This window comes from Algoriphagus aquaeductus, from assembly GCF_003253485.1.
GTDB lineage: Bacteria > Bacteroidota > Bacteroidia > Cytophagales > Cyclobacteriaceae > Algoriphagus > Algoriphagus aquaeductus.
The window spans coordinates 230686-287153 of record NZ_QKTX01000005.1 but is presented as its reverse complement, the minus strand read 5'-3'; the positions used below and the strand labels follow the sequence as shown (position 1 = coordinate 287153).

At 43.5% G+C, this 56468-nt stretch carries 46 protein-coding genes and 1 riboswitch (1 of these 47 running past the window's edge); of the genes, 20 read left to right on the top strand and 26 right to left on the bottom strand.

From position 1 onward, the window contains the following. Nucleotides 1-115: 115 nt before the first annotated feature. From CLV31_RS09390 to CLV31_RS09375, 4 genes are all read left to right on the top strand, one after another. Nucleotides 116-598, top strand: a complete 483-nt coding sequence (locus CLV31_RS09390; RefSeq protein ID WP_111392627.1) for an Lrp/AsnC family transcriptional regulator — start codon at nt 116-118, stop codon at nt 596-598. A gap of 55 nt (nt 599-653) precedes the next feature. Then, nucleotides 654-1196: an NUDIX domain-containing protein gene (locus CLV31_RS09385; RefSeq protein WP_111392626.1), complete on the top strand. Its 543-nt coding sequence runs from the start codon at nt 654-656 to the stop codon at nt 1194-1196. A 4-nt stretch (nt 1197-1200) separates the two neighbouring features. Beyond that, nucleotides 1201-2559 carry an MATE family efflux transporter gene (locus CLV31_RS09380; protein ID WP_111392625.1) on the top strand — a complete coding sequence of 453 codons (1359 nt, stop codon included), beginning with the start codon at nt 1201-1203 and terminating at the stop codon, nt 2557-2559. A 68-nt stretch (nt 2560-2627) separates the two neighbouring features. Continuing rightward, entirely contained in the window at nt 2628-3977 is a 1350-nt protein-coding gene (locus CLV31_RS09375; RefSeq protein ID WP_111392624.1) for a M24 family metallopeptidase, read from the top strand. Here CLV31_RS09375 and CLV31_RS09370 read toward each other — a convergent pair. The 11 genes from CLV31_RS09370 to CLV31_RS09320 all read right to left on the bottom strand — a co-directional run bounded on the left by CLV31_RS09370 (nt 3971) and on the right by CLV31_RS09320 (nt 15067). Next, nucleotides 3971-5107, bottom strand: a complete 1137-nt coding sequence (locus CLV31_RS09370; protein ID WP_245943369.1) for an MFS transporter — start codon at nt 5105-5107, stop codon at nt 3971-3973. The two genes, CLV31_RS09375 and CLV31_RS09370, sit on opposite strands and share 7 nt — an antisense overlap. A gap of 106 nt (nt 5108-5213) precedes the next feature. Then, nucleotides 5214-6318, bottom strand: a protein-coding gene (prfB, locus tag CLV31_RS09365) for a peptide chain release factor 2 (protein ID WP_111392622.1) whose coding sequence is annotated in 2 segments (ribosomal slippage) — nt 5214-6257 and nt 6259-6318 — 1104 coding nt in all. Because the reading frame shifts where the segments join, the coding sequence is not laid out codon by codon here. Nucleotides 6319-6384: 66 nt separating this feature from the next. Beyond that, complete coding sequence (locus tag CLV31_RS09360; protein WP_111392621.1) at nt 6385-6897, bottom strand: hypothetical protein; 513 nt, start codon at nt 6895-6897, stop codon at nt 6385-6387. Nucleotides 6898-6943: 46 nt separating this feature from the next. Further along, the gene (locus CLV31_RS09355) at nt 6944-8011 is read right to left on the bottom strand and encodes a branched-chain amino acid aminotransferase (RefSeq protein WP_111392620.1); all 1068 of its coding nucleotides are present in this window, start codon (nt 8009-8011) and stop codon (nt 6944-6946) included. A 77-nt stretch (nt 8012-8088) separates the two neighbouring features. Then, complete coding sequence (locus tag CLV31_RS09350) at nt 8089-8637, bottom strand: cob(I)yrinic acid a,c-diamide adenosyltransferase (protein WP_111392619.1); 549 nt, start codon at nt 8635-8637, stop codon at nt 8089-8091. Between the two features lie 59 nt (nt 8638-8696). Then, complete coding sequence (locus CLV31_RS09345) at nt 8697-9413, bottom strand: ABC transporter ATP-binding protein (RefSeq protein WP_111392618.1); 717 nt, start codon at nt 9411-9413, stop codon at nt 8697-8699. Nucleotides 9414-9490: 77 nt separating this feature from the next. Further along, nucleotides 9491-12256: a tetratricopeptide repeat protein gene (locus CLV31_RS09340; protein ID WP_111392617.1), complete on the bottom strand. Its 2766-nt coding sequence runs from the start codon at nt 12254-12256 to the stop codon at nt 9491-9493. Nucleotide 12257: 1 nt separating this feature from the next. Next, complete coding sequence (gene gatC / locus CLV31_RS09335) at nt 12258-12545, bottom strand: Asp-tRNA(Asn)/Glu-tRNA(Gln) amidotransferase subunit GatC (RefSeq protein WP_111392616.1); 288 nt, start codon at nt 12543-12545, stop codon at nt 12258-12260. A 50-nt stretch (nt 12546-12595) separates the two neighbouring features. Next, entirely contained in the window at nt 12596-13327 is a 732-nt protein-coding gene (locus CLV31_RS09330; RefSeq protein ID WP_111392615.1) for a lysophospholipid acyltransferase family protein, read from the bottom strand. After that, nucleotides 13320-13694 (bottom strand): globin domain-containing protein, encoded by a 375-nt coding sequence (locus tag CLV31_RS09325; RefSeq protein WP_111392614.1) that lies wholly within the window; start codon nt 13692-13694, stop codon nt 13320-13322. Before CLV31_RS09325 ends, CLV31_RS09330 begins: the two co-directional genes overlap by 8 nt. 26 nt (nt 13695-13720) lie before the next feature. Continuing rightward, complete coding sequence (locus CLV31_RS09320) at nt 13721-15067, bottom strand: NfeD family protein (protein ID WP_111392613.1); 1347 nt, start codon at nt 15065-15067, stop codon at nt 13721-13723. A 229-nt stretch (nt 15068-15296) separates the two neighbouring features. Here CLV31_RS09320 and CLV31_RS09315 point away from each other — a divergent pair, with 229 nt between their 5' ends. From CLV31_RS09315 to CLV31_RS09305, 3 genes are all read left to right on the top strand, one after another. Then, nucleotides 15297-16487: a LysM peptidoglycan-binding domain-containing protein gene (locus CLV31_RS09315; protein ID WP_111392612.1), complete on the top strand. Its 1191-nt coding sequence runs from the start codon at nt 15297-15299 to the stop codon at nt 16485-16487. Nucleotides 16488-16626: 139 nt separating this feature from the next. Then, nucleotides 16627-17181, top strand: a complete 555-nt coding sequence (locus tag CLV31_RS09310) for a hypothetical protein (protein WP_111392611.1) — start codon at nt 16627-16629, stop codon at nt 17179-17181. After that, nucleotides 17181-17948 carry a TIGR02757 family protein gene (locus tag CLV31_RS09305; protein WP_111392610.1) on the top strand — a complete coding sequence of 256 codons (768 nt, stop codon included), beginning with the start codon at nt 17181-17183 and terminating at the stop codon, nt 17946-17948. The genes CLV31_RS09310 and CLV31_RS09305 overlap by 1 nt, the downstream gene beginning before the upstream one ends. 2 nt (nt 17949-17950) lie before the next feature. On the opposite strand, the gene CLV31_RS09300 is transcribed toward CLV31_RS09305, so the two are convergent. The 11 genes from CLV31_RS09300 to CLV31_RS09250 form a co-directional block, all read right to left on the bottom strand. Continuing rightward, nucleotides 17951-18802 (bottom strand): DpnII family type II restriction endonuclease, encoded by an 852-nt coding sequence (locus CLV31_RS09300; protein WP_111392609.1) that lies wholly within the window; start codon nt 18800-18802, stop codon nt 17951-17953. After that, nucleotides 18799-19869, bottom strand: coding sequence for a DNA adenine methylase (locus CLV31_RS09295; RefSeq protein ID WP_220084331.1), 1071 nt, complete (start codon nt 19867-19869; stop codon nt 18799-18801). The genes CLV31_RS09300 and CLV31_RS09295 overlap by 4 nt, the downstream gene beginning before the upstream one ends. Nucleotides 19870-19931: 62 nt before the next feature. Then, nucleotides 19932-21146 (bottom strand): ATP-grasp domain-containing protein, encoded by a 1215-nt coding sequence (locus CLV31_RS09290; protein WP_111392607.1) that lies wholly within the window; start codon nt 21144-21146, stop codon nt 19932-19934. 68 nt (nt 21147-21214) lie between these two features. After that, entirely contained in the window at nt 21215-22636 is a 1422-nt protein-coding gene (locus CLV31_RS09285) for a leucyl aminopeptidase family protein (RefSeq protein WP_111392606.1), read from the bottom strand. Between the two features lie 18 nt (nt 22637-22654). Beyond that, nucleotides 22655-23779, bottom strand: coding sequence for an alpha/beta hydrolase (locus CLV31_RS09280; RefSeq protein ID WP_111392605.1), 1125 nt, complete (start codon nt 23777-23779; stop codon nt 22655-22657). 77 nt (nt 23780-23856) lie between these two features. Beyond that, a complete protein-coding gene (aceK, locus tag CLV31_RS09275; protein ID WP_111392604.1) occupies nt 23857-25581 on the bottom strand; it encodes a bifunctional isocitrate dehydrogenase kinase/phosphatase in 1725 nt (574 codons plus the stop codon). A 300-nt stretch (nt 25582-25881) separates the two neighbouring features. Beyond that, on the bottom strand, nt 25882-28842 hold the full coding sequence (locus tag CLV31_RS09270) for a GAF domain-containing sensor histidine kinase (RefSeq protein ID WP_111392603.1): 2961 nt from the start codon (nt 28840-28842) through the stop codon (nt 25882-25884). 384 nt (nt 28843-29226) lie between these two features. After that, a complete protein-coding gene (locus CLV31_RS09265; RefSeq protein ID WP_111392602.1) occupies nt 29227-29652 on the bottom strand; it encodes a response regulator in 426 nt (141 codons plus the stop codon). Between the two features lie 319 nt (nt 29653-29971). Further along, on the bottom strand, nt 29972-34900 hold the full coding sequence (locus CLV31_RS09260) for a PAS domain S-box protein (protein ID WP_111392601.1): 4929 nt from the start codon (nt 34898-34900) through the stop codon (nt 29972-29974). 297 nt (nt 34901-35197) lie between these two features. After that, nucleotides 35198-36031 (bottom strand): VOC family protein, encoded by an 834-nt coding sequence (locus tag CLV31_RS09255; protein WP_111392600.1) that lies wholly within the window; start codon nt 36029-36031, stop codon nt 35198-35200. Nucleotides 36032-36131: 100 nt separating this feature from the next. Next, nucleotides 36132-36998 (bottom strand): SRPBCC family protein, encoded by an 867-nt coding sequence (locus CLV31_RS09250; RefSeq protein ID WP_111392599.1) that lies wholly within the window; start codon nt 36996-36998, stop codon nt 36132-36134. A gap of 158 nt (nt 36999-37156) precedes the next feature. On the opposite strand from CLV31_RS09250, the gene CLV31_RS09245 reads away from it, so the two are divergent. The 5 genes from CLV31_RS09245 to CLV31_RS09225 all read left to right on the top strand — a co-directional run bounded on the left by CLV31_RS09245 (nt 37157) and on the right by CLV31_RS09225 (nt 41102). Then, entirely contained in the window at nt 37157-38137 is a 981-nt protein-coding gene (locus CLV31_RS09245) for a GlxA family transcriptional regulator (protein WP_111392598.1), read from the top strand. A gap of 96 nt (nt 38138-38233) precedes the next feature. Next, complete coding sequence (locus CLV31_RS09240; RefSeq protein WP_111392597.1) at nt 38234-38920, top strand: bifunctional isocitrate dehydrogenase kinase/phosphatase; 687 nt, start codon at nt 38234-38236, stop codon at nt 38918-38920. 28 nt (nt 38921-38948) lie between these two features. Further along, a complete protein-coding gene (locus tag CLV31_RS09235) occupies nt 38949-39548 on the top strand; it encodes an NUDIX hydrolase (RefSeq protein WP_245943368.1) in 600 nt (199 codons plus the stop codon). 58 nt (nt 39549-39606) lie between these two features. Next, nucleotides 39607-40860 (top strand): DUF819 family protein, encoded by a 1254-nt coding sequence (locus CLV31_RS09230; RefSeq protein WP_111392643.1) that lies wholly within the window; start codon nt 39607-39609, stop codon nt 40858-40860. Beyond that, on the top strand, nt 40842-41102 hold the full coding sequence (locus tag CLV31_RS09225) for a (2Fe-2S) ferredoxin domain-containing protein (RefSeq protein ID WP_317048781.1): 261 nt from the start codon (nt 40842-40844) through the stop codon (nt 41100-41102). Before CLV31_RS09230 ends, CLV31_RS09225 begins: the two co-directional genes overlap by 19 nt. Before the next feature lie 17 nt (nt 41103-41119). On the opposite strand, the gene CLV31_RS09220 is transcribed toward CLV31_RS09225, so the two are convergent. Beyond that, the gene (locus tag CLV31_RS09220; RefSeq protein ID WP_111392595.1) at nt 41120-41440 is read right to left on the bottom strand and encodes a YbjQ family protein; all 321 of its coding nucleotides are present in this window, start codon (nt 41438-41440) and stop codon (nt 41120-41122) included. Between the two features lie 217 nt (nt 41441-41657). Here CLV31_RS09220 and CLV31_RS09215 point away from each other — a divergent pair, with 217 nt between their 5' ends. The 8 genes from CLV31_RS09215 to CLV31_RS09180 all read left to right on the top strand — a co-directional run bounded on the left by CLV31_RS09215 (nt 41658) and on the right by CLV31_RS09180 (nt 54503). Next, nucleotides 41658-45983 (top strand): PAS domain S-box protein, encoded by a 4326-nt coding sequence (locus tag CLV31_RS09215; protein ID WP_111392594.1) that lies wholly within the window; start codon nt 41658-41660, stop codon nt 45981-45983. A 56-nt stretch (nt 45984-46039) separates the two neighbouring features. Then, the gene (locus tag CLV31_RS09210; protein WP_245943367.1) at nt 46040-47356 is read left to right on the top strand and encodes a hypothetical protein; all 1317 of its coding nucleotides are present in this window, start codon (nt 46040-46042) and stop codon (nt 47354-47356) included. A 96-nt stretch (nt 47357-47452) separates the two neighbouring features. Then, a riboswitch (SAM riboswitch) is annotated at nt 47453-47552 on the top strand. Between the two features lie 69 nt (nt 47553-47621). Next, nucleotides 47622-48677: a homocysteine S-methyltransferase family protein gene (locus CLV31_RS09205; RefSeq protein ID WP_111392593.1), complete on the top strand. Its 1056-nt coding sequence runs from the start codon at nt 47622-47624 to the stop codon at nt 48675-48677. Next, nucleotides 48670-51369, top strand: coding sequence for a methionine synthase (gene metH, locus CLV31_RS09200; RefSeq protein ID WP_111392592.1), 2700 nt, complete (start codon nt 48670-48672; stop codon nt 51367-51369). Before CLV31_RS09205 ends, metH begins: the two co-directional genes overlap by 8 nt. Further along, nucleotides 51366-52319, top strand: a complete 954-nt coding sequence (gene metF, locus CLV31_RS09195) for a methylenetetrahydrofolate reductase [NAD(P)H] (RefSeq protein ID WP_111392591.1) — start codon at nt 51366-51368, stop codon at nt 52317-52319. Before metH ends, metF begins: the two co-directional genes overlap by 4 nt. A 132-nt stretch (nt 52320-52451) precedes the next feature. Continuing rightward, a complete protein-coding gene (locus tag CLV31_RS09190) occupies nt 52452-53303 on the top strand; it encodes a hydroxymethylglutaryl-CoA lyase (protein ID WP_111392640.1) in 852 nt (283 codons plus the stop codon). 3 nt (nt 53304-53306) lie between these two features. After that, nucleotides 53307-53858 carry a PepSY-associated TM helix domain-containing protein gene (locus CLV31_RS09185; protein ID WP_111392590.1) on the top strand — a complete coding sequence of 184 codons (552 nt, stop codon included), beginning with the start codon at nt 53307-53309 and terminating at the stop codon, nt 53856-53858. Nucleotides 53859-53900: 42 nt separating this feature from the next. Next, nucleotides 53901-54503 (top strand): Uma2 family endonuclease, encoded by a 603-nt coding sequence (locus CLV31_RS09180; RefSeq protein ID WP_111392589.1) that lies wholly within the window; start codon nt 53901-53903, stop codon nt 54501-54503. A gap of 7 nt (nt 54504-54510) precedes the next feature. On the opposite strand, the gene dprA is transcribed toward CLV31_RS09180, so the two are convergent. From dprA to CLV31_RS09165, 3 genes are all read right to left on the bottom strand, one after another. After that, nucleotides 54511-55638, bottom strand: a complete 1128-nt coding sequence (gene dprA / locus CLV31_RS09175) for a DNA-processing protein DprA (protein WP_111392588.1) — start codon at nt 55636-55638, stop codon at nt 54511-54513. Continuing rightward, nucleotides 55610-55963, bottom strand: coding sequence for a MerR family transcriptional regulator (locus tag CLV31_RS09170; protein WP_111392587.1), 354 nt, complete (start codon nt 55961-55963; stop codon nt 55610-55612). The genes dprA and CLV31_RS09170 overlap by 29 nt, the downstream gene beginning before the upstream one ends. A gap of 128 nt (nt 55964-56091) precedes the next feature. Further along, nucleotides 56092-56468 carry the 3' portion of a 16S rRNA (uracil(1498)-N(3))-methyltransferase gene (locus tag CLV31_RS09165; protein ID WP_111392586.1) on the bottom strand. The gene runs 328 nt beyond the window's last position, so 377 of the gene's 705 nt are visible here — the last part of the coding sequence; the start codon falls outside the window, past its right edge; its stop codon occupies nt 56092-56094.

The window sequence follows — 56468 nt, the reverse complement described above, 5'->3', positions numbered from 1 at the left end:
ATGACAACACTAATTTAGTTATTCAGCCTAAGGAAAGGAAGCCTAGGCTTCCTTTCCTTAAACCTTTAGTGTTGCATTTATAACTTGAATCTGGGTTTTGTAAAAGCGAAATAACATGGACAATAGCGTTAGAATCAAATTCGATAAAATAGACCGCAGGATTCTGGAAATCCTTCAGGGCAATGCTAAAATTACCAATGCACAGTTGTCCAAAGACATTGGACTGTCTCCTGCGCCTACTCTAGAGCGCGTAAAGAAGCTGGAACAGTCAGGAATCATCAAAAGCTACCATGCCAAATTGGATCCCGAGAAAATCGGATTGGGCGTAAGTACCTTTGTATTGGTAAGCTTAATCGGTCACAATAAGGGCAACATTGACGCTTTTATGAAAGAGATCAATGAAATCCAAGAGGTCATCGAATGCTATCATATCACCGGTACGGGTGACTTTATCTTGAAAATCATTGCTAAGGATATCACCGCTTATCAAAAATTGATGCTTGAAAAAGTATCCGAAATCAAAGAAGTAGATTCCATGCAGTCCATGGTAATTCTATCTACCTTTAAGGATTCAAAAGTACTGCCTATACCTGCGTAATTCAGGATTTAACACAAGATAGGGTGGTTCTTCCACCCTTTTTTTTTTGAAAAAAATGATTGAAAACCCCTGGAAAACCAAGCATATCCAAACGATCTATGAAAATCCATGGATCCGATTGGAAAATCATGATATTATCAATCCTGCCGGTAAAGACGGTGTCTATGGAAAAGTCCATTTTAAAAATTTGGCCATGGCGATCATTCCCATAGATCAAGATGGATTTACCTGGCTGGTGGGACAATTTCGGTATACCTTAAATGAATATTCCTGGGAAATCCCCATGGGTGGAGGGCCTATGGGAGAGGAACCTTTAGCGGCAGCAAAGAGAGAACTCAAAGAAGAAACGGGTCTGACTGCCGAAAAATGGACCGAAATCATGAAAATCCACACGTCTAATTCGGTGACAGACGAGGTGGGATTTATTTACCTGGCAGAAGATCTAACTCTGGGTGAGACTGAATTTGAAGAAACTGAAATTATCCAAGTAAAGAGGGTTCTCTTTTCAGAGGCACTCAATTGGGTAATGGAGGGTAAAATTACCGACTCAATCAGTGTGGCGGGAATTCTCAAAGCTGCCAGAATTTTAGGTTATTAAAGCCATGACATTACGAGATCATTTTAAAACTACTTTTCATTTGGCCTATCCTGTCATGTTAAGCCAACTGGGGCAAGTCTCCGTAGGTGTGGCAGATAGCATGATGGTAGGCCGACTCGGTGCGATTCCCTTGGCAGCAGCTTCCCTTGGCAACAGTATATTCTTCGTCATTATGATGTTTGGAATTGGGGTTTCCATGGGGATTACTCCTTTGGTGTCTGTGGCCGAAGGAAAAGGGAAGCCCAAGCGGATTTCCCGACTTTTTAGCCATGGCCTTTGGATCAATGCCGCGACGGGTTTGATCTTGACGATGCTGGTATTGGGTTTGTCCCAAGGGCTTCATTTTCTCAATCAGCCCGAAGAAGTTGTCATTTTGGCGGTTCCTTATTTGCTGATTATTACCGCATCGCTGATTCCTTTGATGGTATTTCAGACGTTCAAGCAATTGGCGGAGGGTTTGTCTCAAACGAGGCAGGCCATGTATATTACCATTTTTTGCAACTTAGTCAATGTCTTCCTCAACTGGGTACTCATTTGGGGAGTGTGGGGATTTCCAGAATTAGGGCTAAATGGTGCAGGTTGGGCAACCTTGATTTCAAGGGTGCTCATGATGATCTTGATGGGTGGTTATGTGCTGTACTCCAAAAGGTATAGGGTGTTTCAGCTTCGACTGCTCAATCCAAAAGCAAGTCTGCCCATGGTCAGCAGGATTCTCAAAATCGGTATCCCAACCGGTTTTCAATATATTTTTGAAGTATCGGCCTTCAGTACAGCTGCGATCATGATGGGATGGATCGGTGTCAATGCACTGGCAGGGCATCAAATTGCACTGAATCTCGCCTCCATCAGTTACATGATGGCTACCGGTTTGTCTACCGCAGGAATGATTCGGGTAAGTAATCAAATAGGAAAAGGAAATCTCAGCGGGATGCGGGAGGCAGGTATGACTGTTTTTGGGATGGTCATCGCCTTTATGCTTGTCTGCGCAGTGGTGTTTTTTGCCTTTCGGTTTTTCCTGCCTACCCTATACATCGACGACCCGGAGGTGATTTCTCTTTCTGCATCTTTGTTGATTATTGCAGGGCTTTTCCAACTTTCGGATGGGGTACAGGTCGTTGGATTGGGGGTATTGAGAGGCTTGGAAGATGTCAAGGTACCAACTTTGGTTACCCTAATGGCTTATTGGGTCTTGGGATTACCTTTGGGATATGTGTTGGCTTTTGAATTTGGCTGGGCTGAAAAAGGAGTATGGATAGGTCTTCTTATTGGGTTGACAATCACCGCGGTGATGCTGTTTTACAGATTTCATCAGTTGAGCAAAAAGAAGATTATGGAACAATCCATTCAGATTACTACCGATTAATTTCCAAATAAAGATCTCGGGGAATTCCCGGTGAAGAAGTATCTTGGTTTCAAATCAACCTGAAACCCATGAAACGACTTTTACTCGCATTTGCTTTTGCTCTCCTTATTTCCCAATCTTTTGCCCAAGAGCCTGCCGTTCTTTCCGTAAGGAAACAAGCCGAGGTAATCGACTCCTGGTTGGAGGATCGAATGCAGAATCTCCTTCCCAGTCTGATGACCGAAACAGGCATTGACATGTGGATCGTGATGTCGAGGGAATACAATGAGGATCCGGTTATCCGGACACTTCTGCCTGCTACCTGGCATGCTGCCCGCCGTCGAACCATCCTTGTGATGTATCAACCCAGTCCCAGTGCCAAGGTGGAAGCATTTGCCGTGGCTCGCTATGATGTGGGTAAATCCTTCAAAAAAGCATGGGATCCCGAAGCTCAGCCTGATCAGTGGAAAGCACTCATGGAGATCGTTCAAGCCAAAAATCCCAAAAAGATAGGTCTCAATTACGCCAAAGATTATGGTCATGCAGATGGTTTGACTCATTTTGATTACGAGGAGTTTATGAAAAACCTTCCTCAGGCGCATCATTCCAAAGTAGTCTCTGCTCAGACTTTGGCTGTTCGTTGGCTGGAAACCAGGACTGCTGCGGAAATGACCACTTATAAGCATATCCAGGAGTTGGCGCATTACATCATTGCAGAAGGACTTTCCGATCGGGTGATCACTCCGGGGGTGACGACCACCGAAGATGTGGTGTGGTTTTACAGAGAAAAAATCAAGGAAATGAAGCTTGATACCTGGTTTCATCCTACCGTCGATATTCAAAGACCTGACCCTAATTCTCAGGAAGCTTCCCGTTCCTTTGCCGTGAGGCCAAGTGAAGAAGTGATTATGCCCGGAGACTTGCTTCACATTGATTTTGGAATCACTTACCTCCGACTCAACACAGACACCCAGGAATTGGCTTATGTTCTTAAACCAGGGGAAACTGAAGTGCCTAAGTATCTTCAAGATGCCTTGGCAGTCGGCAATCGCCTTCAGGATATTCTTACCTCAAATTATGTGGCAGGACGGACAGGGAATGAAATTTTGAGAGCCTCCCGTCAGCAAATGGATGCAGAAGGAATTCGTGGAAGTATTTATACACACCCATTGGGATTTTATGGGCACGCTGCCGGACCGACTATCGGAATGTGGGATAATCAGGGCAATACTCCCGGAGCGGGTGATTTTCCGCTACATGCCAATACCGGTTATGCGATAGAATTAAATGCGGTGGTATTTGTCAAAGAATGGAACAAGGATGTGAGAGTGATGCTGGAAGAGGGAGCTTTCTTTGACGGGGAAAAAGTAACCTATTACAACGGACGTCAGAAATCCATTTTGGCGATTCCCCGAGTCAGTAATTATTTGGGTTATTGATGGTGGGAATGATAGCTCTTTCGGTCTCTTTTGATGAATATCAAGATCAAAAAACCCAAGAAGGCGATTGACCCAGAAGAAAGAAATACCAGTTTGAAATTTTCAGGATTATTGGCGTAAAGCCATCCGGAAACTACGGCTCCCACGCCGATTCCACTTTCCAGAAATATGTACATGGTAGCCAAAGCCCTCCCTCGAAACCGATCGAGGGAGCGGTCTACTACCCAAGCGGTGGTGGTAGGACTGTACATGCCCACGGCTGCTCCAAAAAGTACTCCTGAAGCCAGCAAAACGGCTTTGCTTTCCGCAAATGCAACCGCGCACATGGCCAGCACCATCACCGCACTTGCTACGCGCATCACGGCTACACGACCATGACGGTCAGATGTTCGACCGGCCAGTAACCGGATTCCCAAGGAAGAAAGGGTAAAGACTGCGAAAAACAATCCTTTATTTTTTATACCCAGGTGAACTGAAAAGTCAGGAATAATGGTCAATACAACTCCAAAAGAGAATACAGACAGGAAAAGGATAACCGAAGGCAAAAGGACCCGTTTTTCAATGATCTCGTCACGGTCTAGTTTGAAGAGGCTTAGCTTTAATGGCTCTTTTTCTTTCAGGGTCTCTTTGAGTCGCATCAAGATCAAAATGGAAAAAATAGCCGTGAAGGCCGCACTATAAAACAAGATCTCGATAGGCCATATACTTGCAATCCAACCTCCAATAGCAGGTCCGGCAGCCATCCCCAAAGATCCAAAAAGGGATTGGATTCCCATGGCTTCCCCTCTTTTCTGAAAAGGTACTATATCTGCCACGTAGGCCGAAGCACCAGTAGGGGTAAAGCCTGCCGAAAATCCATGCGCAAATCGGAGAAACAGAAATCCTCCAACAAAGCTCAAAAGTGGATAGAGCAGTCCCACCACAAAGCAAACACCGGCACCGAACATCATCACCGGAATTCTTCCCACTTTATCGGCAAGCTTGCCGCTGAAAGGTCGGGAAAGTCCTGCAGAAAGGGTGAACAGCGCAATAATCAATCCTTTGTAATCTTCCCCTCCCAATGAAGTCAGGTAAGCGGGAAGTTCGGGAATGATCATATTGAAGCTGGAGAAAAACAAAAAACTGCTCATGCAGAGCAAGAAGAAATTCAGCGTAAAAAAAGACGGCAGCAATCGCATTCTCCGGGTTAAGTCTTAAAGTAAAAGGCCGGAAAAATATCCGGCCTTAAGGTTGGTTTTAGTTGTCTTTATTGGCTTCTTCTTCGCTTTGGGCGAGTAGGAAGGCCTTCATAAACTCATTCAAGCCTCCATCCAATACACCTTGCGCATCCGAAGTTTCATGACCTGTCCGGTTGTCTTTCACCAGTTTGTAAGGGTGCAGGACGTAGTTTCGGATTTGTGAGCCAAAGTCTACCCGCAGTTTGGAAGATTCGATTTTGGCAATTTCCGCATTTCGCTTTTCCAACTCCATCTGATAGAGTCTGGATTTAAGCATTTGCATCGCTTTTTCTCGGTTGGCTAGCTGGGAGCGCTCTACTTGGCAGACGACCACTATACCCGTTGGTTTGTGGGTCAACTGCACTTTGGTTTCCACCTTGTTCACGTTCTGTCCACCTGCACCACCCGAACGGGAAGTATGAAGTTCAACATCTGCAGGGTTGATCTCGATTTCGATCGAATCATCCACTTCCGGATAGGCATATACAGAAGCAAACGAAGTATGTCTTCTGCCTCCCGAGTCGAATGGCGAAATTCTAACCAAACGATGCACACCAGTTTCAGATTTGAGGAACCCATAAGCTAATGGCCCTTCAAATTCCAGGGTTGCTGATTTGATTCCGGCGACTTCACCGGGTTGTACGTCTACTTCTTTTACCTTGTAGCCGTTTTTTTCTCCCCACATGATGTACATCCTCATAAGGATCGAAGCCCAGTCGTTGCTTTCGGTTCCACCGGCACCGGGGTTGATTTCCAGGACGGCGTTGAGTTGATCCTCTTCTGCGGAAAGCATTTTCTTAAGCTCAAGTTCCTCTACAGCTTCTTTAGCTTTGGCAAAGTCCGCTTTGAGCTCTTCTTCTGTTACTTCTCCTGCCGAGAAAAATTCGTACAACACTTCCAAATCCTGGATTTTCTGGTCCAGGCTTTCAAAAGATGAAGTCCAGCCTTTTCTGGCTTGAATTTGTTTCATGGTTTTTTCTGCCTCTTCTGGGTCATTCCAGAAATCGGGCTGGGCCGAAACGGCCTCTAGGTCTTGGATTTCTACTTTCTTACGATCGTAGTCAAAGATACCTCCTCAAAGCCGAAGTGCGGGCTTTCAAGTCTTTCAGTTGTTCTGAAGTCATCTGTCTAAGTGAAAATTTAAGCTGCAAAAGTCTGAAAAAAATCCCTCTTATGCCAGAGTGGATTCATTATTCCAAGCGCATCAGGATAATTTGTACTCTATTTTTTCCGGTTTGGCTGAAGGTCTTGTATCGAACGGGAAGTAATGCCAAGCCGGTTCCGAGAAGAATACCAGAGGTGGTGGCGATTCCGGAGTCAATGGAAAGGTTTCCTTCTTGGTAGATACTGTTGACCCCTTCTACGGCCAAAAGCAGAGTCCCGGCTCCCAGAAATAGGCCAGTTAAGTTTTTCAGGGTTCGATTTCTTGAATCTTTGTCTCGAATATCGACTTCCAGAATATCAGTGGGGCTCAGAATATTCTCGGTCAGATAAATAAACTCGGTGTCCAGATTCACAATTTTATCGGTGATGAAGTAGCCTAGCTTTTTGCTTTTGTAGGTAATCGATTCACCGGGATAAAAACGGATTTGGGTTTTTTGATTGGCACCTCTCTTCAACAAAATAAAATCCTTTGCCTGACTCTGTCCGGAAGCCAATTGGCAAACTAAGGCCAACAAAAGAATAAGAACGGGTTTTTTCATGGATTGAAAAATAATAAAAAACGGGAAGTTGACTTCCCGTTATAGATTAGATTTTGATGATCCACTGATGGGGATCTGCGATTTCTCCGTATTTGATTCCGTCCAATTCTTTCAAGATCCTTTTTCCGAAAGAATCCTGGGAGCTTTCTGCCAAGGTGTAGTCTTTCCCATTGACATGGATTTTATTGATAAAGGCTATGGTAGCTGCAGTTCCTACCCCAAAGGCTTCCTGTAAGCTTCCATTTTCCAAGGCTTGATGCAATTCTGAGACGGTCAGAAAACGCTCTTCGAGGGGCTCTGACCAGTCTTTGGCAAGCTGAATGACCGAATCTCTTGTGATTCCTTTAAGGATGGTACCGGTATGGGTAGGAGCGGTGATCAGAGTTCCGTTTATTTTGAACATGACATTCATCGTACCGCTTTCTTCAATTTTGCTATGCGATTTTCCGTCAGTCCAAAGCAATTGGTCATATCCGGCTTTTTGCGCCTGAAGTGCCGGATAAAGGGATGCCGCATAGTTCCCGGCTGTTTTGGCAGCACCGGTTCCCCCTTCGGTGGCGCGGGTAAATTGGGTTTCTACTTTGACAGAAACAGGCTTATTGTAATAGGCACCTACCGGACAGGTAAAAATCATGAATCGATAGGTGTCGGAAGGCTTTACTCCGATGTAATTATCCATCGCGAACATGAACGGGCGGATATACAAACTGGATCCTTTACCGGAAGGGATCCAATTTCTATCCAAATCCACCAGTTGGGTTAGTCCCTCCAGAAAAATCTCCTCCGGGATGGAAGGCATGCACATCCGTTCTGCGGATTCATTCATTCTTCGGGCATTGGCATCCCCTCTGAAAATCAAAATCTCACCTGAATCATTTTTATAAGCCTTCATCCCCTCAAAAATAGACTGTCCATAATGCAGGGCTGCATTGGCAGGATGGATTTCCATGGGTGCGTATGGCTCGATTCTCAAATCAGTCCACTCTCCGTTTTTGTAGTCCGCCACAAACATGTGGTCAGAAATGACTTTGCCAAAAACCAAGTTGGAAAAATCGGTTTCGGAGAGTTTGGAATGGGTGGTTTTGATAACCGGAATGGCAAGAGAGGTTTTCATACTCTTTTCTTTTGTCAGGCAGAGCCTGGGTTCTTGATATTTTGAAGGCAGAAATTGCTTCTTGCCTGAATGTGATTTTATAGTCTGGGCTTCCAGGTGACCTCTTCTACTTCGAGTTCCTGGGCCATTTTTCGCCCCAGGACAAAAAGATAGTCGGAAAGTCGGTTGAGGTATTGAATCACCAAATCGGAAACTGGTTCGAGTGAGGCTAATTCTACGACAATACGTTCTGACCGACGGCATACTGTTCGGGCCAAGTGGCAGAAGGAAACAGATGGATGGCCTCCGGGAAGAATAAAGGCTGACAGCATGGGTAATTGGGCATCCATGATATCCATTTCCTGCTCGAGGTGCTCGACATCTTCTTGATGAAGGTCTGGTTTTTTGACTTTGTCCTTGCCCGGAACTGTGGCCAAGTCCGCTCCGATAGTGAAAAGTCGATCCTGGATTTCTTTCAGAAAGTCGGCTCTTTTTTTATTCACCTCCTGATCTCTCAAAAGTCCCAAATAGGAATTCAATTCATCAATTGTACCGTATGCGTCAATTCTCAAATCAGATTTTGGTACTCTTACTCCGCCTAATAAAGAAGTAATGCCTTGGTCCCCTGTTTTGGTGTAGATCTTCATCGCTGCCTCGTTTCTTTCAGTGGCAAAAATAAGAATCTATTTCGAATTGATGGGGAAAATCAGGCATGCATTACCGCTCCTCGGGTAGGATTGGGATTCAACTTATCCGATTCCACCAGTCCATCGCGGAGTCTTACAATCCGATGTGCATAATGAGCGATGTCATCTTCGTGGGTTACCATGATGATTGTGTTTCCTTTGGCGTGGAGTTCATGGAAAAGCTCCATGATATCATAGGAAGTCTTAGAATCTAAGTTACCGGTTGGTTCATCAGCCAAAATAATACTGGGATTATTCACCAATGCTCTTGCGATCGCAACCCGCTGCCGCTGACCTCCTGAAAGTTCGTTGGGTTTGTGTTTGGTGCGGTCTCCAAGTCCTACATTTTCTAAGGCCTTGAAAGCCATCTCTTCCCGCTCGGATTTAGAATATCCAGCATAAACCAAAGGTAGGGCCACATTATCCAAACAAGTGGCTCGGGGCAAAAGGTTAAAGGTTTGGAATACGAAGCCGATTTCTTTGTTTCTGATTTCGGCCAGCTCATTTTCGCTCATGTCACTGACATCCTTTCCTGCCAAAATGTAGGTGCCGGAAGTAGGTGAGTCCAAACAGCCGATGATATTCATCAAAGTAGATTTGCCCGATCCAGAGGGTCCCATAAAGGCGACATATTCACCACGATTTACATTTATACTTACCGATTTGAGGGCCTGAATAATTTCAGATCCCATTTTGTAGGTTTTGTTGATTTCGTGGGTTTCGATGACTCTGTTCATGGTAGATAATTTGGGGTAAGTTAGTGGTTTAGCTTTTTTGTTTGGAAAGCCAATGCGTCAAAATACGTGAAAAACTGTTAATAGTTAATCATTTGGAGCTTTTCTATTTCGTCCCAAGTCATCCAAGTACTCATCTGTTGTATTGCGGCTGTGGCATAGTTATCCAAGCCGATCCGTTTGGCTGCCTGAACCTTTCGGATCCAGAGCAAAGGGTCTTGGTTGAAATCGCTTGCAGCATTGATGATTTCATAGGCCAAAAGTGGATCAGCTGCGCGATCTGCCGCACTCAGGATCAATGGAGTAAAGTAAGGATTGGCTGTCAGCTCTTCCTGAAGTCCAAGATAGCGGGTAAAAGCCCCCAGGGATTGGGAATCCGACCAATCCGGATTTTGAAGAAAAGTTTGAAGCTCATTTTCGGCATTCACTTTTCCGGCAAGTGCTTTTCCGAGTTCTGCCAGTTGGTTTTTTGTCAACCCATGGGCTTTGTGACTCAGTAATCTCTCCGCAAACTCCACCTGATAATCTGGAGATGAAATGGATTTCCAGGTTTCGAATAGGTTTTCAGGAAGTTGTTGATTGAAGGTTCCGAACAAAGTCAAATCCTCAGAAACAATGATCGAGGTTTTCTCAGGATTTATCAGTGCCAGTTCGGCTGCTTTTTCTGCAAATCCTCCCAGTTCCAAAATGGCCAGGTGATGGGGTTCGATGGCTTTGAAGCCTTTCTCATCGGCCACCACAAAATCTTTAGAGGCTTTTTGAAAATCCAATTGCTGCGCTTGAATCAGTCCGGTGAGATTCAAATAATAGGCTGCATCTCCCGGATTTCTAAAAGCTAATCCATTCAGGTTTTTTACAACTTCATTGATCCTTCCCGCACCCAAACTTCGAAGTATTGCCGTTTCCTGGAGTTGCATGGTGAAGTCCAAAAACAGCTCCTCCTTGGCTAATGAGTCCAAAAATTGGATTTCGGAGCTTGGGTCTTCGCTATTGATCTCTGTGACTAGGTTTCGGTATCCTGCATGAATCAGCATCGGAGAGGATTCTTTTGCAAGCTGTTTCCGAAGGGATTCCAATATGCCATTTTCAGGACGATCTCCCTTTTTTCTTGTCGCAGCAATCTGGTTGATTTGACTGATCAAATCATCCCCCCCAGAGGCAGTTTCTGATTCCAATCCTAATTTGGATTGAAGGGCGGTCCAGTTAGAAGCTGTGATTTTTGAATCTCCAGAATGATTTTTCAACAAAAGTGCTGCATCCTCATACCGTTGGGTAAGGGTATAGAAAAGTGCCAGATTATTCACCAAATAGACATTGCCGGGAAATCGCTTCAAGCCATTTTCCAAGTAATAAATGGCCTCGAAATACTTGTTTTCCCGTTGTAGCCTTTCGCTGACAAGAAGGATATTGTCTACTTGGGGTGCTTCGGCAAAGCTTTGCTCCAGATGTTCCTTGGCAAGTGTGGGTTGGTTCAGTTGGAACAGCAGGTGAGCAGTCAGGTTTTTTGCCTTGGGATTGTAGCGATATCGATCCCAGCTGTTTTCATAGAGAATACTGGCTTCCAGTTTTTGACCGGTTTGGTAGTAGTAATCCCCCAGAATATTGTTGGTCAGGGAGTTTGCCTGAGCAGCTACCATGGCCTCCATGTAAATGGTAATCACCAAAATGGCAATGACCCCACCGATTCTCAAATGGTAATAGGGTAGGGAGTAAGGCTTGTACATAATCCGGTGAACTCCTTTGCCTGAATTCATTACTCCCAGAAAATTGCTCATCAAGTAGATGAAAAAGAAAAGAGAAAACCCGATTTGAGAATAGACCAAAAGATGCTTGATGAGTTCTTTGGCCGGCTGATTCGCAGATACTTCCAGTTTCCAAACCACCCAAAGTATGATGGCAAAGCCAAGTATAAACAAGGCTTGGAGTGTGGAAGCGGATGCTGCCAAATTGGTGCCTTGGGTGATTTTTTCTCGAATGGAGAACCAACTAAATAATCCTAACGGAAATAGGAGGTAAAGCGGAGAAAAAGTTGGAAAGGGTAAATTGACCTCGCCTCTAAGCGCTAACAATTGAAATACAAGCAAGAGAAAATAGAGTACTCCAAGCATTAAAACCTGAGCCGAGACTTTTGTGGAGAGGTTTTCGTTGGCTTTGGACAAAAGCACAAATACCCCGGAGAGCATCCCGTGCCCTTGCCAAAATATCCAGGAAATACCCAAGCCCAAGCCTATAATCAAGCTCTGTTCTGAAAGGTAGAGGGAGGGATTCGCTATAGGGCTAAGTTGGATCAGCGTGTAAAGGGCAACTAGAAACCCGGCAAGTACCACGATCCATCTCACCCAAAATTTCACACCTGTAGCCCAAATGTGAAAGAAGACAGTGGGAAGTACAGATCCTGACAGCAGGATAATCAGCGAGACGTTGGCACTGGGTCCGCCGATATTCAATCCGTTGACATTGGAAAGGGTCAAAAGGAAAATCCAGGCCACGCCGGCACCCAGAAATGCAAACTTTTTGAATTCGCTCACCAGAGACAAAACTGTGACAGAAATCAACAGAACAATTCCTCCAAATAGGTAGCTCTCCCAAATGGTAAATCTCACCGGAAGCGAATGAAAGTCCTGAAAGACCAAGTAATTGTCAAGGTAGATGGGGATTTTTAATTCTCCGATTTCCACTGAATTAAATGGGACAGCAATCGTGTCCAGAAAAGCGGCAGATTGGATATTTGGAAAAGCCCAAGGGGAAAAAAACAACGAGAAAAGCGCAAAAAACCCTCCGGACACGAGGAACAGGAGGGCAAGCAGTTGTGCAAATCTGATTTGGTTTGCTTGTGGTTGTGGCATGTTATTCTAATACTTTGGGTACTCTAAAGTAGTCAGAATCGCTTTTTGGAGCATTTTTCAAAGCTTCCTCATGACTCAAGTGGTTGCCCACTTTGTCTTCTCGCATCACATTGACTTCGGAGGACATGGTAGTCAGGGGCTCTACACCGCTGGTATCCACTTCGTTGAGTTGCTCCACCCAATCCAAGATTTGCGACATGTCTTTAGACATTTTTTCAGCCGAATTTTCATCAAATTCCAATCTGGCCAGATGGGCTATTTTTTTGATAGATTCTTTCGTGATTTTCATTTTGTAAAGGTTCAATTGAGGAAAAATCAATCCGTTTAGCCGATTTCTTTCTATAAGTTCGGATTGTCTTCCAGAAGCTGTTGTTGAATTACCTCGAAACATTTATCCCTGAGGGCCTCTTCAGATTCAAAGTCTTTTGGCTCCAATACCTCATGAAGGACCATTTTTGCCGGTCTCCTGTGTAGCATCAACAGACCGTCGTCGGGTAAAATTAGGTGATTGTAAGCTAATGTGACAGGAACCACCGGGATTTGTTTCTCCATGGCCAAGCGGAAAGCTCCATTTTTGAACGGAACCATCCGGGGAGGATCTTGAGTATAAATGCCACCTTCCGGAAAAAGGACAATTCCGCTTCCCCGGTCAATCGCTTCCCCTGCGCGGCGCATGGTTTCAGCCCTGCTTTTTATCCGGCTTCGATCCACAGCGATATGTAGTTTTTTGAAATAGTAGCCAAACAGTGGAACTTTACGAATAGATGCTTTTCCCACAAAAAGCACATCTCCAGGCACAAATCCCATCATGGCCACATCCAAATAGCTGAAATGGTTGGCTAAGAAGATATGGGGTTTGTTTTTTTTCAACTTTGCCTTAATCTCAACCTGGACGGGTAAGAAAATCAGGGAAAAATAGGTTTTTGCCCAATATTGATTGATTTTTCTGCCGTATCGTTTCCACCCGGGCACCCAAATACAGATGAGAAAAAATGGGAAAATCACCAAAAAAGTGACCACAAACAGGATGGCTGCAAAATAGGTATAGATTCGCTTTGGCAGCTTATTCATGATTGATCATGTGGTTGGCAACTTTGATAAAATACCCCATCATCAGTTCCTTGGCCTGTTGATCGGGCTTCAGTTTTTCTAAGGCAGTGAGCATGGCATTGAGCCAATGATCCCGCATTGCGGGGTCGATTTGCCATTCAAAATGGCGCATCCTCAACCTGGGATGACCTCTTTCTTGGGAATAGGTTTGAGGTCCTCCAAAGACCTGCAAAAGAAACAAAAACAGCCGTCTTTCTGCAGGAATCAGATCCTCGGGATAGAGTTTTCTCAATGCGGGGGTTTTCTCCACTTCCTCATAAAAGTATCGGACCAGTAGTGAGATTTTTTCTTCACCGATCAGTTCATAGATAGTCTGAAATGGATTCATGCCGCAAAACTAGCCAAATCTTCCAATCAGGATTCTAATTTTTTGACTCGGAGGGATGTCCCTTCCGTCGAAATTACCATGATTTTTTCGCCCTGTTCCAAAAATTCTCCCCGGGAATACGCGTCGTAAATTTCACCTTCGATTTCTACTTTTCCACTCGGTCTCAATCGGGAATGAACGGTTCCGATTTTGCCTTTTAGGTTTTCTGAATAAATGCTGGAAGTGTATCCTTGAGACCGGTCTTGTGTCGTCGACAAGGTAATGGTTCGAAAAGCTCCCCATTCATTCACTTTCGGAGTGAGCCAAAAGACAAGGCCCACTGAGGCAAGAGCGGCTAAAATTACGGTCAATAATGCGCCGAAAAGTTGGGATGCGGGGACAAAGTCAAAGTTGAAATCTTGGTTGGGGAGCATGCCAAGCACCAGACCTCCCAAAATCATGATGATACCGAGGACTCCAAAAATCCCAAATCCCGGTATGACAAACAGCTCCACAGCCAATAAAATCACCCCGATGACAAACATCAGGATTTCCCAATTGTCAGCAAGGCCGTTGAGGTAATAAGGAATGAAGTAAAGCAAAGTGGCAATAATCGCTGCCAAGAGTGGAAAGCCAATACCGGGTGTCTGCAATTCAAAATAAATTCCGCCGATAATGATCAGGATTAACACGCCGCTGATTGCCGGGCTGAGAAAAAATGCGATAATTTTATCCACTGTGTCCTCCTCATAGGCTATCAACTCGGCATTTCGGATTCCCTGTGACTGAAGGATTTCTTCGATCGAACCAAATTCTCCTTCACAAAAGCCGTATTTCATGGCTTCGGAAACAGAAAAAGTAATCACCGAACCGGCATCGGAAATTCCTTCGACTTCAATTTTTTCATCGACCATGGCCTCGGCTATTTTGGGATCTCTTCCTTTTGCCTCTGCAGTACTTCGCATCATGGAGCGCATGTAGGATTGGTATTTATCAGGAGCTGCAGCGCCGTCAACTCCATTGACGACCGTGGCAGCGCCAATGCTGGCTCCCGGTGCCATATAAATACTGTCACAGGCGATGGATATCAATGCTCCCGCAGAGGCAGCGTCTTTATTTATAAAGACATAAACCGGGGTTTTGGACTCTAAAATTCTCGTTCTGATTTCATCCGCGTCAGTTACGGCACCGCCATAGGTGTCCATTTCTATAAAAATCAAATCGGATTCGAGTCGTTCTGCCTCTTCCATTGCCACTTTGACTCGGCGGTTCATAGCTGGATCAATGTTGTTGTCGATCTTGAAAGTGTATACTTTTTTGGGAGTATCCTGTGCTTTAAGAAGAGATAGCCCAAAATTGAAAAGAAGGAAAACAAGGAAGAGTCGGTTTTTCATAAGGTAGTTTTCTGTTTGAAAAGATAGCAATTTGAGAAGATTTGCCTGTTACTATACTTGACATTTATTGAAGAACAATGGTTTGGGATCAAATCTGAAATTTTTCCATTGGAGCAAGTGTTAACTTATTCAATTCCGGATTTAGGGACTTTTAGCATTATTCTTGCTATCCGTAAGATGTTACATTCTATTTGTTTCCCTCGACCGTAAATTCAGACATTTCAGTACCATGAATCCAAAACCCAAAGTCGCTCTACTCAGCTTGTTTTTACTTTTGTTTGTGTCCGTTACATCAGAGGCGTCAAGGCTTGTTCCAGGAGATTCTATCGGAGTGGAACGGGTTGGAGAGAAGACCTATATTTTGCACAAGGTTTCTCCTCAAGAAACGCTTTTTGCTATTTCAAGGAAATATCAGGTTCCGGTAGGGGATATTCAGAACGCAAATGAGGTGTTGAAGCAAGGTCTGAAAATCGGCCAGACGATTCGGGTTCCCTATATGGATAAGTCAGTTTTGCCTGCTGGCACATCCGTTCACAAAGTAGCTACCGGAGAGACGCTATTCTCAATATCCAAGAAATATGGGGTGACGGTGGACTCTTTGAAGCAATGGAACAAGTTGCTGGGAAATGATCTCAGTGTGGGCCAATCCCTCATTGTCAAAGAAATCGATCCTGCTCAGAATACAACGGTTGCCACTGTGAATAATGCTGCCGCATCAGTATCTCAATCAGTACCCCAGACTGTTCAAAAGCCAACCGAATCCAAACCTACTGTGGAGCAGGTAAAAGTGGTAGAACAAAAAGCAGAAACACCGAGAACTAATCCTGAGCCAGTCAAAACTCAGCCGGAGGTGAATAGGCCTGCTTCTCAAACCACGCAGAGCATGACTCCTGTAGCACCGGGAGAATGGATATCACACACCGTCAAGTCCGGTGAAACGCTTTTTTCTCTTTCCACTCAGTATGGCAGCAGTGTAGAGGACTTGATCAAGTGGAATGCCTTAAGTTCAAATAACCTCAGATCAGGACAAGTAATTAAGGTAGGAAGAGCTCCGGAAGGCCCCAGCACTGTACCTGTAATCGGCACTCCCAGGGTAGTTTCCTCCACGGCTGAAATGAAAGTAGAGCCCACTCCTGAGAATACCTCGGGAGGATTCAAAAACATCAAAGAAACGGGACAGGCAGAACTCATTGAAGGTACCGGTGGACACAAAAAGTATTTAGTTCTCCATCGGACTGCTCCTGTTGGGAGCGTGATTCGGGTCAAAAATGAAGAAAATGATTTGACTATTTTTGCCCGGGTGGTAGGTACTCTTCCCGAAACCGGGGATAATTCAAAGTTGATCATTAAATTATCTCAGGCTGCCTATGACCAGTTGAAGGCTGTCAATCCCAGATTTCCGGTAGAGATCCTTTATTAAATTAAGCCAAAATTTTAATGCAAAGGCCCCGGAAGGGGTCTTTTTTTTGGGGCTATCGAGGCTCATTTGGACCTTCCACTTTCGGTATCTTTGGGATTCTTGGGATAGGAGGGTACCTTTGTGTGTCGAGTACCCCATCATGAACAAACTCCAGCTTTTCTTCCATCACCTGTTTAGGTTCATTTGGAATGCAATCTTCATCCTTTCTTATCCCATTCTTGCGAGTTTTGGACTGATATTTATTGGGCTGACATTTTTATTTTCCAAGCTCTCCCTACTGTTGACCAGGTTGAAGCCAGAAGGAAACAAGGTGGTATTCAAGGAGTCGGACTGGGAAACTTTACCCTATTCCAACGATCTGCTTGAAGCAAAATTGATCAAGCAAATCATGTTTGGACCCTCGGGTTTCAGGTTGAGAAGAAAGGACGGAGTGCCATCCATTTTAGGCGATTATGTTTTTGGAAAGAAGGTTCGAGTAATCGAAGAGGGTTTTATCCTTGAAAAATGGAATACCCTGGAGTCGAAAGAAATGCCCGATTTTGATATTTGCCTTTACAACCCTGATGAGGATAGTCTGCGGTCACTCACTACTATCAAATGCTTTGATTGGCATGTATCTGAGAAAACCAAGCACGAACTTTCCTTCAAGTGGTTTGACGGCACTCAGGGTGGAGAAGTGAAAGTGGCTTTGTGATGAGTCAGATCAAAGATTTTTTGGACGAAAAGGTTATTCAGTACAATCAGCCCGGGTTTATCACCCTCGATCCGATTTCCATTCCTCATCGGTTTTCCAAGAAACAAGACATTGAAATCTCCGGATTCTTTGCTGCCATCCTGGCTTGGGGTCAGCGAAAAACCATCATCAATAAATGTTTGGAGTTGTTTTCGCTCATGGATAATGCGCCCTATGATTTTCTGCTTCAACATCAGGAAGAAGATTTAAAATCCCTTTTAAACTTCAAGCATCGAACATTCAATGAGGTCGATACGCTCTATTTCATTCACTTCCTTTCTTGGTATTATCGGCAATTTGACAGTTTGGAGGATGCTTTTCTAATCGGACAGACGGGGATGAGGGACAGCATGGAGTCCATTCTGACTCGATTTCACGAGTACTTTTTTAGTCTCCCCGATGCACCATCCCGAACCAAAAAACACATCGCAACACCGGCAAGAAAGGCGGCTTGCAAGCGAATCAACATGTATCTCCGTTGGATGGTGAGAGACGATGCTAAAGGTGTGGATTTTGGGCTTTGGAAAAAGATTCACCCCTCCCAGCTCATCTGTCCCTGTGATCTACATGTGGATCGGGTAGCTCGGAAGCTGGGATTGATTACCCGAAAACAAACCGATTGGCAGACTGCCTTAGAACTTACCGATCGACTGCGGGAGTTTGATCCTGAAGATCCTGTGAAGTATGATTTTGCGCTGTTTGGGTTGGGAGTAGAAGAGAAGTTTTGAGACTACTTTATACCCATCTCTTTTTTTAATTGAATTAAGTCCTCCAAAAACTCAGTCTTCATTTTTTGTGTATAAATTCTATATATATTGCCAAGGTTTTGGAATTCAATCAGTCTTTCAAAGTCTTTCAATCTTGATTTCCATGTAATTCCATCCGTAAATAATAAGAAAAAAGTGTCATTTCTTTTTTCATCAATTATTTTTTTAACATCACCAATTACATCGCTTTGTTTGCTTCCAGTAGCTCCGTAGGCTTTGACTTCAATTACAATACTTGGGTTTTCAGTTGAAGGAATGCAGAAATCTGCTTTGGCAGTAGAAATTCCTTTTGCTCCAAGAAAGCTTTTTCTAACAACATATTCTGAAAAAACCTCTTTAATAATATTTTCAACAAAATCTTCTAAATTTTTACCTCTTTTCTGACCTTTAATTGCACTACCTCTTCCATGCTTTAATCTTTCTTCAATAATGTCTGCCCAAGTGATTTTTTTGGACTTTAAAGAGTTGATTAAGAAAATGAGGTTAAGAGATTTAAGTTTATTTATATACTCTTCCTTATTTTCTAAATAGCCTTTTTTTCCAATAGCTATTTTTGAGTCTGAAAAAATAATCTTTAAAGTTTCTTGAAACTCATCCTTTGATTTTTCTAAGATTATTCTGATAAAAGTTATACCGATTTCGAAGTTTTCATCAAGAAGAGTTTTTAGATGTTTTTCATTTATTTCTCCCTTTTGTTGATAGATGTTTTTGTTTACAGTTTCTAGGAATAATGTTGAAAATTCATCTTTCCATTCTGTTCCTACTTCAGATATTTGATTAATAAGTCCCTCCTTATCTTGCTTATGTCTTTTCATATTCCAATAATCAAATATTCATTTACTGATTTCCTTTTTGCCCCAGAATGATTTCCAAAATGATATTTATATGGCTTCTCAAAAACTTTAACTTCATGTTTATATTTGGATAAAAGAATTGTAAGATTTTCTAATTCTGGATAAGCATTTGAAGAGTAAGACAGTGCAATAATACTATTTGAAAATTTTTTAAAAATCTTATCAAAAGCTTCAACTGCTGTTTTCCTGTAAGAAAATGGGGTGTATTTTTTTTCAATTTTTTTTACCTTGGTCGATTCAAGAATTTTTTCTCCAACCCAATAGCTAGAAAGCCCCTCAAGAAAATGATACCTTTTAATATAACAATTATCATCTGAATTAGGTACGTATGGTGGGTCTAGGTAAACTAAATCAATTTTAAATTGAGATTCATTGAAAAGAAATATGTCTTGATTGAAAGAGAGATTTAGTTTTTTGTTGTCAAATATTGATTTATTGTATACAGCTACTTGTTCTATAAAGTGCTCCGAAATATCAATTGTCAAATCTCTCCTCCCATCATTATATTTGTCTAGGTTTCCTGATATTGTAAAAACACCTCTTGGTTGTTTTTTTAGGCAAGATCTAAATAATGCAGTATATGCAAGCGCTTTTTTGTTTTCTGTTTTTAAGTATTTAATATTTTCGCTTATTCTATCTAAGAAATCTAAATCCTTCTCAGAGAAAAAAATATTCTTAAATTTAAGTTTTATAAAGTTGTCATGTTTTTTAGAAGTATCTAAAAGTGTTTGCAAATCATTCTCATCCAAAATTTCATTATTGTTTTCTATAGTTGCTTTAGAAATTAAAGAGGAAAATTTTAAAAAATCATTTGAATAGACAGTTTTATTCATAGTCTTGAATAGATAAGAAACTGCACCTGAGCCAGAAAAGCCGTCTAAAACTGTTTCAAATTCATAATTCTTCAGGGTATCTTGTATCCATGGCAATAGCTTTTGTTTTCCCCCCATGTATCGCATCCGAGGATAATTCTCAAATTTGCCTTGGGATTTGGGTGGTAATTCTATATCAGGTATTAGTAGTTGCATAGTGAATCAAACTTAATAGATTATAATTGAAGTGACTTTAATTTTGACAAAGTTTGTCGCATTTAATGGAATTTTTTCACTTCAGGAGCTTCGGCAGTGGCTGAATACTCCGTCGCAAATCGTTCTGCATAGTGATCAAGCAGCTGCATGATCCGCTCCTGCTTAGGTGACTTCACGATCAAACCTGCATGGTATTCCAAAGGAACCCTGAAGCACACCTCCGGATCATCAAAACTGCTCAGATCAGGATGCTCGTATTTTGAAAGGGTGAGTACGATGCCCGCATAGTTTTTAGCCACTTTGGGAAGTTCGTATTTCCTGTTTTTCACAGTAGCATCCTCAATCTTGGCCCATTCTGCCCAAAGGTTGATGTCGGTGGCAGCCTCTACCATTTCTGCCAAATGTGCCCCGCCAACTCGGGAGGCGGTTTCCAAAAAGTAGATCTCTCCATCCTCACGGGATTTGATAAATTCCGTATGAGAGGCGCCATTTTTCAGACCAAATGCTTTCATAATGGCTTCATTGACCTTTTTGATCTTTTTCTCATCTTCAGAGCCATAGGGGATATTGGCAGATCGGAAGATTCCACCTCCTTGGGAAATTTCCATGGGAGTGGCCAAATACCGTGACACGGTCAAAAACAGATTTTTTCCATCCAATTGAAGTCCATCGGCGTGATACACATCTCCCGGCTTAAACTGCTCGATGAGGTAATAAATCCTGTTGTCTCCCAATTCATTCAAATGCCTCCAAAGAGAATCTTTGTCATGAACCTTGATGATGCCATGGGCCGAGGCTTCTGACCGTGGCTTGAGTACCCAAGGGGCTGCGACGGTATCTGCAAAATGGTTGATGTCAGCATTGTTGAAAAGAGGGGAAAAAGCCGGTATGCGAATTCCTGCATCTTTTGCTTTGATCCGCATGGCGAGCTTGTCCCTGAAATAGCGTCCCGTCGTCTGCCCCATGCCTGCGATGCGAAAGTTTTCACGGAGAAATGCTGCTTTTTCCACATCATAATCATCCAAAGCGACAATTGAATCGATTTTATGTTCTTTCATCAATCCGCCCACCCCCTTCAGCAATAAATCCATGTCCCAATCCAAGTCCAACCCGGGCATGTAAAATACTTCATCGATGTATTCGAACGCCCAAGGCTTTTCGCGTAGCTGTTCGGTAGTCACCAAAAAAACGCGGTTGCCTTGTTTTTTGAGTGCAGTCATAAAGGCATTGCCTTTGAAATAATTGGAGATGCAGAGAAAAGTTTTGAAATCGTTCATGAGCTTGGATCGATTGAGATCTTAAAATCAAAAAAAATCCGGCAAATCTGAAGACTGCCGGAATTTTTTTAAAGAATACTTTCGAAATACCTGAGTAACAAACCGACCCCATAAGCTGTGCCGGTTTTGGTCTTGGCAAATTCAGTGTCGGAAAAAGCCACGCCGGCGATGTCCAAATGTGCCCAGGCCGGGTGCTCGTGCGTAAAGGCCTGGAGAAACTTTGCAGCCGTGATGGCACCGGCAAAGGGTTTTCCATGGTAATTTTTGATGTCAGCGATTTCGGAATCCATTTCTTTTCCGAAGGATTCCCAAAGTGGAAGTGGCCAGGATTTTTCTCCGATTTCTTCTCCTGCGGATTGTAGTCCATAGGAGATTGTTCCGTCGTTGGTAAACAAAGCCGCGCATTCGTATCCGAAGGTACCGATGGCACTGCCGGTAAGTGTGGCCAAATCGATCACCTGATCCGGAGCGTAATTTTTGATCAGGTAAGAAAGTCCGTCAGCCAAGATCAGTCGGCCTTCTGCATCCGTATCGATCACCTCAATGCTCAATCCCGCATGGCTTCCGATGACTTCGGAAGGCAAATAGGCATCCTTGTCGATCGCGTTTTCCACCGCTGGAACGATGGAGGTCAGATTGAGGTGTAAGCCCAAATCTGCGACTAGCTGAGTAGTGGCCAAGACTGCTGCCGCACCGCCCATATCTGACTTCATGTGATGCATGCCTTGGGTTTTGATATTGAGGCCTCCTGTGTCAAAGGTGACTCCTTTGCCAACTAAGCCCACATGCTTTGAGGCCTTGGGATGACGGTACTCGATGATGATGAATCGCGGATCTTTTGCAGAGCCTCTACCTACTGCCAAAAAAGCTTCCAGTTTTTCTGATTTGGCCTTTTTGGAATCCCAAACTTTGACGTTCAGTTCAAACTTTTTCCCAAGATTTTTGGCCCAATCGCCGAGATTTTCCGGAGTGATTTTGTTGGGGGGAAGGTCGACTAGTTTAAATGCCTCGATTTTTGCGTCTGCGATTTTTCCGGCTCTTGCTGCTAAGTCTTTAGCCTTTTTCAGGGACGTGATGATTTCTACTTTGAGCTTACTGTGATCTTTGGGTTTCTCTTTTTTGAAAAACCCGATGGAATAAGCCCCCAGCTTGAAGCCTACCAAAGCGGCTTCAACATGGCTTTCGTCCATTTCGGCCGGAAAATCCAAAAGAACCTCTTTTTCGATCAGCGAGGATTGCTTGGAAAGGACGCGTCTCAAGCTGTTTTCTACGGTTTTGTAATCGGGATTTTCTCCTAAACCTATAAGTAGAACCAGCTGACCTTCTATTTCAAAGCTGAATTGACTGTCTTTTTTTCCTGAAAAAAGTAGAGAAGGAATGGTTTTTTGAAGATTTTTTTCGGTCAGTATATCGCTCACCTGATTTTCAAAAACAGGGATGACCCTCAGTCCTGTGGAAGAAGGGTTTTTGGGATTCAATTTGAACTGCATAGTAGGTAAGTTAGGAGGTTACTCCGGTTTGTCACTGAAAAAAAGCCATTCGATTGCTTTTGGAAACTCATCGCTCCAATAAGATTCATTGTGCTTTCCATGTTCATTGATTGAAAGCCGTACTTTCATTTTTCCCTGAAGGCTTTCTCTCTTGATCAGGCGTTTGCGAAATTTGGTCACATGGTCAACCATGGTTTCGCTTTCATCACCCCCGGCATAAAGGTAAATACGGGTATCCATGGGCTCGAAAAAATCCAAAAAACCCAATTTGATCTTTGGAATGACCCAAAGCGAGGGAGAGAAAATCATCAATTTGCCAAATACCTCCGGATACATCAATCCCGAAAAGATACTGACCAGACCCCCCATCGAACTGCCACCGATTCCGGTATGATCCCGTTCCGGCTTGGTTCGGTAGGTGCGGTCCACAAAGGGCTTCAAGGTGTCCGTGATAAAACGGATATATTGTTTTCCCTGTCCTTTTCCAAGGAGGGTCTTGCCCACATTGTATTCCTGCACACGCTCTGATTCTCCATGCTCGACAGCGATGACGATGATCTTGCCAATACCATAGTCTGACATCACGGCTAGCTTTTTATCAATTTGCCAGTTGCCAAATTCGGCATTTTCATTGAAGAGATTTTGAGCGTCCTGCAGATAGAGTACCGGATAATGCTCGGAGCTGGTTTCGTAGTCGTGGGGGAGAAGTGCCCAGATTTTTCGGGTCTTGTTGAGTTGGGGGATTTCAAATTCCTCTGAGATCAGGTGAATCTGGGGAAGTTGTGAAGGACGGTAAGGAAGCCAGTTTTTTCGCCATTTGGCTACTTTTTCCACTTTTACCGGTTGGTTATCCTTCCAGTGGCGGTTTGGGGTTCGGTTGCCATATTGATCAATTTCCACCTCAGACCAATCGCCTTTGGTAAATTTGTAAATCAGCTCTGCATCAAATTCGGATTCAGCAGGAAATTCATATTCATAGACACCCTCCTCGATCTTCTCCATCTTAAATCGGGCGTCTTGAGTAGCCCAATTATTAAAATTACCCGAAAGATATACGGGTCTGCTATCATCCTCATCTGCTTGAAGAATGATCTTTTTGGTATGGGTTTGTGAAGTAGGAGCTGCTGAAATTTCTGAAACCATTAGGGAGGGTGACTGCTAAAATTGACCCGAGGGGTCAAAAATAAGTTTTACGATGGGAAGAATGAAATTAAACTCACTTAATCGGGTTCTCCCGGTCTAAATCGGATTTCCTCAGGATAAGGGATGGCATGGATCAATTCTCCGTTTTGGATTCGTTGCTGAAGTCCCTTCCAATAGGCCGGATCAAATAAGTCTTTATGATAGGCTAGAAAATGGGGTTTCAAATCCGCTCTACCGATCATCCAACGCTTGAAGTCTTCCGGAAACACGTCGTTTTTTCTGATTTCATACCAAGGCTCTGAAGCATAAATTTGCTCATAGGTTTCCGGTTTGGGTTTTTCTCTGAAATTCATGTCCTCCAAAAATTCGATCTCGTCGTAGTCGTAGAAAATGACCCTTTTTTGACGGGTTAGACCAAAATTTTTGGTCATCATATCTCCCGGAAAAATATTGGCCTGAGCCAGTTGGAGGATAGCTCTCCCATAGTCTTCTACGGCTTTTTCCCCGTCTTTTGTGGAGCAGGTTTCAAGGAAAATGTTTAAAGGGATCATTTTTCTTTCCGTGTATAGATGTTTGATTATCAGTTGGTTGTTTTCGATCCGTAAAAGGGAATTGGCCGTGTTTTTGAGTTCTTTCATCAATTCAGGACTAACCCGATCGAGGGGAATTCTGAAATGCTCAAATTCATGGGTGTCGGCCATTCGTCCCACACGGTCATGCAACGAAACCAACTTGTATTTTTCCCTCACCTCTTGCCGAGTCATGTTTTTTGGAGGTTCAAAGTGGTCTTTGATGAGTTTAAAGACAATGTTCAAAGAGGGAAGTGTAAAAACCGTCATCACCATCCCCTTGATTCCCGGGGCTATTACAAACTGGTCAGTGCTATTCTGGAGGTGGTGAAGGAAATCCCGATAAAAAATAGTTTTTCCATGTTTATTAAAACCAATCGCATTGTAAAGCTCATGGATTTTTTTGTGTGGAATGACTGAACTCAAGAAGCCGACGATCTGAGAAGGCACTTCAGCTTCCACCATAAAATAGGATCGGGTGAAGCTGAACAAATGACTCATCAGATTGGGGTCAAAAATCAAGGTGTCCACATAGATTCCTTTGGGGCCATTGAGAATCGGAATAATAAATGGCATCCATTTTTTGCCGACATAGGTACGGCCGATGAGATAGGCAGCTTTGTTTCTGTAAAAAACAGGCTTGAGCAATTGCGTTTTGGTGCCTACCTCCACCTGATATCGGGTGAGAATGACCTCTTTCACTCCATTGACCAAAAACTGCACATCCTGTTCCTTATCCATAAATTGAACACCGAAGTCGAAATCCTCCAAAATCTGACGAATGATATTTTCCAAACCCATGGAGGCAGGGTAAGTAAGGAGTAGGTCGGAGTTTTCTCGGATTTCACAGGCATTATACCCTTCCATGACGTACATGAGCTCTTCATCCAAGGGATTGTTTGGAAAGGTCTTCCGAAAAACCGAGTTGAAGAAAGTTTCCGCCAACTCCACGTCGGGGCGCTGACTGATCATCTGTTGGTACGCTGATCTGATCAATTTCCAGATTTCCCGATTGGCACTGTCCGAACCGAGGATTTCCTGGAAAACTTTCGCCAGTTGGAAAAGTAAATCTTTGTAAAGCCTAAGCCTTTGTCTATGATTCAGTTGTGTAGCTTGCCAATTGCGTTGGGCAAAGTAAAGTGGAGCCAGCCGGGTGTAGGTATTGAAGCTTTCGATATAGGTCAGAAATCCTTCAAAAATCTTGGTCGCAAGTGGGAGAGCTCTGTTTGGCATAGGAAATTTGGTACTGAAGCTAAAAAAAAGATTTTTTTATAAAGTTGGAACATTTTTTTAAAAGGTAAATCCCTTGATTTTCTGTGAATTAAATAAGATTCTTGTTGGCCGAATAAAATTTTGAAAATTTTTCGCAATCGATTGTTTGGAGAGAAAAAAAACATTTTCTACTTTTCGAGTGTATTCATGAATTGAATATCTACAATAGGTTTAATAGGTTTGAGAGCAGGAAAAGGTCGGGTGATAGCCCGGCCTTTTTTAGTTTTGGTGCATGCAGGAGTTTCCGCATAATCTCCCTCTTTATTTGGGTATAGTGAAATAAAACACCGTGCCAACACCAGGTTCCGACTCCAACCAAATTTTACCTCCCCAACTTTCGACTTGTTTTTTGACCACAGCGAGTCCAATTCCTGTTCCTTTGTAATCCTCTTTTTTGTGAAGGCGCTGGAAAATGATGAACACCCGCTCATGAAATTCATTGGGGATTCCAATACCGTTATCCTGAATTGAGATCAACCAATCCCGTCCACGATCTGTGGCACTGACTTCCAATCGTGGGGGAGTATCCGGCTTGGAATATTTGATCCCGTTTTCCACCAGATTCTGGATCACTTGTGTCAAAGGTGCCCGGTAGGCCAATGCTTTGGGAAGTGTGGTGAACTTCACCTGGGCCTGTTTTTCTTCCATCAATCTTTTATTAAAAAGCAGGGTTTGATGGAGGATGTCCTGCAAATCCACTTCTTCTTTTTCACTTTCATTTTTCCCTGATCGGGAGTATTCAAGTAAATCCAAAATCAGCTGCCTCATTCTCTTTGCACCATCGACTGCAAAATTGATGTACAATTTTGCCTTGTCATCGAGGTGATGGGAGTATTTGGATTCGAGCATGGTCATAAACGAGGTGATCATCCGCAAAGGTTCCTGCAAATCGTGCGAAGTCACATAGGCAAATTGTTCCAACTCTTTGTTGGTCAAATCCAACTGTTTGATTTTTTCTTCCAGCTCAAGATTCAGTTGTTTGAGAGATTGTTCATATCGTTTTCGGTCCGTGATGTCCACCATTGCTCCCAAGGCGCGATTGGCTTTTCCGTTTTTGTCCCTGATAAAATAGGTTCGGTGCTGGATGTAGGCATAGGTTCCATCATTTTTCAGGAATCTGTATTCCAAAGAAAGATTGGCGTCTTGATTGATCCCAAACAAGGAGGCTTCAAACTGCGACTTAACAGTTGCTTGATCTTCGGGGTGCAGGATTTCGATAAAGTCCTGAAGTGAATGGATTTTTTTTGAGGATTCATATCCAAATTGAGAGTTGAACCCCTCACTTACAAATAATTTGGATTGGTGAATGTCATAGTCCCAAATGATGTCTTGAGTGGCCTTTGCGATGATTTCAAATCGCTCATTGGATTGAATGATCGCTTCTTCAAAATTTTTCCGCTCCGTGATATCCTTGAAAAATACACTTAGGGTATCATCCGAAGGATAGGCGTTGATTTCCAGCCATTTTCCAAACTCAGGGAAGTATTCTTCAGCCTTGAAATGGGAGTTTTTTTGAATGATATCCCGGTAGTAACTCAGAAATTTGGCTGCTGTCGAATTGGGATATCGGTCCCAAATAATTTCTCCCACGATTTCTTCCCTGGAAACACCGAGGATTTTTTCAGCGGCTTGGTTCCAGTAGTTGACTCTTTCCTGCTTGTCCAAAACGAAAAACCCATCCCCCAAACTTTCGAGGATTCTGGTTTTTTCCATTACCAGATTTTCAAGATCGACTTTGTCCTTTCGGCGTTTGATCGATGATTCGAGATTGGAGGTAAAATATCTTAAGAAATTGATTTCAGAGGGTCTCCATTCACGTTCATGGGTACATTCATCAAATCCAGCGAATCCCCAGAATTCATTTTCAATAAAAATGGGGAACATCAGTAGGGATTTGATGTCTTGGAATTCCAGCATTTCCCGTAAAGCCGGATCTTCGATATCCTTGACGTTGGCAATTAATGGCTGGTTTTTTTCAAGGCTATGGAACAAATCCATAAAATCATCTACTTCAATTTTCTCCAAAGCCGGATTGTCGATTTGAGGACTGATACCGGGAGCGACCCATTCAAAGGTTTGTTTGGCGTATTTTTTACCTGTTTGCGGATCATCCAGATTTTCAAAAAGGTATATCCGATCCACATGAACTGTGTTGCCGATCAGGTTAAAAGTGGTATCGATGACTTCAGACCAATTTTCTTCGACAAACAGGTGACCGATCACTTCTGTCAAAGAATTAAGTAGGGAATTTTGATATTGAATTTCCAGCTCGTCCAACTTTTGGGAATGAATGTCTTGGGCACTGCCATAAATTTTTATGCAGTTTCCATTGATATATTCTGCTTCCAGGACCAGCTTCACCCAAATGGAATCATTAAGGTAATCCCTTCGAATAAGGACTTCTAGCTCCAAGGGTTCTTCCACGTGTTCGCTGATGAATCGTTGATAAGCCCTTTTGACCGTCGCTTGGTCTTTTTCAGATAGCATCTTTAATGTTTTTCCGATAGAGACCTCTTGGTTGACCGGATAGTCTAATACCCACTTCAGGGAGTCGGACCAAATCATCTGAAGCTGGTCTGGACCTACTATAAACAATTCCCAACTTCCTACCCGAGCCAATCTTTTGGTGCTTTTAAATAGGCAGCTTTTGCTTTCTTGAAACGGATTTTCGGAATTGTTTTGATTGATTATACCTCTTGAGGTGGTTTGCTCTTCAATGATTTTGGCCTGTTCTTCTAAAGTGGCTTGTTGAATAATCAGGTTTATCGATTGGGTAGCCAATAATCTGAGGTGTTCCTGTGTCAATTCACTGATTGTTTTGGAATCGAAATCAAACAGGCAAATGGCTCCAACACGATAATCTTTGGGAAATTCTATAGGAAGCACTACCAGAGATTCTGGTGTTACCCCCGAAAGGAAAAATAAAGAAGCATGGTCCCATTCCTTGGAGAAGTGGTCTGTTTCGTAAAAATCTAAATTGGAATGAATGATTTTCTCCGCCAGCTTTTCAATGGTTTCTGAAGGATAATAGTCACAATCGAAACAATAAGTGAAGATTGAATTGTCCTCTTTTATTAAAATGATCAGGGCAGAGGAGAATCCGGTTAGCGCTTTCGCTAAATGAACAAAGGTTTCGAATTTTTCCTCCGTGTTTGCAAGGATGACTCGTTCAAAACTTGAATTCGAAGGAAAATAAGTTTTTTCGATTGTAGATGAGATCATAAGCACGAGTTCTAGGGAAATTAATCTTGGAAATCAGCAATGACAGTGATGGGGTGATTTTCTGATTCCCAACAGATGAGATTAATTCCCTTCAAAATTACGTGTAGAATGCGGAATTGGCTGTTTATGGAGGGAGTGTTCATTTACAAAGAAAGACATAACCGCATCTTTGTAGCTCTTTGGGAGCATCGAGTCTAATGTGTGTTTTATTAGTTTAAAAAATTATAGTGATATTTCAAGAAATAATATCATTGTCTAAATTCAATTAAAAAGTGATGCTTATTTATATTCTCATTTAGGTCGACTTATATGTTTTTTAGTCACAACATTTGAGATACTGTATCCAGTAATATTTAATTGGTTAAAAATACAAAAAAGTCCTTTTTAGGTGGCTCGTTTGGATAGTTGGATCCAATAATCTTCTATTTTTTGAATGGCCTCCAAAAATTCATTCATATCCACAGGTTTGGTGATGTAGCTGTTCGTATGGTTTTCATAGGCTCTTTGGATGTCCTTTTTATTGGATGAAGTAGTCAACATGATGACCGGGATTTTTTTCAGCTCTTCATGCTGTTTGATCCTTGCCAAGACCTCATGCCCATTGAAAATCGGAATATTGATGTCCAATAAAATCAAGTCTGGCACTTTTGCTTGGGTAAACGCTCCTGTTTGATGTAAAAAGTCCAAAGCTTCCTGCCCATTTCGGGCGACACTGATTTGAATATTGAATTTACTCTCTTCAAATGCCTCCTGTGTCAGTAAGATGTCGCCTTCGTTGTCTTCTACCAGTAATATGTGGACAGTTTTCATCTGTTTATAATTTGATTTTTAATGGTCAGATAGAATCTCGCATGGATTATAATCCTCTCTCTGTGTTTCGCTTGCGTCATGCTCGATTTCATCTGTTTATAATTTGATTTTTAATGGCCAGATAGCCTGTCCCGATCTTTCATCGGGAGAATGCCCCGGATAATCATTCCCCTGTGTGAGAAGCATTTACTCATGGGCATTTCATCTGTTTATAATTTGATTTTTAATGGCCAGATAGCCTGTCCCGATCTTTCATCGGGAGAATGCCCCGGATAATCATTCCCCTGTGTGAGAAGCATTTACTCATGGGCATTTCATGTTAGGATAGATTTAATTGGTTAGGTTCCGATGTGTTAGTCTCTTTTTTTAAACTGAAATAAAATGTAGACCCTTTTCCAACCTCTGATTCCACCCACACCTTACCTCCTCTGGATTCTATTTGTTTTTTAACCAAAGCCAAGCCAATACCGGTGCCTTCAAATTCCTCCCGGTTGTGGAGTCTCTGAAATATGACGAATATTTTGTGAAAGAACTCAGGATCAATCCCAATTCCGTTGTCCTGTACCATGAATTGCCAAGCATCCTCCATTTCTCTTACCGAAACGAAGATTTGTGGCGCGATATCAGGCTTCGAGTATTTAATCGCATTATCCAGAAGGCAATGAAATACTTGAGTCAGGGGCACTTTGGCGGTTTTGATCTTGGGTAGAGGGTCATAACTGATTTGGGCTGATTTTTCCTGAATTATTTTTTTTCTCAATACCAGGTAATCTTCCACAATTAGGTTTGGATCCACGATTTCATCCGGTTCCTTGAGTCGGCCTGCCCTCGAGTACTCCAACAGGTCGAGAATGATATGCTTCATTCTTTTTGCACCATCAATGGCATAGTGGATGTACTGATGGGCCCGATCATCCAGCTGATCCCCATATTTTCTTCTCAATTGATCCATAAAGCTGGAAATCATCCTCAGTGGTTCTTGCAAATCATGGGATGTGATGAAGGCAAACTGCTCCAGTTCTTCATTGGCAAGTTGGAGATCGTAAATATTCTTGATCAGGTCAGCATTGAGTCGCTTGAGTTCTCTTTCGTATTCTTTTCGATAGGTAATATCCGTGATGGCCCCGACCATTCGGATGGGTTTTCCTTGGTCATCTCTGATGATGATCCCTTTGTCCAAAACGGTCTTGGTGGTTCCGGATGGATGAAGGATTCGATATTCAAGTTCCCAAAGTCGGGTTTCTGGATTTGCCAGAGCTTCTTCTACACTTTCTTTGATCAAATCAATGTCTTCCGGATGGAAGTTGTCTTTCCAGAAATCTGTTCTTTTGAGGATCTTTTGAGGTTCATATCCGAATAACCTCTGAAATCCATTTCCTCGATAATAGATGTCTTTGCTGATATCCCAGTCCCAAATAGCGTCCGTAGTAGCTTCTGTCACCCGTTCAAATCGCTCATTGGCCTCTCGGATAATCAAATCTGTGGCCTTTCTTAAAGTCACGTCTTTGAAATAGACAGAAAGGCCTTTGGGAGAAGGGTAGGCTGTTACCTCAAACCATTTACCCAAAGTGGGATAGTGCTCTTCGAACGAAAGGATTTCATTGGTTTCTTTGGCGCGGTGGTACATGCGATAAAAATCCGAATCCACGGCATCTGCATATTCCACCCATAGATTTTTACCCAGGATTTCTTCTTTGTTTTTGAATAAAACCTGTTCTGCTACCCGGTTCCAATAAGTGACGATCCAATCATTGTCTACTGCAAAAAAGGCGTCACCGATGCTTTCCAGAATTTCATTTCGTTCTTCATAGGCTTTTTTAAGCTCTTCTGCTGCCCGTTTTCGCTCATCTATATTTTTGAAGTAAACCGAGACCCCATTTTGAGAAGCATAGGCATTCACATCATACCAGCAATTATCTCCGGGGTAGAAGTACTCGAAACTCTCGTTTTGTCCGGTGTCAGCGACTCGTTGGTAGAGCTTTTGGAGCACAGTTCCTCTGGCAGCAGGGAAGACTTCCCAAATATTTTCCCCAATTACCTCTTCCTTTTTTCGTTGGAGGAGAAGCTCAGCTTCTTTATTGAAATAGGTGAAATTCCATTGGCTATCCATGGCATAAAAAGCATCAGAGATACTGCCCAAAATTTCACTCATACGGATGTCCAGGGACTTTTTGTCCTGGATATCCTGATAGCTGCCAAAAATCCGGACACAGTTACCCTGAATGAATTCTCCTTCTCCAATGCATCGAACCCAACGGAAATTTCCCTTGGCGGTTTTGACCATCAGTTCTTCATCAAAGGAGGTTCCGGTGGCAATCAAGGTTTCTACAGCTTTTTTGATTTTGCCATAACTATCCGGAGTGTAGAATTCATATCCCCCCGAAAGTGAAGGATTGTAATCCGGGTTGACTTCCAGGATCTTTTTGACCATGGGAGACCAGTACATAAATTCTGACGTGTCAGATTTGCTCAGGTCCAATTCCCAGCTTCCGATTTTGGCCAGTTCAGAAGTCTCCTCATAGAGCATTTTTGATTTTACCTCATCGGTAATGTCAAAAACCATGGAGTTGAACATGATGGTTTGGTCAGGAAAAAAATAAGGGGTGCCGAATCCTTCGTGCCATCGGATTTCACCGGAGGGGAGAATATTCCTCCATTTGCTATGCCATTGCGTCTGATTGGAGAGGGAATGTTGGATATCCTTCAGTACCTGTTCGTAATCCCCTCCGGCCTTGATTTGATTCCAAATGATCTGCGTGTCTTTTTCACAATCTTCCGGCGAAATTTCCCAGATTTTCCGGGCGGCTTGGCTGACCGATTGGAGTCGGTCAGTCCCATCAGGAAACATAAAGTACTGAAACACCACACCCGGAAGGTCATTGGAAAGCGAATGGAGCTGAAACTGTGTGGTTTTGAGTTGGGTGATATCTTGGAAACTACCGAATACCCGAATGCATTCTCCTCTCAGGATTTCTGATCTCCCAATACATTTTACCCATTTTTCATTTCCTTTTGCAGTGATGATTGCCGCCTCAAACTCAAAAGTTTCCTCGGTTTTTTGAGCTTTGGAAATAATGGAGGCCACGATCTCCTGATAATCTTCCCGATAAAAATTGATCCCGGTAGCCAAATCAGGGTTAAAAAAGTCGGGATCGGTTTCATGGATTTCATGGATCACCGGAGACCAGTACACTTCTCCAGTCGACTGATCGATCTCCCATCCTCCGATGCGGGCAAGATGAGAGGCATCATCGACGATTTGTCTTAATTTTTTTTCTTCACTGATGTTTTTTGCTGTGGCATAGATCAATCCATCTTCCAAAATGGCATTTCCATGCCAATCCAGCCATACGGCCTTCCCGGATCGGGTGATCACTCTATTTTCAAATTTGAGAATTTCGCCGCCTTTTTCTACCAGTTTCGCAAAGTGGCGCATGGAGTATTCCTTGTCTGCCGGATGGACGAATTCATTGAAAGGTTTTCCTTGTATGTCGTTTTCCGAGTACCCCAACAACTCACAACCTGCCTGATTGATTTTGATAAAATGGCCCTGAAAATCCATCAGACATACCAGATCCGGTAGAGATTCGAATAGATGATGCAGATCATTTTCAATTCTTTTTCTATAAATCTCCACCCCAAGAAAAGTCTCCAGTTGTTCCAGCAAAATCATTTGGTTGGACAGGAAAGCTCCATCAGAGTTGGTTCCCAAGATCATCACACCAATCACTTCATTTTGATACCGTAAGGGGATACCGAAAGCAGATTTAAGGCCAGTCTGTTTTGCGGCATTTTTTCTAAAAAATTTTGATGCCTTATCCTGATGATTCCAAAACTGCGCCGATCCATTTTTTAATACCATTCCCGGAAGCCCCTTTCCCATAGCTATTTGGCCGATTTGCTCTTCATCTGCATAGAAAAGTTTTGAAATTTCCAACCGCACTGATTTCCCCAAAAGCCTCAGGTTTTTTTGATGGATATCGGGAAGCCACACCTCACACAGGGTCAGATTGGCAAATTCGGAAACCAGGTCACAAACCTGATTCAAGGCAGATTGAAGGTCACTTTTTTCAGAGAATGCCGTGCTTATTTTAGTGAGAAGTTCTTTGCGTAATTGTTTTTGCTTTTCCTTGGTCACATCCCGTTCGATGGCAATCCAATGGGTAAACCATCCTTTTTCGTTTGCGACCGGAGTCACAGCGAGATTGACCCAAAATTCTTCTCCGTTTTTTTTGTAATTGATGGTGGTGATCTCGCAGGATTCCCAATTTTGGAGAGCTTTCTTGAGACGTCCGAGCTCCGAAAGATCTGATTTGGGGCCTTGTAAAATTCGGGGAGATTGGCCTTTGACTTCCTCCAAAGTATAGCCCGTGAGTTTGGTAAATGCCTGATTCACATATTGGATCCGAGGACCCGGAGATTCGAGGGGTTCTGCTTCTGTGATCATCACGATATCATCGGTGTGGGTGATGACACTTTCGAGTAGTTTGAGGTGTTGTTCCTCTTCTTTTTGGGCGGTAATATCTTGTGCTGTACCTGAGAAGGAAATCGGCACTCCTTTTTCGTCAAACTTTACCCTGCCTTTTTCATGAACCCATTTGATTTTTCCGGATGGGGTGTAAATTCTATGGACAAAATCAAAAGACCGTTCTCCTGAAAGTGCAAGGGGCTGTAAATAATCAAATTCAGTCCGGTCATCTGCATGAATGGATTGGTAAAAAATATCAAAATCAGGCTTAAATACCTGAGGATCGACTTCCCAGATTTTGTAAACCTCTTCTGACCAAATGAATTCATTGGTTCGGAGGTCAGTGGACCAATAGCCCAGTTTGGCAATGGAAGTGGCCTCTTGAATCAAGGCTTTTGAATCTTCCAACTCTTTTAATTGGCGTTCTTTTTCGGTGACATCCAGGCAGGAAACCATGATTGCCTCAAGGCCCTGAAAAATAACCTTGTGGCCGTGGACCTCCATGAGCATGATTTCACCGTTTTTCTTTTGATGCTTAAAGGTGCCAAATCGGATGTTTCCAGACTTCTGATCAATGTCACTGTGCGCTGAAATAAGTTTTGGTACCTCCTCTTTAGGTCGGAGTTGCTTGATCGTCATGGAAAGGAACTCTTCCTTTGAGTATCCATAATGCGACAAAGCAGCATCATTCACATCCAGAATCCGCATGGATTGGATTTCATAAATCCAGTTGGGCAAAGGATTGTGATAAAAAAGTGAACTGTAATCTTGATAGTGCATGGGGTATTTTGGGTGAAAAAAAGATCTTCTCCTGACTCCAATGCAAGGCTTTGTCAGGAGATTTTCTTCATTCCATAAAGTTAATTTATGAATTAAATTTTAAATAATCAGGAATTCTTACTTAAATCAAAAAAACAAAAAATGTAAACGAACAGATTTTATTTGAAAATGAATGAAAAAACTGACCCAAAAGAAGCTTGATAATTACTCTTAACTCTGGACAAATCCATTTCCCTTTTTCCAATGAAAGTATTTCTAGGCCCTAGCAGTTTTTAACTCGGATTGAGTCAGGGAAAGTCACTGGCTTAGCATTGAAATTTCGATCTTTTTCATTTTCAACAGAGTTTCCAAGCCTTTCTTGCTATGGGAATTATCAGCTAAAAGGCGGGAGAGATGTTCAGGAATAACCTGCCAAGAGACCCCAAATTGATCCTTTAACCAGCCACATTGACCTTCCTCACCTTTCAGGGTAAGTTTTTCCCAGTAATAATCAATTTCATCCTGATTTTCACAAGGGATCACTAAGGATATGCCCTCGGAAAATTGAAACCCGTGATCCAGACCACTGTCCATTGCCACAAAAAGCTGCTTTCCCAAAGTAAATTGGGCATGGTTTATTTTTCCAGTCTGACTTGGAGAATCTTCCCCATATCTTGATATAAACTTGGTCAAGGAATCAGGGACAATGGAAGTATAAAAGTTTAAGGCTTCCTCCGCTTTCCCAAAATTTCTGCCGGTAAACATCATTGCCGGAGAATAATTTCCGTAGGGAGGTGCTTCAGGATGAGCCGTCAATTGCCAACTGACACCATAGCGATCTTGGACCCAACCATATTTTTCGGACCAAGGATAAGTACCCAAGGGCATCAATGCCTTTCCATCCTCCACTAGTTTTTCCCAAAGCTTTTCGACCAACCCGACCTCAGGAAATTCGGCATAAAAGGATAGGGCGGGAGAAGGGGTGAATTCGGGGCCTCCATTGAGCAGCATGAATTTTGAATTCCCGGCCCTCCAACTAGTCACCCAAGGGTTGCTTTCTTGGATGGATGCCTCAGGAAAAATGGAGACATAAAACTCCGCGGCTTCTTTGGCGGATTGGTTGGTCCAAATACAGGGGTAGATTGATTTCATCTGTTTATAATTTGATTTTTAATGGCCAGATGGAATGCCCCGGATAATCATTCCCCTGTGTGAGAAGCATTTACTCATGGGCATTTCATGTGGATTTGGTTTACCGTTCGCAAATTTGTTTGAGCACCTCCAGCGCTTGGGGCCAGATTTTAAGAAAATGGTCCCGGTATTCTCCTCCGCTTTCCATATCCACCATGAGTTTTGTTTTTTCTCCCAAGTTTATGAATGTGTAGTTTTCTGTGACTCCTGCAAAGGCCTCAATCTCAGGACCGGAGGTGATTTCTTCCCCTTTGGCCAAAAAACCGAGATGTTCTATGGAAATGTATTGGTTTTCAATACGGTCTGCAATTCTGCTGACCATCCCATCGATTCCATTTTCAGCTAGAAATAGAATTTTCGAGCCTTTTTCCCAAGATCCTTTGTAATGAGATCCGGGAGAAAAAGGATAGGTCCATTCTCGATAGCTTTTATCTTCCAACATCAGGGTAAACACCTTATTCACTGGGGCTTCGATTGAAATTTCAAAGTGCAGGGAGTCTTGTTGAAAACCTTCTACATAAGACTTGAAATGATCCAAAATCGCCTGCCAGCCCTGACGTTGCAGCTCTTCGGAATTCATTTTTTCAGCTTCAAAAAGCACCTTAACGGTGGTTTTATCCTGATGCGCTTGAAAGGTGACTTCGGCCTTTCGTCCATCACTTATGACATAGGATAAGAATTCATTGGGTTTGACTTCTTGAAATACTCCTTCAAAGTCAAATCCCATGCTGCCGTCTTTTGCCTCCATCCGATAGGAAAAGCTTCCTCCGGGCTCCAATTCGTTGGTTGCATGGGGGGAGTGCCAATCTTCTGAAGCGGCGTTCCATTTGACGATGTGGCGGGGAGAAGTGTAGGCAGTCCAAACCTGATTTACAGGTGCAGAAAGGGTGGCCTCGACTGTAATTTTTGATTTAGTGCTTTCAGACATGGGTTTGATTTTTAGTCTCTTCAATGATGTAAACAAATTTAAATCTTCCAACCCGGCAATCACTGGTGTAAAAATGACAATGAAGGGGTTTTTTGCGACAAGATTGGTTATTTTTAGAACTTGACCTGAATCAGATTATCCTACAAATACATCGACCTATGAAGAAGATCTTGATTTTAGCCATGGAGCAATCGGTAGTCCAGGCCATTGCCGGGGCTCAATATTGTTTCCAGACGGTGAATTTTTTCCTGCAGCAACAAGGACAATCCCCCCTGTTTGAAGTTCATTTGGTCGGGCTTTATGAGGAAGTGAACCCCGGTTTTCCAGGCTTTCGACTACAGCCGGATGTTTTGATTGAAAATTCCTTTCAGGGTGACTTGATTATTATTCCCCCACTTCTGGGTGATTTTTCTGAAGCGATCTCTTCCAATTCGAAGTTTTTACCTTGGATCAGAGCGCAGTATGAGTCAGGTGCAGAAGTAGCATCCTTGTGTGTGGGAGCATTTTTTTTGGCAGCTACAGGCCTGATCGAAGGGAAGCATTGCTCCACCCATTGGGGTTTTGTGGATCAGTTTAAGGCTATGTTTCCCGGAGTGAAGGTTCAGGACGGGAGTATCGTGACAGAGGAATCGGGGATTTATTCAAGTGGAGGAGCCAATTCTTATTGGAACCTGCTGCTGCATTTGGTGGAAAAATACGCAGGGCGAGAGATGGCCATATTGTTGTCCAAATACTTTGCTATTGACATCGATCGGGAATCTCAGGCTTCCTTTTCGATTTTCAAGGGTCAAAAAGATCACCCGGACAAACAAATCCTACAAGCCCAGGAAATCATCGAGAAAAATTTTGCCAAAGGTTTGACCGTGGATCTACTTGCTGAGCAAGTTCATTTGGGAAGAAGGAGTTTCGAGCGCAGATTCAAGAAACTGACCGGAAACTCGGTTTTGGAATATGTCCAGCGCGTCAAAATTGAAGCGGCTAAGCGCATATTTGAATCCAGCATAAAAAACTGCAATGAGGTTATGTGGGAGGTTGGATATACCGATGCCAAAGCCTTCAGAAAAGTCTTTCAGAAAATCACCGGCCTCACTCCTTTAGAATACCGAATGAAATACAATAAGGTAAGTAAAGCCGCTTGACATGATCTGAAGCAGCTCTTTTTGACGAGGTAAATCGATGATCAGATTTGTTTTTGTCCCCATTCTTCACTTAGCTTAAGGTTCTAATTTTAAAATATGAAGCAATATCGGCTACGTTCTTTTGGATTTTTCTGCGCCTTGGTGTTAGTCTGGGCTTGTGATTCTGGATCTGATTCCAAGCAAGAAGAGGCCATTCAGCCAGTTGCGAGCGAAAATCAATTGGGAACACTCAAGAATCAGATTTCATTGGCTCTTGTTCAAAAAAACAATTGGCTTAACCATTGGGCAGGTTCTTTGGGAGGATTCGATGAATCGGATTTTATATGGGTATTTACTGATTCCATAGATCCCATGGAGATGCCTGAGAAAAACCCGATTTTGGAGAAAGATCCTTTGCGCCCCTACCAGATTGCCCATCCTGAAGGTGACGGAGTGATGGATATTTACTCTTATAAAGTAGAAGCTCAGGAAGGATTGGACAGACCCTTCCTTAATCCGGATTCTGAGGTGATTTGGTATCGATCGGATGGGATGAAAGAGCGCCTGCTTTTTATAGGTCCATCGGGAATGTTTGAAGAAGGATTATGGTTGAGCCCGGTAGAATTTTTGGTATTGGGTTATTTTGAAGAAGATGAGGGATTTCGTCCGATGGTTTGGATGATCAATACCGAGAAGCATCAATTGAGTCAGTTTAAACTCAACAAAACCACCGAGAAATATCTTCCAGCTTCCTATCTGGATAAAAAACTAAAATCCGTGGATTTGGCATCCAATGGAAATTGATCGCTTAGTTCCCCAACTATTAGCCGCTTTGCGAAAACCTCTACCCGGAAAAGAGGCTCACCTTAGAATGTCTCCCCAACCGGTCGATTGGAGGAGGTTTACTTTGCATATCCCCGAGACTCATCGAAAAAGTGGGGTTTTACTGCTCATTTATCCCGAAAAGGGAATCGGCTTTTTCCCTTTGATCAAGCGACCTGTCTATGCCGGTGTGCACAGTGGGCAAATCGCCCTTCCCGGGGGTAAAATGGAACCGGGAGATCCGGATGTCACCTTTACGGCCTTGAGGGAAGCAGAGGAAGAAATTGGAATAGATGCCGGGAAGGTTGAGGTTTTGGGCAAACTTTCAGATTTGTATATCCCAACCAGTAATTTTTTGGTCACTCCGGTGATTGGTTTGATCTCCGACAAACCCAGATTTGTACCCGAACAAAAGGAGGTGGCTAAAATTATTTCCACGGCGATTTACTCCTTGACAGCGCCTGAAAAAATCAAACATACCGAGCTGTCGGTCGGGGAAGGAATTCGGTTGAATACACCCTATTTTGACATTTCCGGAGAAATCGTCTGGGGGGCCACGGCGATGATTCTAAGCGAACTGCTTTTACTTTTGGAAAGCAAGGACCATTAATCATTCGTCTTTTTGGGCAATTGTTGGTATTGTTGTATCAGAATAGAAGACCCAAATGATGGAAGAAAACACCCCTTTATTGACCAATGATGCAGTCGTGTTTGGACTGTTGATGGCAACTTTGGCATTTGTATTCGCCACTTCTGCCAGCAAGCATCCTTTTTGGGTCAGATTTTACACGTATGTGCCTACGGTTTTGCTGTGTTATTTTATTCCGGCTGTATTCAATTCTTTGGGCTTGATTTCCGGAGAATCTTCCAGTTTGTATAAAGTAGCCTCCCGCTATCTTTTGCCTGCCTCGTTGGTGTTGTTCACGATTAGTATCGATTTGAAAGGAATCTTAAGATTGGGCCCCAAAGCATTGACCATGTTTTTGGCGGGGACTTTGGGAATTATGCTGGGTGGTCCACTTGCTTTATTGACAGTAGGATTCGTGTATCCGGATATTTATTCCGGTTCAGGTCCGGATGAAATCTGGAGAGGTCTCTCAACGATTGCCGGAAGTTGGATTGGAGGAGGTGCCAACCAAACGGCCATGCTGGAGGTGTTTGGGGCCAGTCCGGTGCTTTTTGGGCAGATGATTGCGGTGGATGTGCTGGTGGCCAATCTTTGGATGGCTTTCCTGTTGTATTGGGCTGCTAAGCCGGAGAAATTGGATAAACTTTTAAAGTCTGACACCTCTGCCATTTATGAGTTGAGAGATCGGATTGCCAAGTTTAGAGAAGGGATCATGAAGATTCCCAGTCTCAAGGATTCCATGCTTATTTTCGGAGTTGGATTTGGAGTCACGGGCATAGCCCATTGGGGTGCGGATTTTCTTGCACCATGGTTTGGGACAAATTTTCCCGAGTTGGATCAGTATTCGCTCAACTCCGCATTTTTCTGGATTGTAGTGATCGCCACCACGGCTGGTTTGCTTCTTTCGTTTACCCGGGCGAGGGATTTGGAAGGGGCAGGGGCGTCCAGAATGGGTTCAGTTTTGCTCTATGTCTTGGTAGCCACGATAGGGATGCAAATGGATTTGGGAGCCGTGTTGGACAATCCGATACTTTTTCTGATCGGGATCGTTTGGATGATTTTTCATGTTCTGATCATGATCTTGGTGGCGTGGATTATCAAAGCTCCTTTCTTCTATGTGGCAGTGGGATCTCAGGCTAATGTGGGAGGTGCGGCGTCGGCTCCGATTGTGGCATCCGCATTCGATGCTTCCTTGGCTCCCGTCGGTGTATTGCTGGCAGTATTGGGGTATGCGGTAGGTACTTATGGAGCTTATCTGAGTGGGTTGATGATGCAATGGATATCCGGCATGTGATGAAACATTCGCGAAAATTGGTTTTTTGTTGTGCTGGATCAGATTGTAAAAAATCCGGTGCCAAATTGATTCGCAAAGAGTTGAAGGAGTCTTTGCAGGAAGGTGACCTCAAAGGAAAGGTCAAACTAATCCAGACGAAGTGTATGGACATGTGCAAATCTGCTCCGGTAGTCATTGTGGGTGATCATTTTTGCAAAAAGACTACTTCTGAAAAAGTCCTTAATCAATTAAAAAAGCCCTGAAAATCAGGGCTTCATAGTTAGATTTTTGTGGTTTTTACCGCTGTGCCACTCACCGTCACCATCAGCATCCCATCACGGATGGTCTCATAGTCCAGGTCGATACCAATGATCGCATTGGCTCCAAACTGCCTGGCCTGCATTTCCATTTCTGCAATGGCTGTGGCTTTGGCTTCTCTCAAGACTTGTTCGTAGGCAGAGGATCTTCCCCCGACGATGTCGGTGATGCTGGCAAAAAAATCTTTGAAGATGTTGGCTCCGATGATGGTTTCTCCGGATACAATACCCAGGTATTGGTCGATGGTATACCCTTCCAGATTGTTTGTGGTTGTGATGATCATAGTTTTGGATTTGAAATTGAAATCTAATTTAGGCTTTCACCACGTATTTGACGGAAAGAAGTTTTCCGGAAACAGGTAATTATTGGGCCCTAAGTCTCGATACAGGTCATTCTTTTACAAAATGATGGAAACCCGTTGTGATTCCTGAATTCTTTTTAAATATTAGTCGGTTCCCAAATGGGATAGTGTTATTTTTCAGAGACACCCAAAAAGACCTATGAATCAGTTTCAGCAATTCGATATTTCTGATTTTCTCAATGAAATTCAGGAACCCTTGTTTCTGATGGATTCGGAAGAGATTATTTTCTTCAATCAATATTTCCGTGAGAATTTTGAATTGCCCGGTGATAAATGGAAGTCTTTTTTGGACCTCGAGGAGCTTCAGCAGGAGTTGATTCGGTTTTTTAAGACGGGAGATCTTCCTTCATCCCGGCTGGTGAAGTCAATTAAGGGCCTGGACGGTGAAAAACACGGCTTCGAATGGGTGTTTATCAATCTTCCTTCCAGCTATACCGATCGGTTTTTGATCGTCAAGGGCAACCGTATCAAGACCGATTTTGATCAAGAACAAGAAGCCGAGCTGAGGCAAAAGGGGGTGATGACCGAGGAGCTTCGCTACATGCAAAGCATTCTCAACAATAGCCATGACCTCATAGTCATCTTGGACAAAGCAGGGAACTATCAGTTTGTCAGTAAATCGGTAGAAGCAAAAATCGGGATTCCGGTTTCAGAGTTGCTTGGAAGAAATTTCAGAGAATTTTTGGATTCGGGAATATTTGAAATCGTCAAAGGAAGCTTTGAAGAGATATTGAGCTCAAAAGAGGAAGTGGCGCTTGATTTTTGGGTCAACCTTCCCAACGGCAAACGCATTTACTTGGAAAGTTTTGCCAAAAATCTCCTCGATCACCCTCAGATTCAAGGTATTCTCTTTAGTTCCCGGGATATCACCGATTTTATCCAGACTTCCCAGTCTTTGCAAAAGCGCTATGAAATAGAAAATCTGGTCAATCTGATTTCTGCCCAACTGATCAATGGAAAGTGGTCCAATTTGGAGGATGAATTCGATAAAGCCTTGATCCAATTGGGAAAAATGCTGGGTGCGGAGAGCTCCAAAATTCTCATTATCAACCGGGATACCAGAGAGTTGGAGGTGCTGAACAGCTGGACCAATGATGAACAATCCGGGTTTGGATTGGAATATAGTCCCCGATATTTCGCTGTCATCAATACCAGTAGAAAAGACCTGGAAAAAGGGAAAGTAAAGCAGGCTTTGATCCCGATCAAAACCATGCCTATGGGAAAACTCCATTCGGAAGCAAGGCTTTTGATGATTCCTTTGATTTCGGGAAAAAAGCTCCTGGGAATAATCCAATTCGATTTTTTGCCGGATAAGTTTACTTATTCCGAAAAGGAGATTCAGGTTTTCAAGCAGTTGGGAGACATTCTGGCAGGGGCTTATTTGGGCAGTCAGATGATGAGTCGCCTTCAGCGTAATGAGAACCTGCTAGCCAGTACTGAATTGCTGTCCAATTCCGGCTCTTGGAGATTTGGCTCCCATCAAAACAGATTTCACTTTTCCGGCGGATTGTCCAAGATTTTGGGCATGGGCATGCAGCCGATTGTAGCCGATTTTGCTTCGTTGATTTATAAAATTGACAAAGAACATCGGGCCGAATTCATCAAAAATCTCAAGGAAGCTTCGCTCCATCTAAGTCGAACATCCGGGGAATTTACCATTACAGATGAGGAGAAAGGGGTTCGCTATATCAGTTACGAGATTGAGGGAAGAAAGGACTTTTTAAGTCAAGGTCTGGAGATTTATGGGTTTTGTGCCGATATCACCCACAAGAGGGCGACCGATGGGTATTTGAGATTACAGTCTCAGATCCTGGCGCAGGTGAGTGATCCGATCTTAGTGACCAATTTGGCACTGGAGGTAATATATCTCAATGAATCAGCTATTCAGCTTTGTTGCCCACAGACAGCGAGGAATTTCAAAGGTTATTTGGAGGGGTTGGTCTCGATCCGATGGAGTGAAAATGAAAATCTAAAGGAAATCGCTGAGAAACTGGCTGTGGGGCAGATTTGGAAGTCCGAGCGGTTTATCCATACGAGGCATACCCAATCCTCGCCATTTGAGGTGACCCTGCAACCTATTCTGGCAGAGGGGGAGGAGAAAATCGGATATTCTCTGATACTCCACAGTTTGGCGGAGAAATATCATTCTGAGTTGGTCTCCAGAAGAGCCAAGCTGATCGTTGAGAATAGCCCGGTTATCCTCTTTAGTGTGAATCCCAGTGATCAATATCGAATCAAATACATATCCGAAAATATCAACAGGTTTGGATATGATGCCTCCACGCTCATGCAAAATGAAACTCCATTTTTGGAGTTGCTCCATCCTGAGGACAAGGAAGTGATATTGGATTTGGCGAAAAAGAATACCGGATCCGGGGGGATTCGGTCTTTTTCCGGAGAATACCGCATCCGTAAAACGGATGGTTCCTATGTTTGGGTGGAGGATAAAACCTCCGACGTGGAAAATGAGGAGGGGCAGGTCATCCTCCATGAGGGCCTTTTTCAGGATATTTCTGATCGAAAAAGACTGGAAAACATTCAAAAAGAAAGGGATAAGCAATACCGGGTGTTGGCTTCCAATATTCCCCGAACCAATATTTTTCTCCTGGATTCTCAGAGGAGATACATTTTGGCCGAAGGAACCAATTTTGATATTTGGGGCCTCAAAAGAGAAGATTTTGAAGGGAAGCACCTTCGGGATTTTCAGTTGACAACGTATGAGGAGGTCAATGCCATCTTGGATCGGGTGTATCAGGACAGAGAAATTGTCGAAACCGAGTTTTCGATCAATGGTCGCCAATATCACCGGATCATCAGGCCCATTATTGAAAATGATCAGGTGGAGTATGCACTGAGTATTGTGAGAGATATTCAGGAAGAATACCAGGCAAAACAGGATTTGATCAATTCGGAGGAAAAGTACAGACGCTTGGTCGAGGAATCCACGGAGATCATTTTCTCCCTGACCGAAACCTTCCTGCTTCATTATGTGTCGCCCAATGTCAAGCAGTTTTTAGGTTATGACTCCGAGGAAGTGATCGGTAGAAGCATTTTTGAGTTTTTGAATCCGGACGATTTGGATCAATTCCGAATCATGATGGGAGAGAAAAAGGATATTTTGTCTACCACCCAGTTTTTGGAGTTTAGGCTCCGGCACAAGGACGGGACCTTTAAAGTGTTCAGTTCCAATAGGAAAATGATTCAGGATAAACAGGGAATTCATCGGTATTACACCGGAGTGGCCAGGGATATTTCCAAATTGAAGGAGGCTGAAACCGAACTGAGAATTGCGAAGGAAAAAGCAGAACAGGCCTCTTTGGTTAAGTCTCAGTTTTTGTCCGTAATGAGCCATGAGATCCGGACGCCCATGAATGCAGTGATTGGTCTTGCCCATTTTCTCATGGAAGAAAATCCACGGCCTGATCAGTTGGAAAACCTGAAAACACTTCAGTTTTCAGCTGAAAACCTGATGGCGCTGATCAACGATATCTTGGATTACAATAAGATTGATTCGGGAAAAGTAGAATTGGAAAAGGCGCCTTTTGATATCCGAAATGTGGTGCATCGTATCGTCCATTCCCATAGTTTCCAAGCCAATGAAAAGAATCTAAGGCTAAGTTGCGAAATAGACGAGGCAATTCCTGAAACGCTGATTGGAGATTCGCTCCGTTTGGGACAGGTAGTCAACAATCTGGTGTCCAATGCGGTGAAATTTACAGACAAGGGCTTTGTGCGAATTTCCCTATCCCGAGAATATACCCGAAACGGCATCACCGATATTCGATTTCTCTTTGAAGATTCAGGGATAGGAATCCCTGATTCAAAGAAGAAGACCATTTTTGAGGCATTTACCCAGGCATCATCGTCCACCAGTAGAAAATACGGAGGGACGGGATTAGGCTTGGCTATAGTCAAGCGCCTGGTGGAATTATACGGTGGGGAGATTGAGCTTTACAACCGGAAATCAGGAGGGAGTGTGTTTGAGTTTACTCTTCCTTTTGAATTCATTGATCAAAAAGCCCTTGAAGCAGAACGGGCTGCCCAAACTGTCTCAAAGTCCCTGGAAAAGGCCTCGATCTTGGTGGCTGAGGATAATGTGGTCAATCAGATTTTGATTCGGAAGTTTTTGACCAAATGGAACGCAGGCAAATTGGTGATTGCAGGAGATGGGAAAGAGGCACTGGAAATGTTTGAGCATGAATCCTTTGACTTGGTCTTGTTGGATCTTCAGATGCCGGAATTGGATGGGTTTGAAGTAGCTGTGAAAATCAGGGCAAATTTGGACAGGGAAAAAGCTCAAGTTCCCATACTTGCGTTGACCGCGGCCTCTTATCAAGAGGTAAAGGAGGATTTGATTCTTTCTGGCATCGATGATTTTATTCCTAAGCCTTTTTCTCCCGAAGTGCTGTATGAAAAAATTATTAAGGTTCTGAATCCAAAAGATCCTGATGAAATTGTGGTTTAGCACTAATTTTGCCGAGGGGATGCTGCCAAGCTGGTATTCAGTCCAAAATTTAACCCATGATTCACTTCAAAAGAATTCTCTTCATTTTTTGCCTGACTTTGATCACCGTTGTGGTTGGTGCCCAAGGACTCATTGAGAAAAGATCATCATTTTATGGGTTTACCGGTACTTCTGGTGCTAATATCCGCCAATTCAATTCCTTGCTTGAAGAAAGAGGACTTTCCCCTATCCGAAATAGGTATCGTTCGTATGGGTTGGGATATCAGTCCCGAATCAATGATTTTTTAATCGGATTTGAACTTTCACAGCATCAAAGTAAAACCAGTGATTTTGACGATTTCCAAATCAAATACCGGACCTCCAGAGCATTGATCAATGTGGGTTATTCCCTCACCGAAGAAGGCAAATTTCAATTGATTCATTACATGTCTTTGGGAATGGGTTATTTGAATTTTCAGATGCTTCCTCAAAATCAGGAGAAAAATCTCGAGTTGTTTCTCTTGGATCCCAAAGAAGGTTTTATTCTCAGGAAAAACGATATTCATAAAGGCACGAGTCGATTTGGTGATTTTTTGACTGAAATAGGTTTTCAGGCGAGCTATGACTTTGATTTGCCCGGACGGAAAGAATCCCTGGAAATTTTAGCCAAAGTCGGCTATTCTTTCAGCCCGTTTGAGGGAAGTTGGTCTCTGAACGGTATTGCTTTTGACAATGCCCAGGCAGGCGCTTTTTTCAGAGTTGGGGCAGGAATTTCGCTTCCTGACAGGAATTTTTTCTATAAAGATGCGACAATCGGAATTTCCCTGATTCGGGGAGTACATTTCAAAAGTCCCGAGAAATTCAATTCTGTTCTGGAAGATTACGGGTATCAGCCACTGGAAGGTAAACCTTCCAATTGGGGAGTTAGAATTCTTGGTGAAACGGATGGCTTGCTGTATGGTGTGGATGTATTCAACTTGGCAATGAAAGGGCGTGCAAGCAATTCCCAAGATCATAGCCTAAACAGTGTGCGGGTCTATGGGAACGTGGGGCATAAGTTTTTTCAATATAAAAATTTCGCTTTGGGAGCCATGGGTGGTGTTGGATTCGGAAACCTTCGATATACCCTTTCTTCCAAAAATAAGCCTGATTTCCCCGAGTTATTTGAGGAAAGGTATTTTGACGGGTATTTGAGAAGTTCGGGAGTCATGTTCAAACCTGAGGCCTTGGTAGAATACGGATTGCCTATGACAAAAAGAAAGTTTTTTGATTTGGTGTTTTCTGCCTCTGCCGGCTATGAGCTAGCCTTTCCTTCCTATTCTTTAGGGGAAATTTCGATGAGTGAATACATGTCCGGACCATTTCTGATGTTCGGAGTAGGAGTAAGGCCTTAATTGTATTTTTCAAGAAAGTCAAAAAAAACGACCAATTGATCTTCACCTCCATAATGGGAAAGGTGATTTATTGAAAATTTGATCTTACATTTGAACTGCTTATCGAGAAAGACCGAGGGAAGGGCCCTGCGACGTCTTAGCAACCTGATCACAAGGTGCTAACTCCCGTTCCGGAAATGCCGGAAAAAGATGAGCGGAAGAGATTACCTCAAGTACTTTTCTCCGTGTTTTGCTCGATTGGCTTTTTGAATTGAATTATAAAAAGATGCAAAACAGAACGGAAACCCTACTCCAAGCGATTCAACAGCGCATACTCATTCTTGACGGAGCCATGGGCACCATGATTCAGCGCTATAAGTTGGAAGAAGGGGACTTCAGAACTCCTGAGCTTCAACATCACCCCAAACCGCTCAAAGGAAACAATGACCTGCTTTCGCTGAGCAGACCGGATATCATTAAAGCCATACATCGGGAATACCTGGAGGCAGGTGCAGATATCATCGAGACGAATACTTTCTCGGGGACTACTATCGCTCAGGAAGATTATGCTTTGTCTCATTTGGCGTATCGGATCAATTTGGAGTCAGCCCAACTTGCCCGGGAGGTTGCTGATGAATTTACCGCGAAAGATCCCTCCAAACCCCGGTTTGTGGCGGGTGCAATCGGCCCAACCAATCGTACTGCTTCCATTTCTCCGGATGTGAATGACCCAGGCTATCGGGCCATCACGTTTGATCAACTTGCCGAAGCCTATGCAGAGCAAGTCAGAGGGTTATTGGATGGAGGTTCGGATATTATTTTGATCGAAACCATTTTTGACACACTCAATGCCAAAGCTGCACTCTATGCGGTGCAGGAAGTATATGAAGAGCGAGGAATCCCCTTGGACCCAAAAGAGGGAGGAATTCCGATTATGATTTCGGGAACGATCACCGATGCATCGGGCCGTACACTTTCAGGACAGACTACAGAGGCTTTCTTGATTTCGGTTTCGCATGTCCCCTTGCTTTCTGTAGGACTCAATTGTGCTTTGGGAGCCAAGGAATTGAGACCTTATTTGAAGGTGCTGTCCCAAAATGCACCCTTTTATGTATCCGCTTATCCCAATGCCGGTTTGCCCAATGAATTTGGAGCTTATGATCAGGGAGCCAATGAAATGGCAGATCAGGTGAGGGATTTCTTGAAAGAAGGGATGTTGAATATTTTGGGGGGATGCTGCGGTACCACACCGGATCACATCCGTGCCCTGGCCAAAATGACGGCGGAATTTCAGCCCCGAAAAATTGAAGCAGAACTAGAGGAGGAGGAAAACAATGCCTAAGCAGAACTACATGAAACTGTCGGGGCTGGAACCTTTGGTGTTCACCCCCAACATCAACTTTGTCAATATCGGAGAACGAACCAATATCACTGGATCCAAGAAATTTGCCCGGTTGATTTTGGGTGGAAAATACGACGACGCGCTGGAAATCGCCCTGGATCAAGTCAGGGGTGGAGCACAAGTGCTGGATGTCTGCATGGATGAAGGCATGCTTGATGGGGAATTTGCGATGAGGCGATTCCTTAACCTGATCGCTTCCGAACCTGAAATCAGTCGGATTCCGATCATGATCGACAGCTCCAAGTGGAGCATCATTCTGGCTGGATTGAAATGTGTTCAGGGAAAAGGCATCGTAAATTCGATTTCCTTAAAAAACGGGGAAGAGGAATTTATCCAACAGGCCAAAACAATCAAGAAATTTGGAGCAGCAGTAGTGGTGATGGCTTTTGATGAAAAAGGCCAAGCCGATACCTATGAGCGCAGAATTGAGATTTGCGAGCGCAGCTATCGCGTTTTAGTAGATCGGGTGAAGTTCAATCCCCAGGATATCATTTTTGATCCCAATATCTTCCCGGTAGCAACCGGGATGGAAGAGCATCGACGCAATGCCTTGGACTTCTTTTTGGCGACCAAGTGGATCAAGGAAAACCTTCCCGGTGCCAAAGTCAGTGGAGGTGTCAGCAATGTGTCCTTCTCTTTTCGTGGAAATGATCGGGTGAGAGAGGCCATGCATGCGGCTTTTCTCTACCATGCCATCCACCATGGGATGGATATGGGCATCGTCAATCCTACCATGCTCGAAGTATATGACGATATTCCAAAGGACCTTTTGGAGCGGGTAGAGGATGTGCTTTTTGATCGAAGATCGGATGCAACGGAGCGCTTGCTGGAATTTGCAGAGACCGTCAAAGCAGCTGACAAAAAGGAAATAGTCAATGAAGCGTGGCGATCAGATCCCGTGGCTAAGCGGATTGAGCATGCGCTGGTCAAAGGGATTTTGGACTTTATTGTAGAAGATACCGAAGCGGCCCGACTCGAATTGGTCAATCCCCTGAAGGTGATTGAAGGTCCATTGATGGATGGGATGAATGTTGTAGGAGACCTTTTTGGAGAAGGAAAAATGTTTCTTCCTCAGGTGGTCAAGTCCGCCCGGGTGATGAAGAAAGCTGTGGCGTATTTGGAGCCCTTTATGCCCCTTCCAGAAGAAGGTCAAGAAGCTTCCTCCTTGAAAAAAATCTTGCTCGCCACGGTAAAAGGCGACGTGCATGACATTGGAAAAAATATCGTCGGCGTGGTCTTGGCCTGCAACAGCTACCAGATCATTGATCTTGGCGTGATGGTCGATGCTCAAAAAATCATCGACGAAGCGATCAAAAACAAGGTGGATATCATCGGTTTGAGCGGATTGATTACGCCTTCACTGGATGAAATGGTCAATGTTGCTTCTGAAATGGAACGACAGGGATTGAAGATCCCTTTACTGATCGGTGGAGCGACCACCTCTAGGATTCATACTGCGGTGAAGATTGACCCGGTTTATTCAGGTACGGTGGTTCACGTGACGGATGCAAGTAAATCTGTTCCTATTGCCGGAGAGGCTATTTCTGAGGAAACCAAAGAAGCCTACCACAGACAAATCAAGGAGACCTATCGTCAGCTTCGGGAAGAACATGAAGCCAAGCAATCGGTCAAGCAGATGGTTTCTTATGAGGAAGCTAAAGGCAATCCGGTTGAAATCGATTGGAGCACCTATGAGCCTGTAAAGCCGAAAGTGCTTGGAAGGACAGTTTTGGAGGATTTGGATCTTTCCGTTTTGAGAAAATACATCGACTGGACCCCGTTTTTCAGTACTTGGATGCTGAGTGGGAAGTATCCCAAAATCCTGGAAGATCCGATCGTGGGAGAGGAAGCCAAGCGTCTTTTTGCTGATGCACAGAATATGCTAGATCAGCTTATTGACGAAAAATGGCTTTCTGCCAAGGCGGTTTTTTCCCTACTTCCTGTTCAGCGAAATGCGGATGACGCGGTGGTCTTTGAGCCCAATACTGAAAATGTGATTGGCCAGTTCCACTTTTTGCGTCAACAAGGAAAAAAAGGAAAAGGAGTGCCTAATCGATCCTTAGCGGACTATCTCCATCCGGAAAAGACCGATTACCTGGGGTGTTTTGCGGTGACTTCAGGCTTGGGGATGGAGGTGAAATTGGCTGAATTTCAAGCAGCAGGAGACGATTACAATGATATTTTATTCAAGGCTTTGGCAGACCGATTGGCTGAAGCGGCTGCGGAATATGTGCATGAATTAGTACGAAAAGAGTATTGGGGCTATTCAACAACGGAAAGTCTGGATAATGATTCTCTGATCCGGGAAGAATATCTCGGGATCAGACCAGCACCGGGCTATCCGGCCTGTCCGGAGCATTCTGAAAAAGAAACCATCGCCCGGATCTTGGATTTGGAAAATACGGTCGGAATCACGCTCACATCCAGCTTTGCAATGTATCCGACGAGTTCAGTTTCCGGATTTTACTTTGGACACCCCGAGTCAAAATACTTCGGTCTAGGCAAAATTGCCGAAGACCAAGTGGCCAGCTATGCGATGCGAAAGGGAATTTCGATCGAGCAGGCTGAGCGATTGCTTTCACCCAATCTGGCTTACACGCCTTCCAACCTATTAGCGAATCAAACTGTATGAAGATAACCGAACACCTGAAAAATGCGAAATCCACGCTTTTTTCATTTGAAATTTTACCTCCCCTCAAAGGTCAAAGTTTGAAAGAACTTTTAGAAGGAATTGAGCCTTTGATGGAGTTCAAGCCGCCTTTTGTCGATGTGACCTATCACCGGGAAGAGTTTATTTACAAAAAGCATCCCAATGGACTTTTGGAAAAAGTGAGCACCAAAAAGCGTCCGGGAACGGTGGGTATCTGTGCTGCGATTATGAACCGGTATCATGTGGATGCAGTCCCGCATTTGCTTTGTGGGGGATTTACGAAAGAGGAGACGGAAAATGCCCTGATCGACCTCAATTTTATCGGGGTGGACAATGTGCTGGCCCTACGGGGTGATGCCCCCAAAACAGAAGGGAGATTTATTCCTGAACCAGAAGGTCATCAGTTTGCCACCGAATTGGTGGAGCAGATTGTGCGGATGAATCAGGGGAAATACCTTCACGAGGAGACGGAAAACAGCTTTCATACGGACTTTTGTGTCGGCGTAGCAGGTTATCCGGAGAAGCATTTTGAGGCACCGAGTATGAAGTTTGATCTCAAGTATCTGAAAGAAAAAGTGGACCGGGGTGCCGAGTACATCGTGACTCAGATGTTTTTTGACAACCAGAAATATTTCGAGTATGTGAGAAAAGTTAGAGAGGCAGGAATTGAGGTTCCGATTATTCCTGGGATTAAGCCGATCACTACTTTGGGTCAGATTACCATGTTGCCTCGTACTTTTTTCCTGGATCTTCCGGATGCCTTGACCGATGAATTGGAAAAGTGCAAAACCAATGCAGAAGTGAAAGAAGTGGGAATCGCTTGGGCGATCGGGCAGTGCAAGGAATTAGTGGCTGCCAATGTGCCAAGTCTTCATTTCTATACAATGAGTAAGGCGGATGCTACTTACAAAATTGCAAAAGAGGTGTTTTGATAACCTTTGAGGTCTTCAAGACCTCGAAGGTTTCCTTTGTTAATCAAACCTTTGGGGTTTTTGAAACATCAGAGGATTGAACCACTCCTCCTATTTTTTCCTTCCTATCCTCGAATCTGCCTATCTTCGGGCATGATTCAGTTGATCGAATGTCCCCGGGATGCTATGCAGGGAATCCCGGATTTTATAGATACCGCCATCAAGGCCGCATATATCAATCAGTTGCTGGAGGTTGGGTTTCATACCCTTGATTTTGGGAGTTTTGTCAGTCCCAAAGCCATTCCGCAAATGCGGGATACGGCCGAGGTGTTGGACATGCTGGACCTACACAAGTCCAAATCCAAACTACTGGCCATAGTAGCAAATGTTAGAGGAGCTGAAGATGCTCTTCAGTTTCCTGAAATCGACTTTTTGGGTTTCCCGCTGTCTGTTTCGGAGACGTTTCAGCAGCGAAATACCAATGCCAGTATTGCAGATGCGCTGAAGACCGTAGAAGCGATTCAAAACCTGTGTGAAGCCAAAGGAAAAAAGCAGGTGGTGTACCTCAGTATGGGGTTTGGAAATCCTTATGGAGATCCCTATTCCCCGGAATTGATTGCAGAGTTTGTGGAGAAATTGGCCCAACTCCAAATGGAGACCATTTCACTTTCTGATACCATTGGCGTCGCAACGCCAGGGCTGATCACCCAGCTTTTTGAGGTGCAAACGCAGGCATTTCCGCAGATCCGGTTTGGTGCACATTTGCACAGCAGGCCCGAATCGATTGGGGAAAAAGTATTGGCTGCCTTGCAAGGAGGGTGCCGTCGATTTGATGGAGCGCTCTATGGCTTTGGAGGATGCCCGATGGCCAAGGACGAACTGGTGGGAAATATGGCCACAGAAGTGATGATTGAGACTTTGGAAAGTCAAGGATTTGAGCTGAATTTGGATAAATCAGAACTCGCTGAATCATTGAAGCTTGCAAGGTTTGTCTTTAATTCTTGATTGATGGCTGAGCAGCACGTTCAAAGTAAAGTAATTGCCTTACGCGGGTTTAGAAGAATCCATAAATTGCTTGGTGTACCCTTGATCATTTTCTTTCTCGTGATCGGAATTACTTCCATTTTATTGGCTTGGAAAAAGAAAGTGGAATTGCTTCCACCGACGCTTTCTACCCGAGTAGAAAACGGTACTTGGATCTTACCTTCAGAAATGGTGAAGATCGGGGAGGAAGAGATGAAAAGACTAGGCAGAAATCCGGAAGTGGACCGCATTGATATTCGTCCTGACAAAGGAACCGCCAAAGTGACCTTTAAAACTCATTTTACTGAAGTACAGGTGGATGGATTCTCGGGCGAAGTCCTTTCGGTGGACACACGCCATTCGGACTGGATCGAAAAAGTTCACGATGGAAGTATTATCGACTTTTATACCACAGGGGATGAAGGTGCTAAGCTGACCTATTCGACTTTGATTTCGATCGGATTGATCTTTCTGGCGATTAGTGGTTTTTACTTATGGTATTATCCTAAGGTGGTGAGAAAGTTGAAAGGGAAATAGCTTCATTTTTCCTTCTAATTTTACTTTGTATTAAATTCCACTATGGAAAATGATAAGCTTCCTACGGTAAATGAGCCCGATATTGAATACGGCCGATATTCCTATGCCGACTACCTCACTTGGCAAATGGATGAGATGGTCGAGTTGATCAAAGGAAAGGTGTTTAAACGAGATGCTGCTGCACCCAGGATGTCTCACCAAAAGGTTTCTGTTCGTTTGACTTCGGTATTTTTTAATTTCTTGCAGGGAAAATCCTGCCAAGTGTTTCATGCCCCGTTTGATGTCAGATTACCAGTAAAATCAAAGAGAAATCAGGATATAGACACGGTAGTTCAGCCCGATTTGTGTATTGTTTGCGACATAAAAAAACTTGACGAGGCTGGATGCTTAGGAGCTCCAGATTTGGTAGTAGAAATTCTTTCACCCGGCAATAACAAACGTGAGCTAAAAAATAAATACGAAGTCTACGAAGAAGCAGGTGTCAAAGAATATTGGGTGATTCATCCCAATGAACAGACTTTATTGATCTATACGCTCAAGGAAGGGCACTATCATCCCTCACGATTATTTGTTTCAGGTGATGTAGTCCAATCTTCTTGTATAGCGGGTTTTAGCCTCAATTTGGAAGAGATTTTTGAAGGATAAATCCGAATTAAACCAAAAGTTTAAACTTTTTTCCCGGTAGTGATTTGACGACTCCTTCAAACTCCAAAGAAAGCAATTTGGAGGAAAGAATTCCCAGCGGTATCTCCGTAGCATAGGAGATCAGGTCGATTTCCGATTCGCCTTTTGTCTGCAAATGCGATAAAATGGCTTTTTCTTCCTCATCTCTTCCAGATAGATCCAATGTTGGTTTTTTGATCTTTTCCTCTCCCGGTTTGCTCCAAAATAAAGCCTCGGCAATGTCTCCCGGGCCGGTGTAGATAGAAGCCTTCATTTTTTTGATCAGCTGATTGCAGCCTTCCGAAAAAGTTGATTGGAGGTTTCCGGGTACGGCAAAGACATCCTTATCATAGCTGTAGGCAATCTCAGCCGTGATCAAGGCCCCGCCTTTCTCGGCTGCTTCCACCACGATCAAGGCATCCGAAAGCCCGGCTATTATCCGGTTCCTAGCCGGAAAATTTCCGGGAACCATCTTGCTTCCGGGTGCATATTCGGAAAGCAAAAGACCGGTTTCCTGAAGTTGCTCGGCGGTCTTTCGATGTGCGGCAGGATAGATATAATCCAAAGGAGAGCCCATGATCGCTAGGGTAGGCAGTCCGACTTGGAGTGCAGCCCGATGGGCTTCAATATCGATTCCATAGGCCAATCCTGAAATGATGGTCGGTTGATAGGGGAGAAGATCCTCTACGATTTTTTTGGTGATGGCTTTTCCATAAGAGGTGGCACTTCTAGTACCTACGATTCCGATTGCCCGCTCGGGATTCAAATCTCCCTTACCTTGAGAGAATAAGATGACGGGAGCATCTTCGATGGATTTAAGTGCTTGTGGAAATTGGGATGAAGTGGAAAAATGAATTTGGAAGCCCTTTTTTGAACAACTTTCGATGACTTCGTCAGCGGCCTTAATCAGGGAGGATTCCTGTTTTTGGATTTCGAGAAGCTTTTCTCCAACTCGGGGTATTTTTAAGGCTTTGCCTTTGGTCAGTCTGAAAAAATCCTTCGGAGAGCCGCTGTAAGATACGATGGCTTTAAAAAGTGAAGGCCCAACCTTTGGGGCAATCGCAAGTGCTAAATGATATCGGAGTTGCTCATGATCCGGATCTGGAAGTAAGTTCATGCTTCAGATTGATTAAAAAGTCCTTGATTTCCTGAAGTTTCTGTACCGCAGCAACCTTGTCAAATCCTTGTTGCTTACCAGAGGCGATTACTTCTTGAGCACCTTGAAGCGTATATCCTTTTTCCTTGACCAGATGGTAGACATATCGGATTTTCTGGATGTCATCCTTGGTGTACCGACGATTGCCTTTTTTGTCCTTCTTTGGCCGGATGATGTCAAATTCTCCTTCCCAATAGCGAATCAGAGAGGCGGCTACTTTGAACATGTCAGCTACTTCACCGATGGAATAGTATTTTTTTTCTATTTCTCGCTCTTTGTAAGGCACAGCAGGAATTATTTAAAATGGAATTGGAAATTTACCCACGCTCAGGTGAGTTTTAAAAACGTTCTAAAATAAGAAAATCGTACGTCTCTTCAATTTTTACTTCAAGCAATGCTTGTAAAAACTTGATTTTATCTGTTTAATACCTGCAGGATTTGAACAGCTGATAGTCCGGCTGTCTCGGTTCTGAGTCTACTTTTACCCAATGAAACTGCCTCAAATCCCGAGTCAAAAGCCTGTTGGATTTCCTTGGGATCAAAATCGCCCTCAGGACCGATTAGGACCAGGTATTTTTTTCCAGCCTGGGCCAAATCCATCAAATGATGTGGAGGGTTTTCATCCACATAAGCGATAAATCTCTGGAAATCATTGAATTCATCTCTCTTGATTAAATCATCGAACTTGGTGATAGAGTTGAGAATGGGAGTTCTAAACTTGATACTTTGCTTGCAGGCCGAAATGATTTTTTTCTGGAGGCGATCGGTTTTGAGATAGGAACGCTCTGAAT

Excerpts from the sequence above, each read along its gene's own strand:
- CLV31_RS09390 (WP_111392627.1), top strand. The coding sequence starts at position 116 with ATGGACAATAGCGTTAGAATCAAATTCGATAAAATAGACCGCAGGATT.
- CLV31_RS09385 (WP_111392626.1), top strand. The coding sequence starts at position 654 with ATGATTGAAAACCCCTGGAAAACCAAGCATATCCAAACGATCTATGAA.
- CLV31_RS09380 (WP_111392625.1), top strand. The coding sequence starts at position 1,201 with ATGACATTACGAGATCATTTTAAAACTACTTTTCATTTGGCCTATCCT.
- CLV31_RS09375 (WP_111392624.1), top strand. The coding sequence starts at position 2,628 with ATGAAACGACTTTTACTCGCATTTGCTTTTGCTCTCCTTATTTCCCAA.
- CLV31_RS09370 (WP_245943369.1), bottom strand. The coding sequence starts at position 5,107 with ATGAGCAGTTTTTTGTTTTTCTCCAGCTTCAATATGATCATTCCCGAA.
- CLV31_RS09360 (WP_111392621.1), bottom strand. The coding sequence starts at position 6,897 with ATGAAAAAACCCGTTCTTATTCTTTTGTTGGCCTTAGTTTGCCAATTG.
- CLV31_RS09355 (WP_111392620.1), bottom strand. The coding sequence starts at position 8,011 with ATGAAAACCTCTCTTGCCATTCCGGTTATCAAAACCACCCATTCCAAA.
- CLV31_RS09350 (WP_111392619.1), bottom strand. The coding sequence starts at position 8,637 with ATGAAGATCTACACCAAAACAGGGGACCAAGGCATTACTTCTTTATTA.
- CLV31_RS09345 (WP_111392618.1), bottom strand. The coding sequence starts at position 9,413 with ATGAACAGAGTCATCGAAACCCACGAAATCAACAAAACCTACAAAATG.
- CLV31_RS09340 (WP_111392617.1), bottom strand. The coding sequence starts at position 12,256 with ATGCCACAACCACAAGCAAACCAAATCAGATTTGCACAACTGCTTGCC.
- gatC (WP_111392616.1), bottom strand. The coding sequence starts at position 12,545 with ATGAAAATCACGAAAGAATCTATCAAAAAAATAGCCCATCTGGCCAGA.
- CLV31_RS09330 (WP_111392615.1), bottom strand. The coding sequence starts at position 13,327 with ATGAATAAGCTGCCAAAGCGAATCTATACCTATTTTGCAGCCATCCTG.
- CLV31_RS09325 (WP_111392614.1), bottom strand. The coding sequence starts at position 13,694 with ATGAATCCATTTCAGACTATCTATGAACTGATCGGTGAAGAAAAAATC.
- CLV31_RS09320 (WP_111392613.1), bottom strand. The coding sequence starts at position 15,067 with ATGAAAAACCGACTCTTCCTTGTTTTCCTTCTTTTCAATTTTGGGCTA.
- CLV31_RS09315 (WP_111392612.1), top strand. The coding sequence starts at position 15,297 with ATGAATCCAAAACCCAAAGTCGCTCTACTCAGCTTGTTTTTACTTTTG.
- CLV31_RS09310 (WP_111392611.1), top strand. The coding sequence starts at position 16,627 with ATGAACAAACTCCAGCTTTTCTTCCATCACCTGTTTAGGTTCATTTGG.
- CLV31_RS09305 (WP_111392610.1), top strand. The coding sequence starts at position 17,181 with ATGAGTCAGATCAAAGATTTTTTGGACGAAAAGGTTATTCAGTACAAT.
- CLV31_RS09300 (WP_111392609.1), bottom strand. The coding sequence starts at position 18,802 with ATGAAAAGACATAAGCAAGATAAGGAGGGACTTATTAATCAAATATCT.
- CLV31_RS09295 (WP_220084331.1), bottom strand. The coding sequence starts at position 19,869 with ATGCAACTACTAATACCTGATATAGAATTACCACCCAAATCCCAAGGC.
- CLV31_RS09290 (WP_111392607.1), bottom strand. The coding sequence starts at position 21,146 with ATGAACGATTTCAAAACTTTTCTCTGCATCTCCAATTATTTCAAAGGC.
- CLV31_RS09285 (WP_111392606.1), bottom strand. The coding sequence starts at position 22,636 with ATGCAGTTCAAATTGAATCCCAAAAACCCTTCTTCCACAGGACTGAGG.
- CLV31_RS09280 (WP_111392605.1), bottom strand. The coding sequence starts at position 23,779 with ATGGTTTCAGAAATTTCAGCAGCTCCTACTTCACAAACCCATACCAAA.
- aceK (WP_111392604.1), bottom strand. The coding sequence starts at position 25,581 with ATGCCAAACAGAGCTCTCCCACTTGCGACCAAGATTTTTGAAGGATTT.
- CLV31_RS09270 (WP_111392603.1), bottom strand. The coding sequence starts at position 28,842 with ATGATCTCATCTACAATCGAAAAAACTTATTTTCCTTCGAATTCAAGT.
- CLV31_RS09265 (WP_111392602.1), bottom strand. The coding sequence starts at position 29,652 with ATGAAAACTGTCCACATATTACTGGTAGAAGACAACGAAGGCGACATC.
- CLV31_RS09260 (WP_111392601.1), bottom strand. The coding sequence starts at position 34,900 with ATGCACTATCAAGATTACAGTTCACTTTTTTATCACAATCCTTTGCCC.
- CLV31_RS09255 (WP_111392600.1), bottom strand. The coding sequence starts at position 36,031 with ATGAAATCAATCTACCCCTGTATTTGGACCAACCAATCCGCCAAAGAA.
- CLV31_RS09250 (WP_111392599.1), bottom strand. The coding sequence starts at position 36,998 with ATGTCTGAAAGCACTAAATCAAAAATTACAGTCGAGGCCACCCTTTCT.
- CLV31_RS09245 (WP_111392598.1), top strand. The coding sequence starts at position 37,157 with ATGAAGAAGATCTTGATTTTAGCCATGGAGCAATCGGTAGTCCAGGCC.
- CLV31_RS09240 (WP_111392597.1), top strand. The coding sequence starts at position 38,234 with ATGAAGCAATATCGGCTACGTTCTTTTGGATTTTTCTGCGCCTTGGTG.
- CLV31_RS09230 (WP_111392643.1), top strand. The coding sequence starts at position 39,607 with ATGGAAGAAAACACCCCTTTATTGACCAATGATGCAGTCGTGTTTGGA.
- CLV31_RS09225 (WP_317048781.1), top strand. The coding sequence starts at position 40,842 with ATGGATATCCGGCATGTGATGAAACATTCGCGAAAATTGGTTTTTTGT.
- CLV31_RS09220 (WP_111392595.1), bottom strand. The coding sequence starts at position 41,440 with ATGATCATCACAACCACAAACAATCTGGAAGGGTATACCATCGACCAA.
- CLV31_RS09215 (WP_111392594.1), top strand. The coding sequence starts at position 41,658 with ATGAATCAGTTTCAGCAATTCGATATTTCTGATTTTCTCAATGAAATT.
- CLV31_RS09210 (WP_245943367.1), top strand. The coding sequence starts at position 46,040 with ATGATTCACTTCAAAAGAATTCTCTTCATTTTTTGCCTGACTTTGATC.
- CLV31_RS09205 (WP_111392593.1), top strand. The coding sequence starts at position 47,622 with ATGCAAAACAGAACGGAAACCCTACTCCAAGCGATTCAACAGCGCATA.
- metH (WP_111392592.1), top strand. The coding sequence starts at position 48,670 with ATGCCTAAGCAGAACTACATGAAACTGTCGGGGCTGGAACCTTTGGTG.
- metF (WP_111392591.1), top strand. The coding sequence starts at position 51,366 with ATGAAGATAACCGAACACCTGAAAAATGCGAAATCCACGCTTTTTTCA.
- CLV31_RS09190 (WP_111392640.1), top strand. The coding sequence starts at position 52,452 with ATGATTCAGTTGATCGAATGTCCCCGGGATGCTATGCAGGGAATCCCG.
- CLV31_RS09185 (WP_111392590.1), top strand. The coding sequence starts at position 53,307 with ATGGCTGAGCAGCACGTTCAAAGTAAAGTAATTGCCTTACGCGGGTTT.
- CLV31_RS09180 (WP_111392589.1), top strand. The coding sequence starts at position 53,901 with ATGGAAAATGATAAGCTTCCTACGGTAAATGAGCCCGATATTGAATAC.
- dprA (WP_111392588.1), bottom strand. The coding sequence starts at position 55,638 with ATGAACTTACTTCCAGATCCGGATCATGAGCAACTCCGATATCATTTA.